This is a genomic window from Burkholderia sp. Ac-20353 (assembly GCF_017104785.1).
Taxonomy (GTDB): Bacteria; Pseudomonadota; Gammaproteobacteria; order Burkholderiales; family Burkholderiaceae; genus Burkholderia.
Genome location: NZ_JAAGPL010000008.1, coordinates 1 through 57,671 on the forward strand (window position 1 = coordinate 1; position 57,671 = coordinate 57,671).

Annotated in this window: 52 protein-coding genes and 1 pseudogene (1 of these 53 running past the window's edge); 11 read left to right on the forward strand and 42 right to left on the reverse strand. The window is 58.6% G+C overall.

Features of this window, described 5'->3' with window-relative positions; translation table 11 throughout:
• Positions 1–381: 381 nt before the first annotated feature.
• The 3 genes from G3N94_RS03715 to G3N94_RS03725 all read right to left on the reverse strand — a co-directional run bounded on the left by G3N94_RS03715 (position 382) and on the right by G3N94_RS03725 (position 1,808).
• Positions 382–591: a hypothetical protein gene (locus tag G3N94_RS03715; protein WP_205790749.1), complete on the reverse strand. Its 210-nt coding sequence runs from the start codon at positions 589–591 to the stop codon at positions 382–384.
• A gap of 80 nt (positions 592–671) precedes the next feature.
• Positions 672–947: an XRE family transcriptional regulator gene (locus G3N94_RS03720; protein WP_205790864.1), complete on the reverse strand. Its 276-nt coding sequence runs from the start codon at positions 945–947 to the stop codon at positions 672–674.
• 447 nt (positions 948–1,394) lie between these two features.
• Positions 1,395–1,808 carry an antirestriction protein gene (locus tag G3N94_RS03725; RefSeq protein WP_205790750.1) on the reverse strand — a complete coding sequence of 138 codons (414 nt, stop codon included), beginning with the start codon at positions 1,806–1,808 and terminating at the stop codon, positions 1,395–1,397.
• A gap of 28 nt (positions 1,809–1,836) precedes the next feature.
• Between G3N94_RS03725 and G3N94_RS03730 the strand changes: the two genes are divergently transcribed.
• Positions 1,837–3,969, forward strand: a complete 2,133-nt coding sequence (locus tag G3N94_RS03730) for a ParB/RepB/Spo0J family partition protein (protein ID WP_241021559.1) — start codon at positions 1,837–1,839, stop codon at positions 3,967–3,969.
• A 193-nt stretch (positions 3,970–4,162) separates the two neighbouring features.
• Positions 4,163–5,008: a DUF932 domain-containing protein gene (locus tag G3N94_RS03735; protein ID WP_205790751.1), complete on the forward strand. Its 846-nt coding sequence runs from the start codon at positions 4,163–4,165 to the stop codon at positions 5,006–5,008.
• Positions 5,009–5,045: 37 nt separating this feature from the next.
• Here the strand turns inward: G3N94_RS03735 and G3N94_RS03740 are convergent, their stop codons facing one another.
• A complete protein-coding gene (locus G3N94_RS03740) occupies positions 5,046–5,606 on the reverse strand; it encodes a hypothetical protein (RefSeq protein WP_205790752.1) in 561 nt (186 codons plus the stop codon).
• Positions 5,607–6,371: 765 nt separating this feature from the next.
• On the opposite strand from G3N94_RS03740, the gene G3N94_RS03745 reads away from it, so the two are divergent.
• Both G3N94_RS03745 and G3N94_RS03750 read left to right on the forward strand, forming a co-directional pair.
• Positions 6,372–6,650 carry an HU family DNA-binding protein gene (locus G3N94_RS03745; protein ID WP_205790753.1) on the forward strand — a complete coding sequence of 93 codons (279 nt, stop codon included), beginning with the start codon at positions 6,372–6,374 and terminating at the stop codon, positions 6,648–6,650.
• A gap of 204 nt (positions 6,651–6,854) precedes the next feature.
• Entirely contained in the window at positions 6,855–8,873 is a 2,019-nt protein-coding gene (locus G3N94_RS03750; RefSeq protein ID WP_205790754.1) for an ATP-binding protein, read from the forward strand.
• A 1,320-nt stretch (positions 8,874–10,193) separates the two neighbouring features.
• Here the strand turns inward: G3N94_RS03750 and G3N94_RS03755 are convergent.
• Complete coding sequence (locus G3N94_RS03755; protein ID WP_205790755.1) at positions 10,194–11,090, reverse strand: LysR substrate-binding domain-containing protein; 897 nt, start codon at positions 11,088–11,090, stop codon at positions 10,194–10,196.
• 99 nt (positions 11,091–11,189) lie between these two features.
• On the opposite strand from G3N94_RS03755, the gene G3N94_RS03760 reads away from it, so the two are divergent.
• Positions 11,190–12,101: a DMT family transporter gene (locus tag G3N94_RS03760; RefSeq protein ID WP_205790756.1), complete on the forward strand. Its 912-nt coding sequence runs from the start codon at positions 11,190–11,192 to the stop codon at positions 12,099–12,101.
• Between the two features lie 165 nt (positions 12,102–12,266).
• Here G3N94_RS03760 and G3N94_RS03765 read toward each other — a convergent pair whose 3' ends face one another.
• From G3N94_RS03765 to G3N94_RS03860, 20 genes are all read right to left on the reverse strand, one after another.
• Entirely contained in the window at positions 12,267–12,410 is a 144-nt protein-coding gene (locus G3N94_RS03765) for a hypothetical protein (RefSeq protein ID WP_205790757.1), read from the reverse strand.
• Between the two features lie 44 nt (positions 12,411–12,454).
• The gene (locus tag G3N94_RS03770) at positions 12,455–12,886 is read right to left on the reverse strand and encodes a transposase (RefSeq protein WP_205790758.1); all 432 of its coding nucleotides are present in this window, start codon (positions 12,884–12,886) and stop codon (positions 12,455–12,457) included.
• Positions 12,887–13,211: 325 nt separating this feature from the next.
• The gene (locus tag G3N94_RS03775) at positions 13,212–13,448 is read right to left on the reverse strand and encodes a hypothetical protein (RefSeq protein WP_205790759.1); all 237 of its coding nucleotides are present in this window, start codon (positions 13,446–13,448) and stop codon (positions 13,212–13,214) included.
• Between the two features lie 423 nt (positions 13,449–13,871).
• The gene (locus G3N94_RS03780) at positions 13,872–15,278 is read right to left on the reverse strand and encodes an amino acid permease (protein WP_205790760.1); all 1,407 of its coding nucleotides are present in this window, start codon (positions 15,276–15,278) and stop codon (positions 13,872–13,874) included.
• 293 nt (positions 15,279–15,571) lie between these two features.
• Positions 15,572–16,513, reverse strand: a complete 942-nt coding sequence (locus tag G3N94_RS03785) for a pseudouridine-5'-phosphate glycosidase (protein ID WP_205790761.1) — start codon at positions 16,511–16,513, stop codon at positions 15,572–15,574.
• Between the two features lie 129 nt (positions 16,514–16,642).
• Positions 16,643–17,698, reverse strand: coding sequence for a 4-hydroxy-2-oxovalerate aldolase (dmpG, locus tag G3N94_RS03790; RefSeq protein WP_205790762.1), 1,056 nt, complete (start codon positions 17,696–17,698; stop codon positions 16,643–16,645).
• Between the two features lie 13 nt (positions 17,699–17,711).
• Entirely contained in the window at positions 17,712–18,629 is a 918-nt protein-coding gene (locus tag G3N94_RS03795) for an acetaldehyde dehydrogenase (acetylating) (RefSeq protein ID WP_205790763.1), read from the reverse strand.
• Between the two features lie 15 nt (positions 18,630–18,644).
• Entirely contained in the window at positions 18,645–19,427 is a 783-nt protein-coding gene (gene dmpE / locus G3N94_RS03800; RefSeq protein ID WP_205790764.1) for a 2-oxopent-4-enoate hydratase, read from the reverse strand.
• Positions 19,424–20,410 (reverse strand): pyridoxal-phosphate dependent enzyme, encoded by a 987-nt coding sequence (locus G3N94_RS03805; RefSeq protein ID WP_205790765.1) that lies wholly within the window; start codon positions 20,408–20,410, stop codon positions 19,424–19,426. The genes dmpE and G3N94_RS03805 overlap by 4 nt, the downstream gene beginning before the upstream one ends.
• A 351-nt stretch (positions 20,411–20,761) precedes the next feature.
• The gene (locus G3N94_RS03810) at positions 20,762–21,229 is read right to left on the reverse strand and encodes a RidA family protein (RefSeq protein ID WP_205790766.1); all 468 of its coding nucleotides are present in this window, start codon (positions 21,227–21,229) and stop codon (positions 20,762–20,764) included.
• A 64-nt stretch (positions 21,230–21,293) separates the two neighbouring features.
• Entirely contained in the window at positions 21,294–21,926 is a 633-nt protein-coding gene (locus G3N94_RS03815; RefSeq protein ID WP_205790767.1) for an alanyl-tRNA editing protein, read from the reverse strand.
• A 360-nt stretch (positions 21,927–22,286) separates the two neighbouring features.
• Positions 22,287–23,099: an AraC family transcriptional regulator gene (locus G3N94_RS03820; protein WP_205790768.1), complete on the reverse strand. Its 813-nt coding sequence runs from the start codon at positions 23,097–23,099 to the stop codon at positions 22,287–22,289.
• 290 nt (positions 23,100–23,389) lie between these two features.
• Positions 23,390–24,349 carry a DMT family transporter gene (locus G3N94_RS03825; RefSeq protein WP_205790769.1) on the reverse strand — a complete coding sequence of 320 codons (960 nt, stop codon included), beginning with the start codon at positions 24,347–24,349 and terminating at the stop codon, positions 23,390–23,392.
• Between the two features lie 21 nt (positions 24,350–24,370).
• A complete protein-coding gene (locus G3N94_RS03830; RefSeq protein ID WP_205790770.1) occupies positions 24,371–25,585 on the reverse strand; it encodes a pyridoxal phosphate-dependent aminotransferase in 1,215 nt (404 codons plus the stop codon).
• Positions 25,586–25,683: 98 nt separating this feature from the next.
• A complete protein-coding gene (locus G3N94_RS03835) occupies positions 25,684–26,571 on the reverse strand; it encodes a PhzF family phenazine biosynthesis protein (RefSeq protein WP_205790771.1) in 888 nt (295 codons plus the stop codon).
• A gap of 59 nt (positions 26,572–26,630) precedes the next feature.
• Positions 26,631–27,614: an NADPH:quinone reductase gene (locus G3N94_RS03840; protein WP_205790772.1), complete on the reverse strand. Its 984-nt coding sequence runs from the start codon at positions 27,612–27,614 to the stop codon at positions 26,631–26,633.
• 406 nt (positions 27,615–28,020) lie between these two features.
• Positions 28,021–28,380: a DUF779 domain-containing protein gene (locus G3N94_RS03845; protein ID WP_205790773.1), complete on the reverse strand. Its 360-nt coding sequence runs from the start codon at positions 28,378–28,380 to the stop codon at positions 28,021–28,023.
• Between the two features lie 106 nt (positions 28,381–28,486).
• Positions 28,487–30,007 carry an aldehyde dehydrogenase gene (gene adh, locus G3N94_RS03850; RefSeq protein WP_205790774.1) on the reverse strand — a complete coding sequence of 507 codons (1,521 nt, stop codon included), beginning with the start codon at positions 30,005–30,007 and terminating at the stop codon, positions 28,487–28,489.
• Between the two features lie 681 nt (positions 30,008–30,688).
• A complete protein-coding gene (locus G3N94_RS03855) occupies positions 30,689–31,717 on the reverse strand; it encodes a threonine aldolase family protein (protein ID WP_205790775.1) in 1,029 nt (342 codons plus the stop codon).
• Positions 31,718–32,067: 350 nt separating this feature from the next.
• On the reverse strand, positions 32,068–32,520 hold the full coding sequence (locus G3N94_RS03860) for a tautomerase family protein (protein WP_205790776.1): 453 nt from the start codon (positions 32,518–32,520) through the stop codon (positions 32,068–32,070).
• Between the two features lie 260 nt (positions 32,521–32,780).
• Here G3N94_RS03860 and G3N94_RS03865 point away from each other — a divergent pair, with 260 nt between their 5' ends.
• Positions 32,781–33,647, forward strand: coding sequence for a LysR family transcriptional regulator (locus G3N94_RS03865; protein WP_205790777.1), 867 nt, complete (start codon positions 32,781–32,783; stop codon positions 33,645–33,647).
• A gap of 392 nt (positions 33,648–34,039) precedes the next feature.
• Here the strand turns inward: G3N94_RS03865 and G3N94_RS03870 are convergent, their stop codons facing one another.
• The 8 genes and pseudogenes from G3N94_RS03870 to G3N94_RS03905 all read right to left on the reverse strand — a co-directional run bounded on the left by G3N94_RS03870 (position 34,040) and on the right by G3N94_RS03905 (position 40,472).
• Positions 34,040–34,672 carry an isochorismatase family cysteine hydrolase gene (locus tag G3N94_RS03870; protein ID WP_205790778.1) on the reverse strand — a complete coding sequence of 211 codons (633 nt, stop codon included), beginning with the start codon at positions 34,670–34,672 and terminating at the stop codon, positions 34,040–34,042.
• Between the two features lie 100 nt (positions 34,673–34,772).
• Entirely contained in the window at positions 34,773–35,681 is a 909-nt protein-coding gene (locus G3N94_RS03875) for a dihydrodipicolinate synthase family protein (protein WP_205790779.1), read from the reverse strand.
• A 223-nt stretch (positions 35,682–35,904) separates the two neighbouring features.
• Positions 35,905–37,074, reverse strand: a complete 1,170-nt coding sequence (locus tag G3N94_RS03880) for a pyridoxal phosphate-dependent aminotransferase (protein WP_205790780.1) — start codon at positions 37,072–37,074, stop codon at positions 35,905–35,907.
• 497 nt (positions 37,075–37,571) lie between these two features.
• Positions 37,572–38,042, reverse strand: a complete 471-nt coding sequence (locus tag G3N94_RS03885) for a RidA family protein (RefSeq protein ID WP_205790781.1) — start codon at positions 38,040–38,042, stop codon at positions 37,572–37,574.
• 290 nt (positions 38,043–38,332) lie between these two features.
• Positions 38,333–38,446 (reverse strand): annotated as a pseudogene (locus G3N94_RS03890) (porin); the annotation flags it as partial.
• 305 nt (positions 38,447–38,751) lie between these two features.
• Positions 38,752–39,159: a hypothetical protein gene (locus G3N94_RS03895; protein WP_205790782.1), complete on the reverse strand. Its 408-nt coding sequence runs from the start codon at positions 39,157–39,159 to the stop codon at positions 38,752–38,754.
• A 121-nt stretch (positions 39,160–39,280) separates the two neighbouring features.
• A complete protein-coding gene (locus tag G3N94_RS42170) occupies positions 39,281–39,598 on the reverse strand; it encodes a recombinase family protein (RefSeq protein WP_241021561.1) in 318 nt (105 codons plus the stop codon).
• Positions 39,599–40,043: 445 nt separating this feature from the next.
• Positions 40,044–40,472, reverse strand: coding sequence for a hypothetical protein (locus G3N94_RS03905; RefSeq protein ID WP_205790784.1), 429 nt, complete (start codon positions 40,470–40,472; stop codon positions 40,044–40,046).
• Between the two features lie 85 nt (positions 40,473–40,557).
• Between G3N94_RS03905 and G3N94_RS03910 the strand changes: the two genes are divergently transcribed.
• Genes G3N94_RS03910 through G3N94_RS03920 form a run of 3 tightly spaced genes read left to right on the forward strand, consistent with a single transcriptional unit; the run spans position 40,558 to position 41,267 of the window.
• Positions 40,558–40,731, forward strand: coding sequence for a hypothetical protein (locus G3N94_RS03910; protein ID WP_205790785.1), 174 nt, complete (start codon positions 40,558–40,560; stop codon positions 40,729–40,731).
• 10 nt (positions 40,732–40,741) lie between these two features.
• A complete protein-coding gene (locus G3N94_RS03915; protein WP_205790786.1) occupies positions 40,742–41,044 on the forward strand; it encodes a hypothetical protein in 303 nt (100 codons plus the stop codon).
• Between the two features lie 43 nt (positions 41,045–41,087).
• Positions 41,088–41,267 (forward strand): hypothetical protein, encoded by a 180-nt coding sequence (locus G3N94_RS03920; RefSeq protein ID WP_205790787.1) that lies wholly within the window; start codon positions 41,088–41,090, stop codon positions 41,265–41,267.
• A 45-nt stretch (positions 41,268–41,312) separates the two neighbouring features.
• On the opposite strand, the gene G3N94_RS03925 is transcribed toward G3N94_RS03920, so the two are convergent.
• On the reverse strand, positions 41,313–41,663 hold the full coding sequence (locus G3N94_RS03925; RefSeq protein ID WP_205790788.1) for a hypothetical protein: 351 nt from the start codon (positions 41,661–41,663) through the stop codon (positions 41,313–41,315).
• A gap of 215 nt (positions 41,664–41,878) precedes the next feature.
• On the opposite strand from G3N94_RS03925, the gene G3N94_RS42175 reads away from it, so the two are divergent.
• On the forward strand, positions 41,879–42,745 hold the full coding sequence (locus G3N94_RS42175) for a hypothetical protein (RefSeq protein WP_241021562.1): 867 nt from the start codon (positions 41,879–41,881) through the stop codon (positions 42,743–42,745).
• A gap of 7 nt (positions 42,746–42,752) precedes the next feature.
• On the forward strand, positions 42,753–43,502 hold the full coding sequence (locus G3N94_RS03935; protein WP_205790789.1) for a zeta toxin family protein: 750 nt from the start codon (positions 42,753–42,755) through the stop codon (positions 43,500–43,502).
• A 185-nt stretch (positions 43,503–43,687) separates the two neighbouring features.
• Here G3N94_RS03935 and G3N94_RS03940 read toward each other — a convergent pair whose 3' ends face one another.
• From G3N94_RS03940 to G3N94_RS03975, 8 genes are all read right to left on the reverse strand, one after another.
• A complete protein-coding gene (locus G3N94_RS03940) occupies positions 43,688–46,315 on the reverse strand; it encodes a hypothetical protein (RefSeq protein ID WP_346778641.1) in 2,628 nt (875 codons plus the stop codon).
• A 10-nt stretch (positions 46,316–46,325) separates the two neighbouring features.
• The gene (locus tag G3N94_RS03945) at positions 46,326–47,357 is read right to left on the reverse strand and encodes a hypothetical protein (RefSeq protein ID WP_205790791.1); all 1,032 of its coding nucleotides are present in this window, start codon (positions 47,355–47,357) and stop codon (positions 46,326–46,328) included.
• A complete protein-coding gene (locus G3N94_RS03950) occupies positions 47,354–48,313 on the reverse strand; it encodes a hypothetical protein (RefSeq protein WP_205790792.1) in 960 nt (319 codons plus the stop codon). Before G3N94_RS03950 ends, G3N94_RS03945 begins: the two co-directional genes overlap by 4 nt.
• Before the next feature lie 92 nt (positions 48,314–48,405).
• Positions 48,406–49,431, reverse strand: a complete 1,026-nt coding sequence (locus tag G3N94_RS03955; RefSeq protein WP_205790793.1) for a GTPase-associated system all-helical protein GASH — start codon at positions 49,429–49,431, stop codon at positions 48,406–48,408.
• The gene (locus G3N94_RS03960; protein WP_205790794.1) at positions 49,428–50,807 is read right to left on the reverse strand and encodes a metallophosphoesterase; all 1,380 of its coding nucleotides are present in this window, start codon (positions 50,805–50,807) and stop codon (positions 49,428–49,430) included. The genes G3N94_RS03955 and G3N94_RS03960 overlap by 4 nt, the downstream gene beginning before the upstream one ends.
• Before the next feature lie 1,891 nt (positions 50,808–52,698).
• Positions 52,699–55,050: an EAL domain-containing protein gene (locus tag G3N94_RS03965; RefSeq protein ID WP_205790795.1), complete on the reverse strand. Its 2,352-nt coding sequence runs from the start codon at positions 55,048–55,050 to the stop codon at positions 52,699–52,701.
• Between the two features lie 531 nt (positions 55,051–55,581).
• Positions 55,582–56,667: a hypothetical protein gene (locus G3N94_RS03970; RefSeq protein ID WP_205790796.1), complete on the reverse strand. Its 1,086-nt coding sequence runs from the start codon at positions 56,665–56,667 to the stop codon at positions 55,582–55,584.
• A gap of 515 nt (positions 56,668–57,182) precedes the next feature.
• Positions 57,183–57,671, reverse strand: partial view of a Na/Pi cotransporter family protein gene (locus G3N94_RS03975; RefSeq protein WP_205790797.1) — the end only. Its footprint extends 1,173 nt past the window's final position; 489 of the gene's 1,662 nt are visible here — the last part of the coding sequence; its start codon lies beyond the right edge, outside the window; its stop codon occupies positions 57,183–57,185.

Consider the following 57,671-nt stretch of genomic DNA (forward strand, 5'->3'; position numbering starts at 1 on the left):
GAACGCGGGCCGCCGCGCGCGCGACACGTTGGCCTGCACGCCGTTGCAGCGGTGCCCGGCGAGCTGGGCGACGCACGCGTCGGGCGCGGTCCTGACGCGAGGTTCGTCACTGACGCGATCGTCCATGCGGCACTCCGGATGACGTCCCGACGATACTCTTGATAACCGCGTGTTATCAAGAGCACCGTCTAAAGAATACGGCGGGTCACATGGCTCGCCGCCAGGGTCCAAACGGTCGCCGCAGTGCGGGACAGCTACCCCACACCCAGCTCCGGCCGCGACCAGCCGCGTGACAGAGAGCAGCGCCCACGCCGAATAATTAGCCGTCGAGAAGGGCGCGTTTCAGCGCGTCGAGTGACGACGCCTTGAGCAGAAGGGTGGTCATACGGCCATCACGATGCCCAGCAACAGCGCGATGAGAAAGCAGACATAGACGTTTCGGGGCGCGCTGATGTGTGACGCGATGAATCTCCTAGTCGCTTCCTCTGCGCTGTTTTCGACTTCTGCCGGACTGCGTGGTTGGCCGATTCGGCTGCAGTCCTTCGTCGTCGCCTGCCCGGTTCGAGCCCTGAAGCTCAGGGCCAGCCACATCCAGTATCAAACACCTTGAACGCGGCGTTCATATAGGTACACATTGGCCGCTCCCAATTTCGAGACGTGACCGCCGAATCTTATTGGGTATCGCTGTCAATCCGCCAGATTTGTCCAATCCCCGCAGCATCACACAGCAGTGCCCAGGCCGAATACGGAATCCGGGCGTCGCCCGCGACCCACCGCCGAATCTGCCGGCCGTCGCCATCGGAGAGGCCTAGAAAGCGAGCTGCCTCCCGACCGCTCATGCCCGTGCGCCGCACAACTTCCTGAATCTCTGCGCCGGTCGGCGAAGCCCAGTGAACCGCCGGCTGCAGGCATTCCGGCCGGATTTCAAGGTGGACTGTGGTGCTCATCATTTTCCCAGTTATCGAGCCCCCACGGCTTACGCCGCGGGGGAAACACGTCAGATCCGCGATCACTTCGCGATCGCGGATCTGACTTGACGACCCCGGTTCGGTCCGCACAGGCCGAGCCGCTTACCGGGGTATTGCATTCCAGCCCCCACGGCTTGCGCCGTGGGGGAAACACGCTCGGTCCGCGATCACTTCGCGATCGCGGACCGAGCTTGACGACCCCGTGACGGTCCACCCAGGCCTCACCGAATCGCCCCTGCGCTCCGCTCCGGGCCGGGCCTCTCCCCACGCTTCGCGCGGGTCCCCGTGGCCCTCGATTCGGGCGCGACGGCGCGCGCGAACCCACCGCGTTCCGTTGCCCCCGAGCTTGCACGAAGGGGGCGTCGATGGCGCGCGCGACCGCGTGCTGCGGACGCCCGGTCGCGAGACCGAGCGCCCTATTATCGGTCAGTCAATCGCCCGGAAAATCTCCCGACGTTCCGGGTGCGTCGCCGCGAACTCGCGGAGCAAATGGTAACGCTCGATGTGGCTATCGTCTCCGAAGGTCTCGGCCATGTGGCACAGCGCGAACAGCGTAACGACGATCCCGAACGCCTCGACGCCCATCGTGCCTTCGTAGCTGTTCAGGTGCCAGCGCACTGACACCGGCGCGGCGATCTCCGGAGCGAGATAGAAACCGCCGTTGGACAGACGGAAAAACTGCCAGTGACCGCCGTTGTACGTCGAGCAGAGCCGACGCGCCCACTCGAACACATAGTCCTCGCCGTGCAGATAGCGCGCGCCGAAGTAGTGCGGCAGGAAGTGCAGGCGCTGTTCCTCGACGACCAATTCCGAACGGATTTCGACAGCATTTTGTTCCACGGTTTTTCTCCGGTTAGGGACCGCGGCGATGGGCTGCGGCCATATGTATATATTAGGTCTAAAAGACCGTGAAATCAAGATATTTTGTTTTTTGCTTGTTTATATACGGACGTTTAGTCCTATAATGGTTTCGTGGCCGCGACATGGTGTTGCGGTCCCTAACCGGAGAAAACCCGTGACTGAAACCGCAACGAATGTGATCTCCACTGGCGAGGCCTTCGCGCCGATTCAATACGTCCCGCTAGGCACGCTGCGCGTGTCGCCGCGCAACGCCCGCAAGAAGCCGCCGACGCGAATTCGTGAACTGGCCGAGGAAATCGCGATCACCGGCCTGTTGCAAAACCTCGTCGCTCACTTCATCGACGGTGAGCCGGGCCAGCATGGCGTCTGCGCGGGCCAACGCCGCTTGGCTGCGCTCGACTTGCTCAAGAGCGAAGGCCGCGCGAAGGACAGCGACCTGATTCCGGTTCGCATTGTTTCGGATGGCGAAGCATTGGCAACGTCCCTGATCGAGAATGCCGAGCGCGAAGGCATGCACATCGCCGACCAATGCGAGGCGTTCAGCCAACTGGCTGCGGAGGGCCGCTCCATCGAGGAGATCGCCGGACGTTTCAGTGTCGCGGAACGCGACGTGCGACGCGCGCTGAAGCTCGCGAGCGTCGCCCCCAAGCTGATCGACGTGTTCCGCGACGACGGCATGACCTACGAGCAGGTGTGCGCGCTCGCGTTGAGCGACGACCACGAGCAGCAGGAGCGCATCTGGTTCGGGGCACAGCAGGCATGGCAAAGGAGCGCCCGGCAAATTCGTGAGGTCATCACGCAGGAGGAAACGAGCGCGAGCGATAACCCGCTCGTCGCGTTCATCGGGCTGGACGCTTACGAGGCCGCAGGCGGATACGTGCGTCGCGACTTGTTTAGCGATGCGAAGAACAACGGTTATGTCAACGACCTCGAATTGCTCAATCGACTGGCGGTCGAAAAGCTCAGTGTGATCGCGGTCGACATCGGCGCGGAGGGATGGTCATGGGTCGAAACCAATGCACAGCGCGATTCACTGCAACTGTCGAAGTATGGCCGTTTGCGTCCCGAGCATCGGGAATTCACGCGCAAGGAAAAGACCGAGTTCCGCAAGCTCGAAAAGGCACGGGACGACGCACGAGCAGCCCTGAACGCATACTACGACGCGGACGGCGAGGAGGAAGACGACGCGAAGCGCGAAGCGCTGGAGCAAGCCGCGCAGGACGCCGATGCGGCCGTTGAAGCTTACGCAGAGCGGCGCGAAGCATGGACGGACGAACAGAAGGCACGCGCGGGCGCGTATGTCTGGATCGACCATGCAGGCGGGCTACAGATCGAGCGAGGTCTCGTCAAGCCACAGGAGAAAGCGGCAGTGAAAGAGGCGGGCGTGGCCGGGGCTGACCGAATCGTTCCCGAGAAGGTCAAGCCGTTGCACGGCGAAACGTTGTGCGAACGACTGACCGCACATCGCACGGCTGCTGTGCAAGCCGAACTGATGAAGCAGCCGACCGTCGCGCTGGCCTATCTGATGTTCGCGATGGTGCCGCGCGTGTTTTCGGAGCAGTTCGAAGCGCGGGCGGCTGACGCGCTCGATGCGCAGTTCACACCGACCCATGAACGCCTGTTGCGCGTGGCCGATGATATGGCTGACAGTCCGGCATGGCAGTTCATCGACGTCGAGCGCCAGAAGTGGCGCGCCATGCTGCCGATTAAGGTTCGCGACCTGCTGCCGTGGCTGCTGGCGTGCTCCGAGGACGTGCTCGCTAATCTGTTTGCCTTCTGTGTCGCCGCGACCGTCAACGGGCTGAGTCGCTGGGACAAGGGGCACAACGTCAACACGCTGGCTGACACGCTCAGACTCGACATGACGGCGTACTGGAAGCCGACCCGCGCGAGCTACCTGAACCACGTTCCGAAGCAGCGCATCATCGACGTTGTCACGCAGGCTATATCAGCCGAGGCGGCCGGGCCGCTTGAGGGAATGAAGAAGGGCGAAGCGGCGGCCGCCGCCGAGCTGCGGCTCGCGGATAGCGGCTGGTTGCCGGAAGTGCTGACGAACCGGCAGACAAACCCGCCCTGGGGGGACGACGAGACGGACGCCGACGATTCCGAAGCGGAGCCCACGCCCGACATTCCGATCTGATGTGTTGATCGACTGAGCAATGCAGACGCCCCCGCATGGGGCGTCTTATCCAGCACAACCTTGCGCGCCGGTCGTCCAATGGACCACGGGCGGCTAGGTTATTGAAAAATGCCTCTTGATATAACGGGCTTTTAGTCCTAATATATCCATATGGCCGCAGCATATCGCAGCGGTCCCAATCCGGAGAAAAACCGTGACGCAAATTACCCGCCTCGCTCGCACCTTCGCTCCCAACGCCCCGGCGCTTCGCGCGGACACGCCGCTGTCGAATGAACAGATCGCACGCGTCGCGCCGTCGATCCTCGCGACCGAGGCGCACGAAAGCCGGTCGGAGCGTTACACGTACATCCCGACAATCAAAGTGCTCGACGGTCTGCGAAAAGAAGGCTTCGAACCGTTCTTTGTGTGCCAGACGCGCGTGCGCGACGAGAGCAAGCGCGAGCACACGAAGCACATGATCCGCTTGCGCCACACGAACCAGATCAACGGCGCGGAAGCCGACGAAATCATCCTGCTCAACAGCCACGATGGCACCAGCAGCTATCAGATGATCGCCGGCATGTTCCGGTTCGTCTGCAAGAACGGCATGGTTTGCGGCGACACGCTGTCGGATATCCGCGTGCCGCACAAGGGCAACATCGTGGACAACGTGATCCAGGGCGCGTTCGACGTGCTCGACGGCTTCGACCTGATCCGCGAGCAAAAGGAGGGTATGCAGGCCGTCACGCTGAAGCCTGAAGAACAGGCGCTGCTCGCTGAAACCGCGCTATCGCTGAAGTACGAGCCGAACGCGGACGTGCCCGCGCCGATCACGCCGGATCAACTGTTGCGCGCACGACGCACCGAGGACCGTAACGACGACCTCTGGACGACGTTCAACCGGATTCAGGAAAACATGATCCGGGGCGGGCTGCGTGGCCAGTCGGCATCGGGGCGGACGATCCGAACCCGCGAAGTGGCGGGAATCGACCAAAACGTGAAGCTCAACCGGGCGCTATGGGTATTGGGTGAGGGGATGCGCCAGCTCAAGCAGAGCTAAGCTCCGGCACCCCGGCAAGCAGTCACGGCAGCCCCGCCTATGCGGGGCCGTCTTTTTTGGGCGGCACCGGATCGAATGGGTTGGGCCAGTACTGTTTGACTTTCGCATCCGCGCGCGCGCTCCGCTGTTCAGGTGTCAGCAGGCGTTTTTGTTCGCGCGTGAGTTGAGCGGTGAGCCAGTCGTCGGGAAGCTTCGCGCCGACTGGCGCGATCGGGCGGCGCTCGTGCACAACGGGAGGTGTGGTCGCCGCGTCCGGGGCGGGTTGGGCTGCGTCGTCGGGCGCTGGTGAGCGGGCCGCTGCCGGGTTCGGCGCGTCCACCGCTTGGTTGACTGCCGGACCGGTTTCCGGACGTGACGCGCGCGAGCCGCGGGTCACGATGCCGCGTTCGCGCCGGATACGTTTAAGCGCGGCGGCAAAGGTTTGGTAGGTGAAATCCAGTCCCTGCTTGGCGAGGGTGTCGATGATGGACTCGTACCGGACGCCGGCCTGAATGGCGTTTTCGACGTGCTCGAAGATGTCGCGAAGTTGAGCGGTCTTTGACCGATTGGGGCCGGCCGCGAGCGCGGCGAGTTGTCCGGCAATAAGGTCGGCATCCATATGGGCCACTCCGAAGCGATTCAACGACCGCAGATTAGCACGGCATAGCTAAAAAGCTCCCCTATTTTGGCCTAACGCTGGCCTGCCATTGGCCTATCTATCGCCTAACTTGACCAAAGGTAACTCAATTAATGGCCCATGAGTGACCTAACGTCACCTATTACTGGCCTATCTTTGAAAGTGCGCGCCAGCGCCGAGGCACGACAGATACGTAAACGGAAATGCTGACGCCTTCCCGTTTCTCTATCCCGTGCTCCAAGGGGATGCCCCTTGGAGAACCCGGCCGGCTCCGCCGGCGGCGCATCACCGCGCCATGCGTGGTGATGCCTGCGCGCAACGCGCGCACCGCTTCGCTCGTGGCGAATGGATACGGAAGCGGCGGTACGTTGGAATGATGTCGACGCCGCGTCAGGGCGTGAGGAATGCACAGTAGACGTCGTGAAGCGGAACTGCGCGAGCAATGCCGATAAGCTGACGCAGTCTCGCGTCTCGAGGCTACGACCCGAGTGAATTCGAGCAGCAGCAAAAGGTCACCAACCGCGCCGATCCGGCTATGTCCCGAAATGAAGGGGAACATAGACACGGCTATGGCCCCCTTCATTTCGAGACATTTTATTAGTTATCAAGTTACTTAATAATGTGCATCGGGGAAATGGTGGAGGGGACGCGTCACACGGCAGTTCGCCGGGTCTGCTGCGCCGATTGCGAGGACCCACGCCGATCGGGTAGGGTGGCGACATCTTCAACGTCCTGACAGGAGCAAACATGAACAAACAGGAACTCGTTGACGCCGTCGCCGCGCAGACCGGCGCGAGCAAGGCGGCCGCCGCTGAAACGCTCGAGGCGCTGATCGGCGCCATCACCACGGCCGTCACGCAGGGCGACACCGTGCAGCTGATCGGCTTCGGGTCGTTTTCAACAGGCCAACGCGCCGCGCGGACCGGCCGTAACCCGGCAACGGGAGCCGAGATCCAGATCGCTGCGGCGAAGACGGTCAAGTTCACGGCGGGCAAAGCATTCAAGGATGCGGTGAACGGCGCCTGAAGTTTGGCAGAGGGTCAACCGGGTTCCCAGACCTCCATGCACCGGGCAGCGATCTAGCTCAATCAAAGCGTCGGCACGAGCAATATCCAGGAGCACGTCACTGCCCCGCGATAGGGTTAAAGGTTTGTCCCGCATCGATTGTAAAATGATGCGACAACGGAAAAGTGATGGTCAGCAACGACCACAGTACGGGAGAGCGGGGCGATGGAAGCGAAACAGTATCCGGTCGAGGTCCAACCGGACTTCTTGAAACAGATCACGCGTGCAAAGCCCGTCCCGGCGCTCTCCGAACTGCTCTGGAACGCGTTCGACGCCGACGCCAAGACTGTCCTGATTGAGTTCGAGTACAACGTCCTCGGCTCGCTGAACACCATCACGGTGCGGGACGATGGCGAGGGTATTCCCCGCGCCAATGCAGAAGCCTGCTTCACATCGCTCGGCGGATCCTGGAAGAAGTTCACGACGCACACCACGAGCGGCAGGTTGCTTCATGGTCAGGAAGGTCGCGGACGGTTCAAGGCGTTCTCGCTCGGCAACGTCGCCGAATGGTTGGTCTGTTACGAGCGAGACGGCAAACGCTGGTCCTACACCATCCGCATGACGGCCATCGACATTGGACACGTCAACATCAGCGACGAGGAAGAGGCAAGCGACAATTCGCCCACTGGCGTGAGCCTGGTCATCAGCGACCCGATCAAAGATTTCCGGACCTTCACGACGGAGGACGGACGTCAGGAGTTGACCGAGATGTTCGCGCTGTACCTATCCGACTACGAAGGGGCGAAGATCGTGCTTGACGGCGCGGCCATCGACCCTGGCACCGCGATCGCGGGGCGCAAGTCGTTCAGCCTGGCCGACGTGGTAATCAATAACAAGGAATATTGGGTGCGGTTGCACGTCGTCGAATGGAAGGCGGCAGGCGAACGTGCGCTCTACTTATGCAATGAGAAGCGATTCCCGCTCTTGCAAGTGGAACGGCGTTTTCACATCCTCGGGCGGTTCCAGTTCTCAGGGTACCTCTACTCACCGTACCTTGATCAGGCGCAAAAGGATGGTACCGTCGATCTCGCCGAAATGCAGCCGGCGATCATCGCGGCAATCAGCGAAGCCCAGCAGACGATCAAGGACCACTTCCGCACCCGAGCGGCTGAGGAAGCTCGGTCGGTCGTTGAAGAATGGAAGGAGCAGAACGTCTATCCGTTCCCTGGTGAACCGGAAACTGCCGTCGAGAAGGTTGAGCGCCAGGTGTTCGACATCGTAGCAACCAACGTCGCACGGCACCTGCCAGACTTCTCAACCACGCAGCCAAAGAACCGTAAGTTTCAACTGCGGATGCTTCGGCAGGCGATCGAGCGCAGTCCGGAAGACTTGCAGGTCATCATGGAAGAGGTCCTGCTGCTGCCAAAAAAGCAGCGGGAAGAACTGGCGCAACTGCTGCGCGAAACCTCCCTGTCGTCGATCATCAGCGCCGCCAAGGTTGTGGCGGACCGCTTGAAATTTCTCGATGGTCTCGAAGCGGTGCTGTTTGACCCAGAGCCCAAGAAGCGTTTCAAAGAGCGCACACAGTTGCATAAGATCATTGCGCAGAACACCTGGCTCTTCGGCGAGGAGTTCAGTCTGTCGGTGAACGATCAGTCGCTGACGGCGGCTCTGGTCGAGCACAAGAAGCTACTGCGCACCGAGGTCGTGATCGACGAGCCGGTGAAGCATATTTATCAGAAGCAGGGCATTTTGGACCTGATGCTGTCGAAGGCGACCAAGCGACACCGCGCCAATCAGTTGACGCACCTGGTTGTGGAACTGAAAGCACCCAAGGTCAAGATTGGTCCTGACGAGGTGACCCAGATCCAAGGCTACGCGTTCTCCGTGATGGAGGACGCGCGCTTCTCAAAGGTCGGCGTTACGTGGAACTTCTGGGTTATCAGCGATGAACTCACGCCTTACGTCGAAAAGTTGGTGGGTGAGTCGGGCATCTTGCACAAAAACCCAGACACCAATCTCACGATCTACGCGAAGACCTGGGCACAGATCCTGGATGAGAACCGTGCGCGCATGAAGTTCTTCCAGGACAGCCTGCAAGTGGAGGTGGACAAACCCGCCGCCCTGAAATACTTGCAGGAGCAATACGCCGCCTACCTGGAAGGCATTTTCGAAGTGGACGATTCGGAAGATGCAGAGGCCGATGCAGATCCCGAAGCCGACGCGGAAGACGCCGCGGCCTGATCACGCTTAGTATGGGCCACCAGAAGTTCGGTTTGGTGGCCTTCATTGAGAGCTTCGAAGCGCGGCCTCAGCCCCTGACAAGCTGTGCGCTTCCTATAATTCTGCGGGTATAGGCAACGGTCCCGCGTTACGCCAGCCGTCTTTGGCACGGGACGTCGCGAATCCGAAACAAGGACATACGTGAAGAAGTCGATCCGCCGCGGTGCGTGGCCATGACGCCGCGTCGATGCCCGACGCAGGCCGTTGGGGTAGCGGCAGAGATCGGCCAATTGCCGCCGATTGCCATCGTTCTCACGCGTTGCTTGGAGGGCTGATCTGCGCAATGTGCGCGCGACGTAACATCTAGACTGTAGCGCAGCTGACAGCTAGCCATCTACGATTGATCGCCTAAGATGTTTTCATGAACAAACTATAGCGTCGGCACGCCGTGTGGTCACGTATAGGATTCCTTAATACATGGATATCTAAGGAGCATGCCATGGCTAGTGATGGTGGAGCGGATGGTGGTGTAGACGTAACCAGCGGCGCTTGTGCGCCTGCCAAGGGAGGGGGGGAACCGAAACCGAAGCCGAAACCGAAACCGAAAGCGAAAGAATTGCCAGAAGCGGTTCATAAAGATCTTTCTCAGCAGCACGCCGGAGCTGTCGAAGATCGGCCTGAGGACTGTACGAGTGAAAGGGTCCTAACGATCAGGCCGGGCACTTGTACTTGGTTCCTAGTGCAAGTTCGTGCGAAACGTTTTACTCCAGAGGATCGAACGACGGTCGAGAATCAGCTCAAGCGGATCGTCGAAGACTATTGCCAATCGGTTCCGACGCATACCGAGGAAGAATAGCTCCAGCTTTTGTGCCACAGGCAAGCCCCGCAGCGGACCACGGATTGAAGGGGAGGCCGGGGCGCGGCGATAGCGGCGCCCGAGCCGCCCTTGGGCGCATGGACGTTCCCAACCTTGGCCTTACGGCCCGACCTCAGGCCGACTCGAGCCTGCGACCGATCCGCTGCGAGCCTGCTCGTATCAGGCAGCGTCTTGGGTATCCTTGGCAGCTTCGAGAATCAACGGGTTCAGGATGGCCGGGTCGAGGACGAGTTCAACCAGTTCCCTCGCTGCTTGAACATCCGGAATCTCCGTATTACCTGCGTGCGACAAGTTTGAACGTACGCGGTACAGGTCGCCAGCGCGTGTCACCCACGACTTGATGTCGACGCTATCGAACTCCCCGGTTTTCGCGGCATCAGAACCCTATGCTAGCAGGGTTGCTGAACATATTAGCGCGCCTGTGAACGCTGCTAGCGCTTATTGTGAACGCCTACAACAGAACGCTATGACCGGCACGCTGCTGCGATGCTGTCGGTGAACCAGGCCTTGAGCGATTGAACGGCTTGTTTGGTTTCGGCAGTGGCGGGATGGACGAGGTAGTAGCCGGCGCCCAAGGGAAGCGCATTATCGAACGGCTCGATCAGTTCACCACGAGCAAGTTCCGCCTCTACGAGGAGAGGGCTCGTCAGCACGACGCCTTGCGCACGCACTGCGGCGTCGATCGCCATCAATGACTGGTCAAACTGAATACCCGTAATGGCTTCGATCTCCGAGCCCTCGAGACTGCTAAATCGAGCCAGCCATGCGGCCCAGTGCGGGTGTAACGTGTTATGAAGCAGTGTTGCTGTGCGCAGATCGTCGGGGCGCTTTAATCGGTGATGTTTCGCGTACGTGGGGTTGCAATACGCGCGGGCCTCGTCATGGCACAGCAGTTGAACGGATAGTCGCGCATCCGTCCCGTCAAAATGTCTGACCGCGAGATCGACACCGTCCAGTTCGAAGTCGACCATTGTTGTCGTCGTGCTCAGGCTCAATGCAATCCCCGAGTTCGCCTGCAGAAAATCGGCCATGCGCGGGGCGAACCACTTCGCGGCGAAACTCGGCGGCATTGACAACCGCACGCCGTTACCGCGACGCTCGCGAATGCGGTGGCTCGCGTGAATAAGCTCTGCCAGGGCGGGCTGAATCTGTGCGAAGTAGGCGCGACCGTCCTCTGTGGGCGTTACCCGCCGTATCTGTCGCGCGAACAGGGCGACGCCGAGCCATTCCTCAAGCTTCTGGATCTGCTGGCCGACTGCACCAGGTGTGACGTTCAGTTCTTGGGATGCAAGAGTAAAACTGCCGAGCCGCATTGCGGCTTCGAACGCAGTAAGTGCCTTCAGTGGAGGGATAGGTCGCATAGCTCAGTTTTTCTATTCCATAGCCAACATTAAATCATTTGTAGGCCATGACCGTACCGAACACAATCAGGACTTCATCCGCTCTCCCGGTGCGCTGTCATGAACCCCGCTTATTTCGCATTCGCCGCCCTCGGACTGATCTGGGGCACCAATTTCCTGTTCATGAAGTGGGCGAGCGCCGATCTGGCTGCCAGCCAGATCGTGTTTCTGCGCGTGCTTTTCGGCTTTATCCCTCTACTGGCGGTCGCGCTTTTCAGTAAGGCGCTCAAATGGCGCCATCTCCGGCACGCCCACCATTTCGTGGTGATGTCCCTGCTAGCGACGGTGATCTACTACTACGCGTTCGCGAAGGGAGCCGGCCTGCTGTTCTCCAGCATTGCCGGGATGTTGAGCGGCGCCATTCCGCTCTTTTCCTTCCTGTGTGCATGGGCACTGCTGCGCGAGGAGCGCCCGAACGTGCGCATGATCACGGGCATCGTCTGTGGATTCGTCGGCGTACTGTTGATCGCGCGCCCGTGGCACGCGACCGGCGTCAATCTGCGCGGCGTTGGCTATATGGTGGCCGGTTCGCTGAGCGTGGGCTGCTCGTTCGTGTACGCGCGTCGCTTTCTTTCCGACCTGGATCTCTCGCCGCTTGCGCTCTCAACATGGCAGATTGGCTTCGCACTGATCCTGATCAGCTGCGTCACGGACTTCCATGGCATGACGCGTGTGACAGGCGACGCACGGGCTCTGATTGGCCTCGTGTTTGGACTGGGTCTGACGGGCACAGGGGTCGCTTACATCCTGTATTACTTCATCGTCGGGCGGCTCGGAGCAGTTGCCGCTTCCAGCGTGACCTACATTCCGCCGGTCGTCGCGCTCATTATGGGATCGATGATTGCGCATGAACCGATCGGCGCAGTTGAAACGCTGGCGATGGTCGCAATCCTCGGTGGTGTGTTTCTCCTGCAAAGCGGCAGGCAACCGCACGCACCCACGGTGCACAAGGAGGTGAAGGAGATCGGCTAAGACCGTCGTGCCTTCGGAACGCCTTCATTGCATATTTCGCGGTCCGCACCTCGGCATCTCAACGGAGGTCCGCTGGTGACCGGTTAGCCTGAAGTTGCCGGAGCCTCGACACAAAGTACTCTTTTGAATCAATTGGTTACGGTTGATCCGCTGTTGGGCTTCTGCCTACGCGGCAATGGTCTTCAGCAGTTCAAGGGCCCGCAGCTGTTTGGCGCGGCGTGCCGTATCAAGGGTGAAGGAGGCTTCGTGCGCAGGCGTTCCGGGGTGACGGCAGGTATTGCGCACGATGGTGCTGAGGTGTTGCAGCACGAGCCGAGGCCGTGCACGCAGGTGCCATCGTCCAGTGTCCTGTTTCAGGCCTTGCGCCGGGCGCTGGTTGAGCGACTGGCAGGTGCGACCGGATCGCGTTGCGCTTTGGCCGCCTGCTCTTCGTCGGCGAGCAGCAGCGGGCGCCAGGCCTGCATCATGTGCCACTTGACGTAGTAGGCGAGCATGCACAACAGCAGGCGGGCACGCGCCCGATCGGACAGGCGGTGATAGATCGGCCGCACCTCGAGGCCGGCGGTCTTCATTGAACGGAAGCCCTGCTCGACCTGACTGAGTTTCTTGTAGTTGCGCACGACGTCGTCGCTGCTCATGCGTTTGTGAGGAACGGCGGTGCTGATCAAGTAGATGCCGTCGAGGGCGGACTCCTGGGTGACGCGTACATCGTTGATCACGTACTCGAAGGACGCGTCACCGATTTCTAGATAAAAGGGTTTGCTGACCTTGTAGCGGGTTAGCATCTTGCTCACGCACAGGCCGAAGCGGTCCTGGCCTTTCAGACGCCCGGCCGCAGCACCTTGGCGAATCTGTTCGAGCAGTGCAACGGTGGTTCCCAGCAGCGACTGGCGCGTGTGGGCGCGCTTCCTCGCGAGCTCGGGGTGCGGCAGACAACCAGGCGCTCGCCGGGATAGTCGGCGTGGGTGAATTCGAACAGGTTGCGCTCATCAAAGAGCCCCAGCTGCAGGGCCCCCTCGCTGGCTAGCACGCGCAGGCTGCCGGACTACAGTGCGGTAATCCGCTGCAGCCCGGTTTCGGCCCTGAGTGCATCGATATGGGTCTGGGCGATCATGCCAGATCGCCAACCGGGACCATTTCGTCGATGCCGAAGCGCTCACGCGGCTGCTTGAGCTGCGGCATGAATGTCTGCGCATCGGCCGTCTTGCCCTCAAACACCGAGATGGCGACCGGCACGCCACGCGCATCGGTAAGCAGATCATAGTTGACCTGCAGCTTGCCGCGCTTGCCGTCACGGTTGTAGCCTAGGGCGGCCAGCTCGCAGGTGCTGCACGGACCGAATTTCATGCTCGTTACATCGACAATCGTGTCACGACGAACTGGGGTGTCGACGCGTCTTGGACGTGCCGCCGTAGGACGCGATAAAAACTTCACAGCAAAAACCTCGGCGGAGCGGTGTTTCGCGCCACCGAAGTGACAGTTTTGCTTCCGCTCCGAGCGCCATAAAAAGTCACTTCACCTCAGTCCGCATCAAATTTGACACGACGCATCGACGCAGAGATTCGCCGGAGGTTTCGAGGCTTGATCTGCACGGAAGTAGTTTCGTCGCAGAACGCAGCTATATCGCTAAACGTCGTTAGTGATATAGCTGCTCGATGCGGGCCGGTTGCGGCGAGCGCCACTTATGAACAAGGCATTAAACTCCTCGACTTTAACCGCTGATCGAAGGGCTGAAATGGCTACCCGCGATTGACGAATCAGAGAATGAGTTTACAGCGCCTGAGTCCCCTGACTATCCGCTGTCAGCTCACCGTCGACAGATTTCGCATGGATGCCGAAGAAATAATACACCGCGACGAGAAGAGCGATCCAAACCGGTCCGATGACGAGTGCAACGCGAGTGCCCGACGATTGAGCCATGATGACCATAACGAATGCGAGGAACGCAAGCGCCACGTACGACATCAAGGGAAACAAAGGAAGTCGGATTGGCAGGCGATGTAATTCAACGGCGGTAATGCGCTTGCGAAAGCGCAAGTGTGCCAAGAGAATCACACCCCATGTCCACACTCCCGCGAAGGTGGCCACGGCTGTAAGCCATACAAAGACCTGGGCAGGCGCAAGGTAATTCAATACTACCCCGACCAACAGCAACAGCACCGAAAAGAGCACGCCATAGATTGGCACGCCGCCACTGCTGACGCGTGCAAACTGACGCGGTGCCTGTCTCTGCAATGCGAGGTTGTAGAGCATGCGACCGGTACTGAAGATGCCGCTATTACACGAAGACAGTGCCGCGGTCAGAACGACAAAATTGATCAACCCAGCTGCAGCGGGAATGCCGAGGCGCTCGAAGGTCAGGACGAATGGGCTGCCTTGAGTGCCAATCTGATTCCAAGGGTAGATCGACATTACGACAAACAGTGCACCGACATAGAAGATTACGACACGCCAGAAGACAGAATTGACAGCTCGGGAAAGCGAGCGTTCAGGATTGCGCGCTTCTCCGGCCGTGAGGCCAAGCATCTCCACTCCCTGGTAGGCAAAGATTACCATCGGCAGCGCGGCGAGCAGACCAGCCACACCATTCGGCATGAAACCGCCGTGCGACCAAAGGTTCGAGATTCCGGTGTGAACCCCGCCATTTCCGAGACCCATCGTGATCATCAGTCCGCCACCGATGATCATGAGCACAATCGTCACGATCTTGACTAACGCGAACCAGAATTCGAACTCTCCGTACAGTTTGACGGCCACAAAATTGGCGGTGCCCATGATGACGAGCGCGCAGAACGCCCATATCCAGTTTGGCACGTCTTGGAACCAAACGTGCATGTACACACCGACCGCTGTAATTTCTGCCATGCAGACGACTATCCACATGAACCAGTACGTCCAACCCGTGAGATAGCCCGGTAATGGCCCAAGATAGTCCTGCGCATATCGGCTGAAAGCGCCCGCGACAGGGTTGTGGACTGCCATCTCGCCAAGCGCGCGCATTATGATAAAGACGGCGGCGCCGCCCAAAGCGTATAAGAGAAGAATTGCGGGGCCGGCCGTTTGAATCGCTGTCGCCGAGCCGAGAAACAGTCCGACACCGATCGTGGCACCGAGTGCCATGAAGTTGATGTGTCTTTCTTCGAGACCACGATGCAGTTTTTCACCTTGTGTCTTCACAGGTGTCTCCTTTCATTAAATTTTTGTTACTGAATGCCTTGGACGGACGAGTTTGAGTTTAGAACTCGTTAATAGATAAATCTGTCGGATTGCGTCTTTCCTAGGAGGAAATGGAAGGAATCCAGAACTCAATCGAATCTGTATCTCGGATGGACAGGTGTCGGGCGAATCGCTGGCCTGGCGACGTGGACCTCCTTACCCACGACACCAGACAGCGAGTGCGCGCTATCCCCGCCGGCCGAGCGATAATTACAATTTGACGCAGATCGCCGTGCGCTCAGGGCGTGTGTCGCTCATCTTTGATGTGGCACCGACGAAAGCGATGCATAAGCGACTGCGATCGCGGCAGCTAACCTCGCGTTGTTGAGACCGATCTCGACACTGCATCCCGCGCTTGCCCCGTCGGTAATTGCATTCACACGAGAAATAAGGAAGGGCGTCACGCCCTTGCCGGTTATACCTTCCAAATCCGCTTCCGCCAGTGCCTGCTCAATCGCGAGATCGATGTCATCACGTGGCAGCGCGAATCGCTCGGGAATCGGATTGGCAATCACAAGGCCATTGTTCAGAGCCAGCGCCCAGTTCGCTTGCATGACATGAGCTATCCGGCGAGGATCGTCGAGGCGCACATCGACACCAAACTCACTATCTCGAGTAAAGAATCCGGGAAGACTGTCGGTGCAGTAGCCGATTACCGGCACGCCGTGCGTCTCCAGATATTCCAGGGTCAGCTGGACGTCGAGGATCGACTTGATGCCAGCGCAGACCAACGCCACCGGCGTGCGGGCGAGTTCCTGCAGGTCAGCGGATATATCGAAGCTCTCCTGAGCGCCCCGATGCACGCCGCCGAGACCGCCAGCGGCAAACACACGAATCTTCGCAAGGTCCGCGATTATCATCGTCGCCGAGATTGTCGTCGCACCATCGCCGCCACACGCGACAAGAATTGGAATATCGCGTCGACTGACCTTGGCAACATTGCGGCCGCCGCGGGCAAGGCGCTCAATCTCGCCACGCGTCAGACCGACCTTTATACGGCCGTCCAGAATCGCGCAGGTAGCGGGTGTGGCGCCGTGGGCGCGGACCTCCGCTTCCAACCCAAGCGCTGTTTCAGCGTTTCCTGGCCATGAGGAACCATGCGAGATGATCGACGATTCCAGTGCCACAACCGGCCGCCCCGCGCCCAATGCCGCGGCGACTTCCGGGTGGATGTCAAAAAATCCACTCAAACTCATCGAATTTCTCCCTCCAAGGCCAACATAGCGACGCACTTCCACCGGCCGTACGCCTCTCAAATACCGTGTCCACCTGTTGAGCGACCCATCCGCTCAATGGAGCAGCTCGGGTCGCCCATTAGGCGAATGTCACGCAGCACGCGAGGTCGTCACGATTGGCGTCAGATTGCGCGCCTTGGCCAAGGTAAGCGCGGTGTCTTCAATCATGTCCTCCTGGCCGCCTACCATGCCACGGCGTCCCAGTTCGACGAGGATCTCGCGCGCCGGAACGCCATATCGCTTCTCCGCGCGCTTTGCAAAAAGGAGAAAGGAACCATACACGCCTGCATACCCGAGCGTAAGCGCGTCGCGATCAACACGGATGGGGAAATCCATGATGGGTACAACAAGATCTTCTGCGACGTCCTGGATCTTCCAGAGGTCGACGCCGGTCTCGATACCCATGCGCTCGCAAACTGCCACGAGCACTTCCATCGGCGTATTGCCGGCACCCGCGCCCAGGCCAGCAGCGGCGGCGTCGACGCGGTTTGCGCCAGCCTCGACTGCGGCGATCGAGTTCGCCACGCCCATCGCAAGATTGTGGTGTCCGTGAAAGCCGAGTTCAGTCTCGGGCTTTAGCGCAGCCCGCACGGCTGAAAGTCGGGCCTTAACGTCTTCGGGCAGCATGTATCCAGCAGAGTCCGTGACATAGACGCAGTTCGCGCCATAGCTTTCCATAAGCTTGGCCTGCTTGACGAGACCCTCAGCCGTGCTCATGTGAGCCATCATCAGGAAGCCCACGGCATCCATTTCGAGCTTGCGCGCGAGCGTGAGGTGCTGTTCTGACACGTCTGCTTCGGTGCAGTGTGTTGCCACGCGGATCGTTTCGACGCCAACCTCGTGCGCCATCTTCAGATGGTCCACCGTGCCAATACCCGGAATCAGCAGCGCCGAGACGCGGGCCTGCTTCATCAGCGGGATGACCGCGCCGAGGTATTCCTCGTCCGTATGCGCCGGAAAGCCGTAGTTCACAGAGCTGCCGCCCAGACCATCACCGTGCGTGACTTCGATCAGCGGTACACCTGCTTCATCCAGGCCCTGTGCAATCACCTTCATCTGGTCCAACGTCATCTGGTGGCGCTTCGGATGCATTCCATCACGCAGTGTCATGTCATGCACAATGATCTTTTTGCCTTTTACGTTCATGTCTGGTGCCTCCTTAGTGCGCGACGGCTTCGAGCTTGAGCGCGCCGTTCAGAATCTCTTCGGCGAACATTTCGGCGGTGCGTGCCGCGGCCGCCGTCATGATGTCCAGGTTGCCCGCATACTTCGGCAGGTAGTCGCCCAAGCCTTCGACCTCCAGGTAAATCGAGACCCGATCCCCGTCGAACACCGGGCCGTTGACGAGCCGGTAGCCGGGCACGTACTTGCGGACCTGTTCGATCATTTCGTGTACAGACTGCTCGATCGCGGCCGCGTCCGGCGTGCCGTCCACCAGGCAGTGAACGGTGTCGCGCATGATGAGCGGTGGATCAGCAGGATTGATGACGATAATTGCCTTACCGTCCTTAGCGCCGCCTACCTTTGCGACCGCTTTTGCTGTCGTGCGTGTGAATTCGTCGATGTTCTTGCGTGTCCCGGGGCCGGCCGAACGGCTGGATACCATGGCAACAATCTCGGCATAACGGACCGGTTGTACGCGTGAAACGGCATGCACCATCGGGATCGTCGCCTGACCGCCGCACGTGACCATGTTGACATTCATCACGCTTTTGCCAAGGTGTTGCTTCAGGTTCACCGGCGGTACGCAGTACGGGCCGATGGCTGCGGGCGTGAGGTCAATCATCATCACGCCGAGTTCATTGAGCTTGCGTGAGTTCTCCGCATGCACATAAGCACTAGTCGCATCGAATGCAATCTGGACGCCATCGGCTTGCACATGAGGCAGCAGGCCGTCCACGCCTTCGGACGTCGTCTTTAGCCCCATCTCCCGGGCCCTCTTAAGACCGTCGGAGTCGGGGTCGATACCCACCATCCACACCGGCTCCAGCACCTCGCTGCGTTGCAACTTTGCCAGCAAATCGGTGCCTATGTTCCCCGGGCCAATCAACGCACACTTCACCTTGTTCGTTGCCATGTCTCCTCCTTCAGATTAAGCGAATCGGACCGAGCAGCTTCCGATTCCGTCGATAGAAACATTGAGGCTGTCGCCGGCTGCCACCGGAACCATCGCCGCCAATGAGCCAGACAGCACCACTTCGCCGGCCTTCAATGATTCGTTCAGGTTGCCAAGCGTGTTGGCGAGCCACGCGACCGCTTCGAGCGGGTTTCCAAGCGCAGCAGCACCGGTTCCGGTGGTCACCACCTCGCCGTTCTTTTCCAGTTTCATCGCACAGCCGACGAGGTCGACCTCACGCGGATCGACGATCTGGTTGCCAAGCACGAAAGCGCCGCACGATGCGTTGTCGGCCACCGTGTCTTCGATGCGGATTTTCCAGTCCCGGATGCGCGAATCGACGATTTCAAAGCACGCCATAACACCCTCGGTTGCAGCGAGGACATCCTCGGCCGTAACGCCAGGGCCTTGAAGGTCATGCTTGAGCAAAAAGGCAATTTCCCCCTCTGCCTTAGGCTGAATCAGCGAGGTAATCGGGATCGCTTCGCCTTCCTCGTAAATCATCGCGTCGGTGAGCATGCCGAAATCTGGCTGATAGACGCCCAGCATGTCCATCACTACCTGCGATGTCACACCGATCTTTTTGCCGATGATCTGTTCGCCGGCCTCGACCCGCCGGGCGTTGAGGCGTTGCTGGATGCGGTATGCGTCCTCAATGGTCAGATCAGTGTGGCGGCTTGTTAGCGGTTCGAGCACGCGGCGGTCTGTTAAGGCGGCGTACAGCTCGTCGCCAAGCGAACTTATAAGAAGGTCGTTCATGGTTGCTGACTCGTGGGCGAGTTCACTTCATCGGAATGACTGGCGGCGACCTGCCCACCCTCCAGCCGGTAAAAATCAGACCACTCCAGCAATTGCTGGCTTGTTGTACCTACACCACCACAGGCGATGACGACGATGCGCTGCGCGTCCGGGAAATACTCGGGGACCCGGGCGAGTGCCGCCACCGATGCCCCGCAGGCCGGTTCGGTCAGAAGGCGATGCTCTTCAAGTAGAGTCACACTGCCTTGAATCGCTTCAGCGTCAGTCACCAGGCAGTTTCGAATCTGATGCTCTTTGGCGAGCGCCACTATGCGTGCGGTCACCTTATTGGCACCAAGCGACGTAGCTATGGATTGGATCTTCGGGAGCGCGACCGGCTCACCAGCCTTGAGCGCCTGATCGTATGAATCTGCGCCCTCGGTCTCTACTGTGAGTACCGGAATATCACTCCAACCGACCCTCCGCAGTCCTTCAATGACCCCTGCGAGCAGGCCGCCACCGCCGACCGAGCAAACGAGCAGATCAGGACGTTCGGTTTGCCGGGCGATCTCCTCGACCATCGTCGCGTGACCTTCCCACAGCAGGGGGTCGTCGAACGCAGGGAGGTACGCATCGCCATCCCCCAGCATCGAGAGTGCATAGGCATTCGATTCACCAAAATTCGCGCCGTGAACCACGACCTCTGCTTCCTCGCCGCGAATGATGGACTTTGCGCGCTCCGATGTCGTCTGGGGTACGACGACCGTCACCGGAATTCCAAGCTCCCGGCCCGCGTAGGCCACTGCGCACCCAGCGTTGCCTCCGGACGCGGTGATGAAGCGCCGCGCACCCCGGCGCTTGTGTTCTTCACAGGCGAAGCCAACGCCGCGCAGCTTGAATGAGCCACTCGGCTGCAGGCCCTCGAGCTTCAGGAGGATTGTTCTGCCCGTCTTAAGCGAGAGCGCCCGGGACTTGATTAGCGGTGTTTCGATATGCAGTGTCATAGGAGGACTTCATCTGTGAAAGGCGTTGGCATTTGATACGAATACTTCGACGACGGTGCCGGCTCCAACGCCCTGGCGTCACCAATGCGTCTACGCGAGTCGCCATTCAGCTACGCAAGATTGGCTTTCTCAGTAGGGGAGGTCCAATCGCAAGCCACGAGCGGGTAGCCCGAGGCCTGCATTTAGAACGTTCGCCTTATGAGCGAATACTCTCTGAGTTTCAGTGAACCCAGCTTCGCGGGCATGGCCGTTGTTGGATGTGGGTCTCGAAAGACCTGAGCCATGATGACTCTTCCGTCGGCTTTAGCCGCGTTTGGTAGCCGCCGTTGCACAAATGCTGAAGCGTTGTCGTTAGCCAAGCTGGATAACAGCGGAAACCTCAACCGGGCAACGGAACGGCAGGCTCGATACGCCTACTGCGGCGCGGCTGTGCCTTCCCTTTTCGCCCAGGACTTCAACGAGGACCTCCGAGGCGCCGTTGATGACTTCCGGGTGTTCCGTAAATTCCGTGGCAGCGTGCACATAGCCCGTCACAGAGCAGACGCGGAGCACGCGCAGATCGCCCGTAAGTTGCGAGCGAAGCTGCGACAGAATCGCCATGCCGCTCATCCGTGCGGCTTCCTTTGCCTCCTCAATACTCACTTCTTTGCCGACCTGGCCGAGTGCAAACGGCTTGCCATCCTTGAAGGCGACCTGTCCAGAAATGTGCAAAAAGCCACCTGCCAGAACGGTAGGGACGTAATTGGCGATCGCTGCCTTCGGCGGTTGCAGTTCAATACCGAGTTCTGCGAGACGGGCATCCAGTTCAGCGAGGTTCATAAGATCTCCTTAAGGGTGAAATAGGTGCCGACGCATGACGCCCACGGCACGTGTGAACAAAAGTTCAGGTTTCGAGGTCATACTGGATCGAGAGCTGTCCTTTCTTCTCTTTCAGCTTCAGGATCCTGATTTTGCCAACCTGTCCAGCGGACTTGACGTGAGTGCCACCACAGCTATGCATCGGCAGGTCACCGAAGCACACAGACCTCATACCATCCTTTTCGGCTAGATGGCGCGGTACGTCATCTGCGATGAGCTGGTTGACTGTCTGCTCCACGCCCTCGGCGGTCAGAGGCTGTGGGTTGTCGCGTGGCTCGAAAACCACTCGCCCCTCACCAGGCCAGTGGTGACCTTTGCTCGCGTACCAACCCATACGCTCCACGACACCGGAAATCAGATGGCCGGCCGAGTGGAGTCGTGCATGAAGCAACCGGATTTCGGGCGACACTTCAATCACCGCATCGCCAACGGCAACTTCCTGTTCAGCGATGTGAACAACGTTGTCGCCCTCCTGGATTACACGTCCGACCCTCACGCCAGCGATACTCCCTTGGTCGGAAAGCTGTCCCCCGCCTTGCGGATGGAACAAGGTCTCGGCCAGCGTCACGCGGAACTTGCCGTCGGCAGCGGGCGAACAATCGAGCACCCGCGTGCGCATCGTCAGTTCGTCACTGTTGTAGTAGGTGCGTTGTGTCATTTCGTATTCCTCAATGCATGTTAATCATCGCGCTCAAGCGTTGCCAAATTCCACTCGACATGAGTCTGCTCTTTCAGGCACAGGGCGGCGCGTCGCGACGATCGGCGGAAAGACGACTCACTTTCCGCATGACTCCACGTTAAAGGACGTACGGCCTGCCCGCTTGTAAAAAATTGAGAGTTTGCATTTGAAGGAAGTCGGCGGCAGGGCGCTCGGCCCGGACGGAATGCCGTGCGGTTACTGGCTGCCTGGGATGGAGCTGCGTGACGCTAGTACCGCACTGAGGAAGCTACGTCTGACTGACGAGGAGGACTGAAGGGCGGGGCGCCTTGACCAGGTGGTCGGCTGCGATCTGGAACGTCAATACTTCGAAGGCGATACGCCAAAGGCTTGCCGGAACGCGCGGCTGAAGTGGCTCTGATCGTAGAAGCCAACTTCCTGAGCCACCTGTGTCAGACAGCGATCGGTGTGACTCAGTAAGGAACAGGCGCGCTCCAGCCTTAGCCGTACGACCCAGGCGTGCGGCGTCATGCCGACCGTTTGTTTGAAAAGCTTGAGGAAATGGAACCGCTCAAGGTTACAAAGGGCCGCGAGCTCTTCCAAAGTGATTTTTTCGGCCAGATGGACATCGCAATACTCCCTGACGCGCTGCCACTGCACCGACGTGAGTGCGCCTTTGAGAAACTGCGGCTTGACCATACGCGATTGGACAAACAGGCGGTCAAGCAACATCAGCCACTCGGACTGCACTTCCATGGGCTCGGCCCCAGCAGGAGCCGTCCGCAGTACATCGTGCAATCGGGACAGATGACTGGCAAGGGACGCATCCTGGAGAACTGCCCCTCCCAAGGCGGGGAAACGATCCCGCCCCGAGATCTCTTCCCCGAGTCCGGTCAGTAACTGAGGGGAGAGTCGGAACGTCTTGAGCGTATAAGACTCGTCGCCGGCGCTAATGCCATCGTGCACCTCACCGGGTGGCATCAATTGGATGCTGCCCGGGGTAAGTAGGAGCGTTTCCCCATGGAAACCTTGCCGCTGAACGCCTTCTGTCACCAGCGCTACATGGTAGTCCAGATGGTAGTGACGTTCGAATCGGAAATCAGAAAAGTGCGCCTCGCTAAGCACGAGACCTGGAATCTCGTTGCTGCGCCTGTACTCGACGCGATCTTTCATCCGTGCCTCCTGCATGGCTTTCCCTCGGCCTTGGAGCAAACTGCCGCTCCGAGGCGCGGCGTGCTCCGCGTCCTCCGAACCGTCCATAATATTGCACCTATTATAGACAGGGTGCCGTTTCGGGGCACGCACTCGCTGCGGGCGAGCGCGATGTTGCGGCGAACGTCTGCCCGGGGCGCTTTCGGTGAAGTGGGCGGCGACAATTATCTTGGCACGCCGGCCAAGATAGTTGTCGCTGACCGGCCGTGCTGCTTGACGCCGTCTAGTGAAGTTCCGTCGAGTCCGGACCTTCACAAAGGGGTAAGAGGTTTGGTAGGCCAAGGTGCGGGACGCTTGATATCAGTCCGATTTCTCGCGGCGCACGCAACACCGGCCACAATCGCCGCCATGCCCAGAACGTGATAGCCGTGAATCGTCTCACGCAGGAACAGAGCGGCAAGCACGACCCCAAAGAGCGGGATCAGATGGATCGAGAGACCGGCTCGAGTTGGACCAACGCGCGCAACGCCGATGTTGTAGAGAAGATAGGCGACGACCGATGGAAAGATGCCAAGATAGGCCAATGCACTGAGCGACCGGATATTCCACGTGGGTGCCGGGCCGGATGCCCGCTCATACAGATACAACGGCACCAATACGATAAGTGCCAGCACGATCTGAGTGCCCATCAGACCAATGCGATCAATGTCCGCGGGAAAGCCGCGTAGCCAGAGCGTGTAGAACGCCCAGGATACCATCGCGCAAAAGATCAGAAGATCTCCGCGGGAAATTGACAGCGACGCCAAGCCTGACCAATCTCCATGCATGACGATGGTGACGACACCGGCAAACGACAACGTGAGACCCAGCACCTGGGCCATATACAGTCGCTGGCGATAGAAGATTGCAGCCAGCAGGACGATCAGAATAGGGATAAATGAGTTCAGTAGCAGTCCGTTCGAAGCCGTGGTCGACTGCAACCCGAGGTAAACAAAAGAATTGAAGGAGACTACGCCAGCCAGCGACACACCCAGCACGCGCCAGCGATATTTCCAGTACTTGGACAGGTCGCGTCGCATTGCCTGAAAGGCAAAGGGAAGCATGAAGACAAGCGCAATTATCCAACGCCAGAGCGACAACGCCATAGGCGGAACGTCATTGTGCATCGCCCGGCCAACAATAAAGTTGCCGGCCCAGAACAATGGTGGCGGCAAAAGCAACAGCAGGCTGCCGACAGGCAGCGAGCCCGTGGTTTTGGCAGATAGTCTCATTCCCGAATCATGCATTGGCAGTCAAGCATTCTCTTCCGCCAAGGTCGTCGACGCTCGCGCAGTTGTCAGCTTGGACATGAAATGAGCGAGGCGGGCCAGTCCCTCGTTCAGCTCGTCGATCGAGGTGGCGTAGGAAAGACGCACGTAGGTGTCTGCGCCGATAGCTCCAAAGTCCTTGCCCGGCGTCAGCGCGACATGCGCCTCGTCCAGGACGCGCTCGCAGAACTCCCAAGCGCCAAGTCCCGTAGAGCTCACATCGATGTAGACGAAGAACGCACCATCTGGCGCGACCGGGACTGATAGGCCAATCTCGTGCAGCCGCTCGAGCACAAGTGCTCGACGCCGGCCGAGTTCCGTCCGGCGTTCTTCGCAAATGGCGATGGTCCCGGCGTCGAAACAAGCCAGTGCCGCATGTTGCGCTGGCGTGGACGGGCAAATGTAATAGTTCTGCGCCAAACGTTCGAGCACAGGAACCATATCGATCGGAACAACACACCACCCGAGACGCCACCCGGTCATCCCGAAGTATTTCGAGAAACTGTTGATGACAATCGCGCCCGGGTCAGAGGCGAGTGCTGTTTGTGGAGGCCTGCCGGCCGCATCGTCGTCGCTGAGATTCAGGTATATTTCGTCAACGATACGCCAGGCGCCGCGCTCACGTGCAAAGTCGCAGATCGCGCTGAGTTCGCTCGATGCGATCGACGTGCCTGTCGGATTTGACGGCGTCGCCACAATCAACCCGCGCGTGCGGTTCGTCCAGTGCGTTTCGACGGCGGCTGCGCTGAGTTGGAAGCGCGTATCGGCGTCCGTTGGAACAAGGGTGACCTCAGCGCCAAAGCTGGCAAGGAAGTGACGGTTGCAGGGATAGGAGGGGTCACCAACAATCACCTGGTCGCCCGGTTCGACGAGCGCTGCAGCCAACAGCAACAAAGCAGCGGACGCGCCGGCCGTCACGACGACGCGCTCAGGATCGATGTTCAGGCCATGCGCGGTTTCGTAGAAACCCGATATAGCTTTTCGGAGAGCTCGCAAGCCAAGGGCGGCGGTGTACGGGAGCTTTCCCCCACGCACCACGTCGACCATCGCTGAAATGACGGCGGGCGGGGCTCCGAAATCAGGCTCACCGACGCTCAGCTTGACGACGTGGTGCCCTTTAGCCTCGAGCGCCGCTGCACGTTTGGCAAACTCCATAACGAAGAACGGAGCAACCTGTTCCACCCGTTTTGCAAATCTCATGAGTTCATTTCCGTCGTTATATCTTTTCCGCGCCGCCGGGGCCCCAAGTAGGCGCCAGGTGTGTCGATGGCCGTGGGCAGTCCGCCCGTCAGGGCAGTTCAGATGTGAAGCTGGCCGCTCGCCGCTGTTGCTGCTGCTCCGCCAATGCGAATAGAAAGCGCGTTACCGTTGCGCTGCCATGAGGCGTGGACCTCACCGTCGCGGCCGATTTCGATACCCTGCTCGGCGACATAGCTGCCAGCCTCCTCGCCAGGGTGCTTGTAGCGAGCGAGCCATGCGGCGACTGACCCGTTACCCGAACCGCAAACTGGATCTTCGGCAACGCCTTCCCCAGGCGCGAAGGTGCGCACGCGTAGGCGAACAGGGCCGCCGTCCGAGCGCTCGACGAAGACAGTAACGCCGGCCGCGCCAAGCGCCTTGCATTCGCGCGCAATCATTCCATGGTCGGGGGCAAGTCTCGAAATCGCTTCGAGACGCGATAGCTCCACGATCAACCAGGGCACGCCGGTTGAAACAACATCGACCGGGCCGGCCGCCACGTCCTCTACCGCACAGCCCAGCATCCTGGCTGCGGTCTCGCGCGACAGGCCGGCATCCCGATACTCGGGCGCACCCTGCGTCATACGCAACACACGGCGCGAGCCCGAGGAAATCACTTCGACGGGTACGATGCCAATACCGCATTCCTGGCGGAGCAAAGTAGCGTCGGCTTTGTCCGGACAACGAGCAAGCACGGCGTGGGCCGCAGCGATGGTTGGGTGCCCGGCGAATGGCAGCTCGCTCATCGGTGTGAAGATCCGGGCGCGGTAGTCTGCGTCAGGCCTGGTCGACTTGACGAGGAAGACGGTCTCGGACAGATTCATCTCGCGCGCAATCTTCTGCATCGTTGCGGTTGGAATGTCGTCGGCGTCAAAGACCACGGCGGCAGGATTGCCGAAAAGTGGCTGGTCGGTAAAAGCGTCAATCTGAACGAAGTCGTGTGACATGGTTCTGGGGTTCGGGGGATTATGAGAAAAGTGCCCAGCACCCTGTGGGTCGTCAGGGTTTAGCGGCACGTGTCGATGATGATTTTGGCGTTCGCACCTGACTCGACGCGTTCGTGAGCCTTCGCGATTTCCGACAGAGGGAAAGTTTCGACCTGGGGATGTTGCAGTGCCCCTCGTTCCAGCAGCGGGGTTAGCACGTCAATCGCAGCCTTCCTCACCGGGATAGGCAGGTTGTATACGATAAAGAATCGCAAATTCGCGAAGCCAACGATCATCGCCCTGAAGGGGATCTCGATCAGTCCAGCCCCCGAACCGTAGATGATCACATCGCCGCCGAACTTCAGCAGCTCGCCATATTTGCGGGAATTTGCGGCCGCGTCGACTTCAATGATGGCGTCCACGCCGTTGCCGGCCGTAATTTCGCGCACCGATGCAATGACGTCCTGCTCGTTGCGGTTGACGACCCACTCGGCACCAAGCCGGGAAGCGAGCTGGCACTTCTCCTTACTGCCCGCCACACCAATGACCCTTGCACCCGAGAGCGCAGCCAACTGAGTCGCGTAGCCGCCGACCGCCCCGGTGGCACCGTAGACGAGCACCGTCTTGCCGAGAAGTTCTCCGCAAGCGTGCACCGCATACCACGCCGTCAGCAGCGGAATGCCAAGTGAGGCGCCCGTCTCGGTCGAAACGCTGCCAGGAAGAGGTGCAACCTGGTTCTCGGGTAAGGCGATCAGTTCCGCTGCCGTCCCGAACGGTCGCTGCCATTGGCCGTTGATTGTCCAGACTCGCTGCCCGATCCACTGTTTTGAAACGCCCGCCCCAACTGCCTCGACGACACCGGCGCCGTCGCTGTGAGGAATTACACGTGGAAACTTCATCGTAGGGCTTGTAACACCCGATCGCGATTTGACGTCTGAAGGATTCACGCCGGAGTGCGCGATGCGAATGAGGACTTCGCCAGTTTTAGGGGTCGGATCGGGCGTCTCGCCAACAATGAGAACGTCCCGAGCCGGGCCCTTTGAGGAATAGTAGGCGGCCTTCATATCGATCAACCTCCAAGCGGGTTCAGCGAAGAGCGCTCGCAAACCGGCGTGTCCCTGCCGTGCTTCTCAGCGCAAAGTTACCTGTACTGTGATCCTTTAAACCTGAACGCGCTTGTAAAAAATTGATGATAGAAAGTGCTACCGCTGGTAGCGCCCCTGGATCGTAGGACGTCCGCCGGGAACAGCTAATTCCTCACGGCATCTTTCGGATGCGACCTTCTCTCGAAACGGATTGCCTTCACGTTCATTGGCCGAATAGCGCTGAGCGGCCAGGTTTCGCTGCGGACGATCTGAAATCTGTAACCAGGCGAGGTCTTCGCGCGATATCCGCGTCTCGTTGGTCTGGCGCTACGCCGCTCAATGTGCGGGCGGTCGATTAAATTAGCGAAGATCGTAGGCGTTGTTTTCATCGCACTCCCAACAGCGCCGCCTCTTCATCGGTGAATACTCTCGATCTCGAGTGAAAAGCCTTGCCGTCAGCGCCCTCCAACGAGAAGGTGCCTCCGGTTCCCTCAATCACGTCGATGATGAGTTGCGTGTGCTTCCAATACTCGTACTGGTGTTTTCCAATGTAAAAGGGCACCCCGCCTACGTCGCCCAGATACACGTCACCTGTGCCGATCGTCAGTTCGCCAGGTAGGTATGCGTTGACTGCGCTGTTGTCACAGCAGCCGCCCGATTGATGGAAGAAGAATGCGCCATGCTTTTTCGTTAACTCTTCGATCAGCGCGAGCGCTGCTGGTGTTGCCAGAACCTTCTCGACCATGAAAACCTCCTGACTGCGGCGTCTACAGGGCGAGCCCTGTAGACGCGGATCAATTGCCCTGCTGCCACGACAGCAGGGCACAATCAAGCGATGAAGTTGAGACTGATCAGAAGAATCCCAGCTTGTTCTCGCTGTAGCTGACCAGCAGGTTCTTGGTCTGCTGGTAGTGATCAAGCATCATCTTGTGGTTTTCACGGCCGATGCCCGATTCCTTGTAGCCGCCGAACGCGGCATGTGCCGGATAGGCGTGGTAGCAGTTGGTCCACACCCGACCAGCCTTGATACCGCGCCCCATACGGTAAGCAACATTGCCGTTGCGACTCCAGACGCCAGCGCCCAGACCGTAAAGCGTGTCGTTGGCGATTGCCAGGGCCTCTGCCTCATCCTTGAACGTCGTCACGGCCAGCACCGGACCAAAGATTTCTTCCTGGAAGATGCGCATCTTGTTGTGGCCTTTGAAGAGCGTCGGCTGCACGTAGTAGCCACCGGCAAGGTCGCCGGTCTGTTGTGACTGTGCGCCTCCAGCCAGCAACTCGGCACCTTCCTGCTTGCCCAGGTCGAGGTAGGAAAGGATCTTCGTCAGCTGTTCCTTGCTGGCTTGTGCACCAATCATTGTGTCCGTGTCCAGCGGGTTGCCTTGCTTGATGGCAGCCACACGCTCGAGCGCACGCCCCATGAACTTGTCATAAATCGACTCGTGGATCAGCGCGCGCGACGGGCAGGTGCAGACTTCGCCCTGGTTGAATGCGAAAAGGACCAAGCCTTCGATAGCTTTGTCGAAAAAAGCATCGTCCTTGTCTGCGACATCAGCAAAGAAGATGTTCGGCGACTTACCACCCAACTCCAGCGTTGCCGGGATGAGGTTGTTGGCAGCGGCCTGGGCGATAACGCGGCCCGTGCTTGTGCTTCCCGTGAATGCAATCTTGGCAATACGGCGGCTGGTTGCCAGCGGCATACCGGCTTCGCGGCCGAAGCCGTTGACGATATTGACTACGCCCGGAGGCAGCAAATTGGCGATCAGGTCGATAAGCACGAGAATGCTGATGGGAGTGGATTCGGCCGGCTTCAACACGATACAGTTGCCGGCGCCAAGCGCAGGCGCGATTTTCCATGCTGCCATCAGCAGCGGGAAGTTCCAGGGGATGATCTGGCCGACGACGCCCAGCGGCTCATGCAGGTGATAGGCGACCGTGTTTTCGTCGATTTCGCTTACACCGCCCTCCTGGGCGCGTACGGCGCCAGCGAAGTAGCGGAAGTGATCAATTGCCAGCGGAATGTCGGCATTCAGCGTTTCTCGAATCGGCTTGCCGTTGTCCACGGTCTCAGCGTAGGCCAGCAACTCGAGGTTGGCCTCAAGTCGATCAGCAATCTTGAGCAGCAGATTGGAACGATCGATGGCGGACGTCTTGCCCCACTTGTCGGCCGCAGCGTGTGCGGCGTCCAGCGCGAGTTCGATGTCTTCTGCGCCTGAGCGGGCAGCGTGCGTGTAGACGGTACCCGAGATCGGGGTGATGACATCAAAGTATTCACCTTTGACCGGAGGAACCCATTCACCACCAATGAAATTGTCGTAACGGGATTTGTAGGCAATCTTGGCGCCTGCGGCACCGGGAGCAGCATAAATCATGAATAGTCTCGCTTACTGTTGAGGGAACTGCATCGCATTTCCCGGAACTTCCCCACCAATCGAAGAGGGCGGGTCCATTGGCCAAACAAAAGAAATCTACGTCAGTTCAAGTTGGGACAGAATTGTTACAAATAGGAATGCGAAAAATAACCTTATGGGCGCCGTAGAACTGCATAGCTACCATTGAATTCGTTACATTTTCGAGTCGCCTTCCTGATTTGACGACCCCGCGCCTTATTCAAAACACGACGCGACCGCCGCGAGTGGGAACCGGTTGAGTGGCATCCTCAGGCGGCGTTCGTTATCGACTTCGAAATGCCACAACACCGATGTACACCGCAGATTTGAATAAGTGAAACAAACAAGTGTAATTTATTTGATCACGATCGCTGATGCTCAGCGCGTTCTGCCTCATACTCATTGAGGCGGTGTTCTCGCACTAAAGTCCGCGTTGATAAGGTCTTCGGTCGGCATTCGAAAAATTGCTTTCCTGTTTTCCATGAGACGCGCAGCCCCATCTAGCAGACACGCGTGGAACGTAGAGACCCCCGCCACGCGGGCGGTTGTTGAGCGTTGCAACGGGCTGTCTCACCCCCGCGCTCACCAAGGTGAACAGAGACCAAATATTCGCCGTTGCGTCGCATCAGGATGTAAGAATTAACCGACTCGAATAGCTTCTGATTACACGCTCACGACTCTCTTTATTACCTCCACTGCAATGTCTATCGCAGAACGGCTAATCTCCCAATGGGTCGTCAGCCTCAGACGCCCGTCATAGGGCTGAAGGGATTTGATGCCGGCGGCCGCCAGCGCATCCGTCAGCTCGCCGCCGTCGATTCCGGTTGGCAATTTGAGCCATACCATGTTGATGTGGACATCCTCCAAGTCAATTTCAATGCCGGGAATAGCCGCCAGTTGTTCGGCCATGTAGCGAGCGTTGGCATGATCCTCACCAAGACGTTGAGTCATTTCAGTGAGTGCGATGATGCCGGGCGCAGCGAGGACGCCGGCCTGACGCCAGCCTCCGCCCAGTAATTTTCGGTTGAATCGTGCACGCCCGATGAAATCTGCGGAGCCCGCCAGAATCGAGCCCACCGGCGCTGCTAAGCCCTTCGATAGACAGAACATCACCGTGTCGGCATGACAGGTGATTTCCTGCACGTCACAGCCCAGATAGGTAGCCGCGTTGAATACTCGCGCGCCGTCCAGATGGACGGGTATCCCGTGATGCCTCGCCACATCGGCCGTGCGGCGCATAATGTCCAGTGGAATCACCCGGCCATTGCTATGTGCGTTTTCGAGGCAGATGAGACCGGTCCTGGGAATGTGAATATCATTGCCGACGCGGATGCGTGCCTCGATTTCAGCTGGGTCGATTACACCTTTATCGTTGGCGATGGTACGCAGTTGCACACCGGAAATGACCGCGGCAGCCCCGTTTTCGTGCCAGACAAGATGAGAGTCATCTCCTAGAATTACCTCATTCCCACGCTGGCAGAGTGTGAAGATAGCCAGCTGGTTGCCAAAATTTCCGGTCGGCACGAACAGCGCCGCCTCCTTACCAAGGAGTCGCGCAGCCAACGCTTCCAGTTCAGCGACGGTTGGATCGTCGCCATACACATCATCACCAACCGCGGCCGTTACCATCGCTTGGCGCATCGCGGGCGTCGGACGGGTAACGGTATCGCTGCGCATATCAAACCACTGCATGCTGCACTCCTTGAAACACAAAACAGGCGACCACGACGGCCGCGGTGCAATGGAAAAGCCTGGTCATGCCCCTTGAATTTTTGTCGGCGGACTGCCTGTCGCCGTCAATGCGCTGAACGATTCGTTTCATCTGGGCGTTCTCAATGTCGCTGTCAGTGCCAGGTTCCTTTCGCCGGGCAACGTTTCAGATGACTTATGACCTTTCCTTGCGGACGGGCAATCGCATAGGTAGCACAACTATGGTTCGGCACGGTGGATCGAAAAAAGCGGTCATCAACGAACCCAGAAGGGTGTTTCTCAGTCAGGTGCACAGCACTCATCGCGTTCAAGTGTGCGGAATCCCGTCGCCATCATTCGTCAGGAGAACAGATCGCTTCCAGACGTTTGCGTACATGTAGCGGCATCGCTTCCCACCATGTATCTTCCTCGCCGGGAAGAGGAAGGATCTGGCCATATTCGACTATTTGCCGCGCCGGAACGTCTACAAGATATACCTGTACGCAATCAGACTCCAGTTCGGCAGCGTCAGCAACCGCCTGCATCATGCCCAGCAACAGTTTTTCCTTCGTGGCATTGTCGCGCCCAGCTCGAATCTGACCGTGCAGGAATACATGTTCCGTCCCTTGCAGAGGGCGGCCACCGACGAAATAGTCGCCCCGAGGCACATCGTTAAATATTACCTGGGCGAAATAAGCTGGCGCTCCCGTCACATCGCAATGCACACGGGTGATATCCGCGGCCATGTTTTCTTTTTGTTGTGCCGTGAGTCGGCCATGGGGTGCTGTTACGACGTAGGTTGGCATACAGATTCTCCGGTTGGAAAACAGGCGCCAGATCAGACAAAGGAGTGGCAAAAGACACCGCGAGGTCAACGGTCGCCTAAAGTGGTGCCCCGCATCAGCCAAGGGGGCCGAACCTGCCGTGTCGAAGGGGTCTAAGAAACATTGCCTGCCTCAGTGCCAGTGCGCCGGGTTAAACGAATTTCCTGTGGAAGAACTATACGAAACGGACTATCATAAGTAAAAGTGTTTGTTCTTATGCTGCGCATCAATAAAAGTGATTTATGGAGCTATATCAGATACGGCAGTTTGTCGCAGTTGTCGACACCGGAAGCTTCACACGGGGTGCCGCGCGGGTCGCGGTGTCGCAACCCGCGTTATCAGCGACGATCGCGAAGCTGGAAGAGGAACTCGGGGCCGCCTTGCTCGACAGAAAGCGCAGAGCGGTGACACCGACCCCCGCTGGCAAGCGCTTGTACCAGGTGGGGTCCACGCTCCTTCAGACGTGCAATACCCTGAAGGCCGACATTCGCGCAATTAGTGCGCCGCGGGTGCTGCGTGTGGGAATCGTGCGTACGCTGCCGACGGCAAAACTGGCCAGCTTGCTCAAGGCGTTCAATCAGGCGCATCCTGAAATCATCGTCGAACTCACGGATGCGCCTGCGTTGGAGCTTGCCAGTCACGTACAGCAAAAAAAGCTCGACGTGTGCCTGACGATTTTTCGAGACGGTGACGAGATGGAGCACAGTTTGGCGTTGTTTGACGAGGCATATGTCGCAATCGTCTGTAAGTCGCACCGCTTTGCTGGACTCTCTACGATCATGCTCGACGATCTGCAAAACGAACCGTTCATCGTGCGCACGAGTTGTGAGGCCTTTGAAATCACCACCAGGACCTTGCGCGTTCATAACGTCAAAACGCGGGTGGTGTATCGAACGGATCAGGATGACCGGGTGCTGGGGCTCGTCTCGTCGGGTGTCGGCATCGCCTTGATGCCGGCGAACTTCTGTAACGATGATGTCGTTGCCGTGCCGATATCCGATTTCCCGAATCGGCGGACTATCGGCGTGCGATGGAGTGGTGACTCGTCATTCCCGGCAGTCGATTCATTCGTTTCCTTTGTGAAAAGTCACCCCTGGACGGCAGGGTGAGGGCCGGTCACATCGCGGGTTGCGACGAAGGCCGATACCGAACCAGTGGCGAGCGGCAAACACTCTGCTGTCGCGTCGGGCGACGGGTGGATCTGCGGCTCAATCTGCAGCTTCCACCATAGTGCCATTCACCACGAATGCGTGTCGGTAGCTACGCATCGGCTGAATCCATCAGGCGCGCCAGCGTAACGCGGTGCGGCGCAGGATATCGATCGCCTGCGTGGCGGCGACCGTGTGATGCTCCGTTCATTGGCAGGAAGGGCAAAGAACGCGGTGAGGTCGTCGCGCTGCCGAAGGAGGGCGCAGCCGACCGGTTGCAGGCGGGCTGGATCGTTGCGCCTCGTATCTGTATGCGCGAAGGCGTGCTTCGCGTGTACGGATTGACGCCCTGATCATGCTTCGGCGGGTGTATTTTTGATCGCGTCTACCAGTTCCGCAGTGGTCAGGATTTCGTGCGCATAAGTGGGGCCGTCAATATCCAGCGCTGCGTGCAGGGCTTCACGTGAACGAGCAGACGTCGCATCGCGAACAAGGGTTACATGGTAGCCGAGTTCCATCCCGATTCGCGCCGTCGCTTCGAGGCAAGTGTTCGCAAGCAGGCCAATCAAGATGATCTTTTCCTTGCAGTTTCTCTTGAGTAACTGATCAAGGTCGGTATTCGGAAACCCGCTTGACGCCCAGTGTTCCGTGGCGACGATATCAACGGGCTGGACTTGAAAATCGTCATGGAAAGTCCCTCCCCATGTACCTTTCGCGAATGTCTGGCGCTGCGCGGCTCCCAATTGATAAGGCGATGGATATTTCCAGTCAACATAATCGCCCGGCTGCCAGCGATGGTGTGGAACATGAAAAATCGTAATGCCCGCTTCGCGCGCCGTTCGGACGATCGTCCGAAGGTTGTCGTGCATATTGTTCTCTTTGGCGATGTCCTTGATCCAGGGAAACAACTTTCCACCTTCACTCAGAAAATCGTTATACAGATCCACGCAAAGCAAAGCAGTATTTGTGGTTTCGTATGTAGGCATCGCATTCTCCGCAATTGGTTGAAGGGCCCAAGTGGATTCCTGTTGTCGTAGATGACACGCCGTGCCCGGTCGAGACGGGGACGGCGTGGTGGTGTACGTTTTAGGAAAGCAATCGGCCGAGCGAGGCACCCGCACCAGATGCCTCAACGAGTTCTTTCAGGTGTTCCTGGCTCACGGTATGCAGCGGGAGTCGCACGGGGCCGCAGTCGACGGATGCTTGCACGCTGATAGCCTTAATGACGTTCACCAGCCCTTGCGGGAATGCCAAACCGATCAGAGCCTTCGCGTCGTCTTGAAGTGAAGCGGCACGTGCCTTGTCTCCGTTCTGGTACGCATCGAACAGCCTCCGGAAGTGCTTGCCCGCGAAGTTGTAGGACATCCCCACAGCGCCGCGCACGCCTTGATCCATGGCGTCGATCAACAAGTCGTCACGGCCGAAGTAGACATTTCTCGTCGGCAGACACTGCATGGTCGCATTTGCGAGATCGGCCATGTTGTCGTCGGTAAACTTGATCCCGGCGAAGTTGGGGATCGCATCCACGAGAAGCGGCACGAGTTCGCTGGCAGGTGTGGTGATCCCCGTTGCGATCGGGATGTGATAGTAGTAGAAAGGCAAGTCGGGTGCAGACGCAGCCACCTTCGCGAGACATGCGACCAGATCTGCCGTATTCACCGGCTTCAGGAAGAACGGCGGGACGGACGCGATTCCTGCCGCGCCGACCGATTGCGCGTGCGCAGCCAAGTCTCGCGCATCTTCAATGCAAGTATGCCCGACGTGGACCAGCACTTTAAGCCGCTTGCCCGCCACTGCGATCCATTCCGCCAGGACTTTCTTGCGTTCAGCCGTGGTCAGGGATGTGCCTTCCCCCATCGTGCCGCAGACGAATACGCCGTCCACGTCGTCGTTGATCAATCGCTCCGCTTGTAAGCGAATGGCGCCGAGGTTTAGCGCGCCTTCGTTATCAAATGGAGTAAAAACGGCAGCAATCAATTCCAACGCGTGTGTCACGTATAGCTCCTTATGGATGGTATGGATGAAAGACAGGATTCGATATCGAGTTTCCCGGCAAGAAATCCCGTCCGTGAGAGGTAGATGGCGCAACGGGCACTTCGATTGCGTCAGTCTGTGAGGGGACGACGGCAATGCTTGCTGTCATCGTAGGGCGGTCGCCTCCACGCGATGTGCTGCTGGGCGTTGGCATTAGGATTCGGTATCTTTGCGCGGCTCAGGTCTACGATAACGGCCGGTTGATCTCGAGCCATGATTTGAGCCGACGCACACCCTCTTCCAGGCGGCCAACGTCCTTCGACGCAAAACACCAGCGGAGCCATCCTGCTGCTTCCGGTGCAAACGCTTCACCTGGCGCCAGGCCCAGTCCTACTTCGACAACCAGGCGCTTGGCGACTTCGACGGCATCGTCGAAGCCGTCGAGCTTGAAGAAGGCATACATGCCACCCCGTGCGGGCGCCACCTGTACGCCGTCCAGCGCGGCAAGGAGCGCTACCAGTGTGTCGCGGCAAATCTTGAAGTGGGCCACGATGCGAGGCGTGATCTCTTCGCGATGCGCCAGGGCCGCGATGGCGGCCCGCTGGGTGAACACGCTTGCGCAAGACGTGTTGAACTCTATGAGTTTGCCCATCGCGTCGGTAAGGGACTCAGGCATGACGAGCCAGCCAAGACGCCATCCGGTCATGAGAAAGCTCTTGGAGAAACTGTGTGCCACGATCAGGCGGTCGTCCGGCGCGGCGATATCAAGAAAGCTCGGCGCACACCTGTTGGTGGTCTCCTCATAGTAGAGCCGCTCGTACACCTCGTCGGCCAGCAGCCAGGTCGAGGTTTTGCGGCAATGATCCAGGATGCGCTGCTGCTCGTCGCGGGTGAGTGCCCAGCCAGTCGGATTGTTCGGCGCATTGATCATCAATAATCGCGTTCTGTCCGTCACGGCGGCGAGTAGCGCTTCCATGTCCAGTGTCCAAGCACCGTCGATCGGCTCGAGTGGCACGCAACGGACCACGGCGCCCATGATTGTCGGCTGCGCCACGAGGTTGGGCCAGACTGGTGTGATCACGACTACCTCATCTCCAGCGTCCACCAGTGCCTGGACAGCCAACATCAACCCGTTGACACCAGCGGATGTCACTGCGATGCGGTTCACGTCTACGGTCTGGTGCAGTTCGCTCGTGTACTGAGCAAGAGCTTTACGCAGTTCTGGCAGGCCGATGTTTTGCGCGTAGAAAGTCTCGCCACGCGCAAGCGATTCGACGGCCGCGCGTCGAATCACATCCGGGGTTACTTCATCACTTTCGCCAAACCAGAACGCGAGCACATCGTCACGCCCTATGCCGGCGTTCGCGATTTCCCGAATCTTCGAGCCCTGGAGATTTGCAATCACGTCCCGCATTCCGTCTTCCTCAACTAGATAGGGTCATCGATCGTCCGACATTGTTTCGCCGGACGCGGCGATATATTTGTGTGCCGCTGTGGACCTCGGGGATGGAATATTTGTTGGATAACTGCCGTTCTGCATCCGGGAGATCCGCCGGCTATTGGGTCGCCTGCGATGGCGAACGCTGCACTCCATCGAGCATATGCTGTCGTGGACACACGGCGACATCGACATCAGTACCGAGCCCGGCAGTGTGATTATCGACGCCGCTGCGGTGTGCTCCCAACGCACATACCGCTGTAGTACTAAGCGCTTTCGCGCTCCCCCCGAGCGTTATTGCTGTTTCGAGTTTTCGCCTCGTGAACTCTTGACGCCCTGCAAGAGCCCCTCGAACTCAGCTCAGTTGCTGCAATCGCAATGGCGGGTGCTCTCCCCAAAAAAACAAGCCGTTAAAATTTACCTGTAAGGCTTCGATCGCTCCGTTTCTAAGAGCCAACGCGTACTCTCCGTCGCTATTGACCAAGCCGAATAATAGCGGAAACTTCCACTGGACAACGGAAGCGTAGACTTGATACGCCAACTGCAGTGCGACTGTGCCGGCCCTTCTCGCCCAGGACCTGAACAAGAATGTCCGAGGCGCCGTTGACGACTTCTGGATGGTCCACAAATTCGGTGTCAGCGTGCACGTATCCTGTCAATGAGCAGACGCGAATCAAGCTCAGGTTGTTGGTCAACTGCGACCGAAGTTGCGACAGCAGCTCCATTCCGCAAAGTCGTGCGGCTTCTCTCGCCTCCTCCTTACTGACGTCCTTGCCGACTTGGCCCACAGCAAAAGGAATTCCGCGTTTGAAGGCTACTTGTCCAGAAATGTACAAGAACCCACCCGCTAATAAGGTTGGCACATAGTTAGCGGCCGCGGCCTTCGGTGATGGCAGTTCAATGCCCAGCTCAGCGAGGCGGTTATCGAGTTCAAAAAGATTCATGCGGACTCCTTGATAGTGATGCAGGTGTCGACGCATCCAAGCGAATGCCGAGGGTAGGCCCAATCGCGGGAAGATGTCTCACCGCCGGTTAACCCGAAGTTAAAGGAAGCGAGCTTGGCTCGCTTGTAAAAAATTGAGTAATTCGCAGCGTCAGACTCAACGGTCCCCTGGCGGCCAGGACCTGAATCACAGCGTCCGTAGCCGGGCGGCAATGACACCATGCGACTCGAACGTTGCTCACGATCTACATATACGGTTATCGGACCCGTTTCCACCGCCGCTGTCGCCGGATCAACCCCAAGTCCCGCACCGGACGCCTTTTGTGCAATCGCGACAGCGTAAAGCGCAGTGCGCTTCGACAACGCGTAGTTCGCGCTCGGATTCAGCTGATGAAAGCGCGTCGAGTTCTCGCCACTCACGCGCACGTTGTTGAAGATGTAGGCTGACCCAAGCGTCCATTCCGACGTCACCGCATACACGAAGTACTTTAACGGTAGATCCGCCGCTCCTCTTAATGCGGCAGTTGCGACACGATGCTCGTCATGCATTGTGCTACGCGGAAGAGCGCGCACAATTTTACATAATAGAATCTGACGCTTTTTATATGTTTAGTAGCTAAATAGATGGAAAGACCAGTCACGGAGTGACTGATTTGATTGATTATTTATTTGGGGGCGGGGCGTTAACAATCCTCGCAACTTAAGGATGTCTACATAACGGTTTTGGCGGCAAAAGGTTTGTGCGGCTTGGGTTGCGGAGGTCGAGGACGAATTCGTTCGGGGATGAATCGGATGATGTTGGCGGCAAGATGACGAAGCAGGCGGGCAAGCTCATCGATGGTAGGCACGGTGGCCTCACGCAGCCAGCGCGGCAGACACTGGCGAACGTGAGCGAACGCACATGTGCGGTTGATCTTCCACTGCGTGCCGTTCGGCGTGTGGATGATGGAGGGCGAATCCGCATCGATCTGCCCGTCGCGCTCGGCGAGCGCGGTCAGGCTCAGCAGTGCGGCGAGATTGTCGCTGAGGATCTTGGCGCTCAGGTCCTGCACATGGGCGAACCAGGAGAGTCCGGAAACGGCCTCCAGATGCAAACGGTGCTTCACGCGCTTGAACAAGGGTACGTCATTCTGCCCGTCAACATCTCTCGCATGACATCGTAGTGCGCTACCGCTTCCACCCCCTTGTGGGTGAGCGTCTCGCGGTGGTCCGGCTGCATTACGTCAACGATGAGCCCTGCTACGTCATCCGGCGCTCTAATGGCACGACGGTGTCCGTCCCCGCGTGGATGACCGAGCTTGCGGCCGCCACCTCCACGCGCTCCCATCCCAATTGCCGAGCGCGCTCAACCAGCGCATATTGCCGACGCTGGCTCTCGAGGTTGTTCTGCACCTGGTCCTGCGTCGATTGGCGAACATACACACAGGCTAGCCGCGACAGATAGCCCAAGCCCACCAGGAGAACTCGATGCCGCTCCGCCCAATGGTTCAGATAGCGCTGTTCGAAGACGCCGCCGCAGTCCCCTTGCCGACACTTCCGCAGGACGTTCAGCTCCAACTGCAGCAGCAGATGGAGCAGTGGATGCGAGCCACGGCGATCGACATGCTGGCTGATCTACCGCAACTTTTCGCTGCGTTCACCGACGACCGTGCCTTGGGAAGCGCTCAAGCTTGCAATTCGGCTCGGGCGTCAACTCAGACAAGAAGTTCCGGGAAATGGTCAGGAAGGCGCTGTTGCAGGTGCTCGAAGTCTACCCAGCGGCGAACGTCACACCGAAGCCGCGCCGGCCTATATCTCGAGCCTTCGAAAACCAGCGTCCCACGCCTGGTCAAGAACTTCTGAGTTCGGCACCAACGTATGCGTGGTGGATATCGCGAAAGCAACTAACGGTCATTCGACCAAGATACATCTAATGCACGTCAAAACCGTCTTCAGAAATCGGGCGGTTATCCACAGAAACGGTGCATAACCTTGTGGATTGCCGGTGACTTGTCATTGCTGATCACTGGACTTGGCGATCATAGGTGCCAATGAACGTGCCGTCGCAAACCCATACGTCTCCGGCGATGTGGCGTCTCTCGCTCTTTGAGTCGAAGAGAATCTCGGCAGGATGCTCTTTGCGTGCTTTGTCGGTCACCCGCAGATTGAAGGCGTCGTCATTCTCGACTTCTTCGAGCCTGAAGGTGTAGCACTTGTTTATAAACCCCATTTCGGGCGAGTAGTTCGTGATGCAATAGGTCACGTCGGGGCTCTTTTCGTAGACGTTGAAGTTCGCCCGCCCTTGATACTGGATGTTTGAATATGTGCCACAGAGCGGGCACTGAAGATGCACCCAGCACGACTTGATCGCGCCGAAGATTATGGCAAAACCAATGAAACCTAAGATCGAGCGCCAAAGAATCATCGTCGGACCCCGTACGGTTTTGAGCATTCTACTCGCCGGGGCATGATAGGGGTCACGGATAAATCGGTGCCGTAGTGCTAGAGTGGAACGCTCAAACCACCGGGGAGCCACCATGCAGCAGCAGAGACCCACCCAGCCCGTCAACGCGAATCGGCACCTGAAGCAGATGCTGGTCGGGGCGGCCATCCTTTCGGTCGGCGCGATCTTCAGTGCATGGGTATCGTCTGGCGGGCACCGTCTCTGGATCGTCGATCGCCATCGCGCGAATCACCCCTACGGCGAGTGAGGTAAAAACGATGCGTCCCGAGCAGATGATGCCGTCCGAAAAGCAGGCACTCGAGAACCTTCTACGAATCGCGTCCAGCGACACGGGCCAGAGCCGGCGCGTCGCTGACTTCTTGTTGGCATGGTGGAATGCCGGCCAATGCGGCGGATTCGACATTACTACGGCCTGGGGCCTGGACGACGACATCGTGGAAGACGTCGTGACTGTCTTCCGGCTTGCAACGCGCGCAAACAGCTACCCGGACACGCTGGGCTACGGCCCGCAGTTCGAAGCGGTCGTCCGCGAGTGGAGGCCGGAGCTTGTGCAGGGTTAAGGAGCAGTGAACGGCTGGAACAACCTAACCGAAGGAGTGAAAAATGGCGCACTACGTCGAGTTCAAGGATGTCTACGGGAACATCGTCTTCGTCAATCCGGAGCGTGTAACGCACGTTCAGCAATACGACGAGGAACAGACCAATGTTCATTTCGCCAATGAACATATGGTGACGCTGAGCGGGCCCGCCGACGAAATTGCACGCAAGCTCACCGGGATGTAAAACGTGGCCGGGTAAGCCGGCCACGATCCTGGCTGACGGTGACGATTACTGATTTTGTATGGTGGAAACACCATTGTCTGGTCGCATCACGGGGTTTCCCGCATGCACTACACACTTGAATGTGATCGAGGCCCCGCCAGCGCTTTGCCCGGCAATGACGGGCCGCACATTCTGCGTAACCATCTCGAACTGCTTGCCCATGCCAGCGCAGAACTTGTTTCCGTCCATCATCAACGTCCCCGCAACAGACCCTGGGTCGCCGAAGATACCTGCTGAGTTGATCTTGGATGAGAAATAGGTGTCAGAACCGATTGGTGTTGGCGGGGTGCTGCCGCATGCGGAAAGAACCAGCACGCAAGATAAACCACACCCCAGCCTCAGCATCTTGTTTTTCATACGACCCCGTTGTAAGTATTCTTGGTGCGAAAATTCTACAGCGGGGTTTGTGACCGAGGAACTTGATTTTCCGTGCGACCCCAATTTCTGCGATAAAGATAGTTATGTCAAATATAAAGGCGCCACAGGCTACCCTAGCCAGCTTACGCTTTCGAGGCACTTAGAGCCGGGTCATCAGACCGGATATCGATCCGATTTGTGGTGGGAAAATCTGCTTGGCGGGTAAAATACTCAAACAGGAATGCGATGCGTGGAGGTCGATTGTGCCTGGAATTAAGCGAGTAACGACGGTGACGCGCAAGTCGGCAAAAGCGACTGCTGGCAAAGTTGCACCGGAAGGCATGGCGACGAAACGTGCTAGCAAGAGCGCGGAAGTTGTCATGGCTGCGAAACGTGCCAGCAAGGGTGCGGATGTTGTTGTACCAGCGAAACCTGCTAGCAAAGCCGCAGAAGTTGTCGTGGCCGCGAAACGTGCCAGCAAGCATGCGGAAGTTGTCGTACCAGCGAAACGTGCTGGCAAAGCCGCAGAAGTTGTCGTGGCCGCGAAACGTGCCAGCAAGCATGCGGAAGTTGTCGTACCAGCGAAACGTGCTAGCAAAGCCGCAGAAGTTGTCGTGGCTGCGAAACGTGCCAGCAAGCATGCGGAAGTTGTCGTACCGGCGAAACGTGCTAGCAAGGCCGCAGAAGTTGTCGTGGCTGCGAAACGTGCTAGCAAGGCCGCGAAAGCCGTCGTGGCTGCGAAGCACTCTAGCAAGGGCGCAGGCAGCGGCGCCCTGCTGGTCAGAGGCGCGGGAAAAGGCGTGCTGTCCGTCGTAGAAGTAAAGTTTGGGCACGTCTCTGTTTCGGTGCAGAAACCGACCGAGGCCAATATTAAGCGCGCGGTCACAGCCAGTAAAAAAGTGGCGAAAGGTCTCGGTGAACGGCTAGTTAAACCAGGGGTGACTTTGCGTCATCCACCTGGAGTGCCTGTGTTCACGGCCGATCCGCTCGACCCACAAAGAGTTGTCCGCCGTCTGCACGGGAAGGTGGAGCGGGGCCACTTCGTCAAGGGGCAGTTCAAACCAGAGAAATCCCCGGCCTAGTCTACGTATGGCACGAAAAACACCAATACAAAAATCAGTAAATGACGTCGTTAAGCTGGCGGTCGCCTCGGGCAAACCGCTCGCCATTGTCTTGGCAGGGCACAACGGTTCTGGCAAGTCGACCATGTGGTATGAGCATGTTGTGGATGACATCCGGATTCCGCTAATTAATGCTGATCGAATGATGTTGTCGATTCTTCCAGAAAAGGACAGAAAGGGGCTACTGCGCCCATGGGCACAGGCCTTGCGGGACACTGACACAATGTGGATGCAGGTCGCGCAAAAGGGGGTTGAGAGCTTTGTCGCACAGGCAATGGCCAATCAGGTTCCATTTGCAACGGAGACGGTCTTTTCGCATTGGAGAGCCTTGCCTGGTGGGGGACATGAGAGCAAGATTGATTTGATCCGCAACCTACAGGCCGCGGGCTATTTCGTCGTGCTCCTCTTTGTGGGATTGAGCAGTGCAGCGCTTTCCTTAGGACGCGTGGCCACTCGGGTGGCCGCCGGTGGGCACGATGTAGGCGAGCAAAAAATCCTCGCGCGGTTCCCACGCACGCAAAAGGCCATCGGTGCCGCGTTGACCGTAGCGGACGCAGCTGTGCTCGTCGACAACAGCCGCGATTTAGCGCGCGCGTTCACCCCGTGTTACGTTCGAACTCAGAGCGGCGTGTTATTTGATATCCGCTCGGAAGGCAAGGCTCCTCAGGAAATCACAGCGTGGCTAGATGTTGTGGCGCCTCAGGTAAAAACTGCCTAGTTCGTTTGAGCGATGATGTGTTTGCCCGTAGTGGTCTCCGTAATTTCGTGTGTGAGGCGGGTTGAGACCCAGCTCCGATGTTGAATTGCTCCCGGTAAAGTAACGTGTGATAGCCGTGCGTTGAATCAATACCCAAAGTACGCCGACGGCTTCGAGCATACGCGCCGAGACAAACCACCATTCATCTATTCACTAGTCGATTTACGAATCTCTGAAAGTGCCAACTGTATCGTTTCGCGCCACGGCGATTGGATTTTTCCTATGTCGCGCTCAATCGCTGATATGGCCGAGCGTCCATGGGGAGAGCGAGCGACGACTCTGAGGATGCGGGGCGCATCGCCGGCCCGCACAGCAGCCAAAGCTATGTCAGTAGCAAGCCATTCCGAGCCTGAAAACCCTGTGGCTAGTTCTCGACGAGCAGTCTTGCAACGGTCCCAATCAACAAAAGGAAACATGAGGAGCGAAAAGAAATCTGGGGTGCGCTCCTGTTGCAGTCCGTAATATACGGCGGGAAAGGCAGCGGCGATTAGTGCCGATGCCGGTTGGCAGCGTTCGCGCATGGCAAATGGCAAGAGCGCCGCAGACGCCCATGCAAAGGCAGGACGATTTCCTTCACTCGCATCCCATATCAAATGACCTGCAGCGTTCGCTCCCTCGTAGGACAAGTCGAGATGGTGCCTTTCAATGATTCCTTCGGCGATCGCTTCCGGGACATCGACAAACTGAGCCCTGATAGCGGGCGGTGCACTGTCAAAGAGGATAAGGTTCTGACTGGCGATGCTGGAAGGCACACCGACGAATAAGCCGATTTGGATGGCCTTTGTTGCATCTAGACTTTTCCCCGCCGTTTCGAGCAGATGTTGCACAGCGGTTACGCGAAACGCTCCGGTCTCTCGGCCGAGCACAGTGTATAAGCTGTGCGCGGCCAGTTCTGCCGCATGCAGTTCCTCGAGGTGGGGAAGAATTTGTAGCAAAAAGGCTAAGCCTTCTTCTGTTTCCAACGGTACATTCCCGGCGATCTTGGCCAAAGATGTCTCGCTGACATCATCGAAATCACCCACTACCGCTCGGACTCGCGACAGCAGCCCGGAAGCCGAGAACAGGCGTGTCAAGGTGTGGCTAGGCGCAATATCGATTAGCGTCAACAGAAGCGAACGACGGCGTGTACGATCGAGAAATGGTTGGCCGACCAGCCATCTAACGTCCTCCTCCGTCGGCTCAACGAGATTTGTCAGCATCGCGTCGCTTGCTGGGGATCGCCGAAGCGAAGCAACGAAATCGCGCACAAGAGGCACAGCGCCAGCGTGTTTTGCCTCATCTGCGAGGACAGCATTGAGACTCTGCGATCGCAGCCCGGTGGCGTCATCCAGCCGTTTGATCTGAGCAATAATATCTGCCCCGCTCATACCAGACACGAGGATTCGGAACGCTTCCGTATGTCGCTCCCCGGTCATATGGCGCAGGAAGCGCCGCTGTGCGCTTTCCAGCATCTTCGGGCCTGTGCCCTCGAGACCCGCCGCCACCTGCCTATCGAGGTCAACATCCTCGCTTAGGATTTCTTCCGCAAGAGGCGGGCTGGCAAGCATAAGTTCCAACAGTTCGGTCGGCTTGAGTTCGGCAAGCATTCGAGCAACATCGCACGTCTCGGCTCCAGCTAGCCCATCTCCAAGCGCGCCCAAAAGTAGCTTTTGACCGCTTTTGGCAAGGATAGTTGGAACTACCCCGACAGCGTCTTTGGGGCGCTGGCGCGCGAGAGATATTGCTGATGACCTTATCGATTTGGCGACGGACAATCGAAGCTTTGAGTTTCCAACCTTGCTGGCCAGAGCCTGCAAAAAGCCCCATGCATCTCGCGGAGGCATTGTGGCTACGGCCGTGGCAGCAGCCGACGCAAGAGCAGGCCCCAAGCTGCCCACAAGGTAGGTGTTCTTGGCCGCTCTCGTATTGGCAATGTCGAGCAGCCCTAGCGCGGCGAGTGGTTCAGAAGCCACTTTCCGAAATAGCTCGTCCCAAAGAAGGGAAACTCGCAACGTGTCCTCACGTCCCTGCTCATCCCCAGCCATCTCTCCTAGGACGTCGAGCCCACGAAGTGACGGATTTTGCGAAAGGAAAACCCGATCAACGATAGATGTCGACCATCGATGTCGGGCTGCAGAGGTGCGTCGCCCATCGACGCGACGCCCCTTCCAGTCAGAGAAACGTGACCTCGCCTCAACTGGAGCAAATACAAGATCGAAACTTTTCCTTGCTATCGAGCGAGGTGAATTGCAGAAAGTTGAGAGCGTAAAATTACGGCGATATGACGGCCAGATGGCCGTGAGCAATCGAAGGGCGATGACCTCAGGCACTTCCGCCCCGAAGACTGCCACAGGCATCCGCTCTTCGAGAAACAGCGCCTCCAGCAGCTCGGTGCCAATTCCTTCGACCCGCGGAAGTCGCTTGACCGGTTCCTGAAGCTCAAAAATCGGTTCGGTCGGACCGGCCGGCCCCGCTGCTGAAACTGCTTGGGCAAGCGTAACGGGTTCATTCAGGGTCATCCAGACCTGCATTGGTATCAGCAGGGACCTCGTTCGCACACAACCTGCCCGGGGTGCGCTGAGATCCTGCCACGTCCGAGCGAACACGTAGTGAGAACCGCTCGGTAGCGGATAGCAGGTCAGATAAGGCGAAAAGCGTTCATTAGGTCCCAAAGGACCCGCGACGTCAGATAGTCTGTCCAACAGGTTCTGGTCTTGCGCAGGCAGGCGCACGGACGTGGACAGGAGTTCATGTCCATGCCGGTATCCATGTAGTTGCTGTTCGATGACGATCACGAACGGTGCCTCAATCCCCAAGTGCCCAAGCGAGAGGTAGCGTCACGTCCGGATCCTCAACCATGACACCACTCCTCATCACAGCGGTATAACCAACCTCCGACAGGTCCCGCCCCTTCAACGACTGCCGAAATTCGAGCGTGCCTTTCAGGTTGCCGCCGACAATTGACATCCCGAAAAGTTCGATATCCAAACGGCCCGGCGTCTGAACTCGACCCGCAAAAAGCGGGAATTCCTTCTTGAGATATTGCATCGGCCCAGCCGCTTTCGCAGCAGCGTCAAGCATATCCCACGCCGTCACGACGACCGCCACCCTCGGCCGCGAACTATCAGGCCGATCTGACAGCAACAGCTCCAGATACCGCAGCAACTCGCAAAACCCGATCTGCGCCGGCAGCTCGGGGGCTTCCGGTGGCACGTGGGGTGCTGGCTCGCCCTTCTCTATTAATGCTGCGTCTGCGACTGGCTCAGCGGCTATCGCAACTGTCGGCGCGGCAGCGACCGCGGGGCCGGCAATCGGCCCAGTCGCAGGGTCTTCAATCTCATCATCGTCCTCGTCGTAGTCTTCACCAAGCCCATCGTCCATCGCAGCCGCATGCATTTGGAGGATGTCGCGCGCAGTGACCCAATCCATCGGCTGTGCATTGAGCTTAGTGTGAGCTCGGAGAAAGAGAATTGCCGCGGATGATCCTCGGAAATCGTCAATCCATTCTTGGGGCAGCTCGTAGGTTTCCACTGCCCGCTTCCATAACTCGCCAGTGATATCTGGAACGGAAATGTTCTTCAGTGGACCCGTGCCGCCATTCCCGCGCACCTCGATCACGAAGTCACGACGCCCGTCTTCTATGTTCCGATCCGACCTAGGCGCAAACTTCAGTGCCATCAGATGGCGCACCGCATCGTCGACATACTGGATATTCGTGGGCAGATGCTCGGCGCGCAGTGCGCCTTTCCTTGCCCTGAAGGCAAGCCAGAGCCGGGCGATATAGTTCGTCTTGCCAGACCCTGGGCCGCCAACCAGCATTACCGATCCAGAATTCATTGCTGTCCCCTGAACGCCAATAGCGCGCGGTCATCCTGGTCAGCTTTAGTCACTGGCCAGAACACGTGAGTCCGTTTGGGTGGGCAGATGGACCGTTCCACCAGTTTGGCGACTCCGTCGCCCGGCCGCACAGCGTCGTTCCACGAGAAAGATGCAATCGGCGCCATCTCGATTTCGAAATCCAATCTGTTTGCAGTTTTTGAAAGTTCGGCAAATTCGATCGCCGGGAATGCGTCCGCATCCCGCCATGTCGGAACGAGCAGTATGCGCGGTCTGTGTTCTCCGAGTAGGCCCGCTAGCCGCTCGAGGAGAATACTAGCCCGGTACCGCGCGTATGCGACGCGCTCGACGTTGGCGAACTCGCGGCCGTCAACCATGAACCAAATTGCGCTTGACGACTTCAAGAATGCCAGGCGCCCAAAGTTGCTGAGATCGATGAGTTCTTTTGACCATTCTCCGGGTAAATCGGGCAAAAGGAGGTCGAAGAGCCTGCCATCGCTGTCGCGCCTTAACCGCAGGTGCAGGAACCCTGCCTCCCGATCATCGGTGAGCGTCGTATGTGCCGTAATCTGCTCGGGCGGGTTGCCCTTCACCCACAGCCGGCTCCCCCGCGCGATCTCTTCGAACGCTCTTAGCGTAGCGCTATCGGCGAAGCTGAACCCGTCAAACTCGCCTTTCGCGAGCAACAGGTAAGCGCTGACAAGGCACGCTGTCTTTCCGGCACCGGGCAGACCAACGATACCAATCATGCACGTCTGCCTCGCCTCCATCATAGCGTTCGCCTTGTTGAGGTCGAGCGTCCTGCTGGGTGGTAGCGTAGGAAGTTCGATCGGCGCCTCTAGAACCGCCCCTCCTACCTCGAGAGGCTGCGCGACATCCGACGACGATTCGTCGCCATCGGGATCCGACTGGTCACGCTCATCGTCGTCGCTCGTAAGCTCGCCTTCCGCCAACAACGGACGGTGCGTACATTCGTCCGGAGGATTCCCGCGGACGCACGCCTTCGTCAGATTGAAGGTGCAGGTCGCGTCTTTGCAAGGCCCCCGCATCATGTTGTGCCACCCAGTTTATCCTCGAGGTGAATGATGGCGGCCTCCAGTAAGGCGCGAGCGCCCCAACCCCGAGCATCGAGTGATACTGACGACTCTCGCAGCTTCGCGTCGGCCGGCAGCGCGCTGATCAATGGAAAGACCGCCGGATGCGCCATCGCCCACGTACCAGCGAAGCCGTCTGCCAACTGTGCCTTGTCTTCAGCGAGCTTTCCGACGAGACTCTCCAAGGTGAGCGATTCGGACTCACCTATTTGACGAAGAACAACGTGGCGATGCCCATCGCTTGGCAAACGGCGAAGCTTCGATGCCCCTTCGATTCCGACAGCTATCGCTCGACTGAAGGGAGCCTTCTCAACAAGCGGGCAGTCGAACAGACCGCTATGGTCGCCAAGCGCCCACCATAGGAAGTCGATTTCTTCGCGATCAAGATCAGCGTTTTCCTTGAGCGCTTTGATGACCGGCTCCGTCGCTCGCTTGTACGCAGTTTGCGCTCTTGATCCGACAGGTTCTTCGGGGATAGTGAGTTTTCCGACGTCGGGTACTTGCTGCCTGGCTCTTGCCTGCTTGGCAACAGTCCGAACTCGGTCCCGGCACGCATCCAGAAGATCCATGCGCAACCCTTCGACATGGGCATTGTCGAAGGGAGGCTGCAATGCCAAGCCCGACCATAACGCCGCTGCCAATACATCCGGAGTTGACCATCCGCGCGCCTTCAAGGGCACAGCGCGAGCCAGATCCAACGCCGCGACAGCTGCACAGACCGCTCCCTGCAGTTCGTTGCCGGACATCTGGAATGCCGGGCTTTCGTCACTGATCGCCTTCTCAACGACCACTGAAAAATCCGGGGGAAGCGGGATCCCCGCCAAAGCGTCAACCAGCGCTGCTGCAATAGCTATCGCCTTGCGCGAGTCGAGCGCGCAGAATTCTGCGCACAACTTCGCAACAGACCGGTTGCGTGCCGCCACGTCTGCATCAGTCGGTTCCGCCCAAAACATCCGGGCATATTTGGCCATTATGCTCATTGTGTGTCTCCGCGCCTTTTTGCGTCAGCCGTATCGAGTCGTTCCACGATTGCCTGAGCCTTCCCTTTCTTGATTAACATCCTGAACAAACGACGCTCCATCGAATGATCAAGCCGCCCACAAAACTCCGGCAGTATCGCCCCAAGTTCCAAGAGCGCCTTCAATCTTTCGCCTTCAGTCAGTTCTTGGAAGAATCTAAGTTGGAGAAGTCGCTGGTCCACCGTTGGAGGCGGCTGAACATCGGGCGCTGACTCTGCCGGATCGGTCGCGCTGACCATCACGTCAGCCGGTGATCCGATTGCGGATGCAACGACAATCGGTTCAACCTCCAGCGCTGAGTCGGAAACTGACTGATCCGAAGGTTGTGTGACGTTCGGTCGTGGAGCGCGACGGAAGTTCGGAGAAGCAAGGACCTGCCGCTCGTCTCTTCCGTCCATAAACGCATCGTCGCGCCTGAAACGCGTCAAGTTGTCATCCCACGTCCGCGGATTAATCGTCACTGCGAGCGCGTCAGCCCCCTCATCCCATTCGAAAACGAGAATGTTGTACTTGTACGTGTAGTTCTCGACCACCTTTTCCGGATTCGTCGCGCCAGCAGCCAGCATCAGCAAATCGCGCCCAGCCTCGACGGCATCGACGTGTAGCTTCGGAAAGTGCTCGTGACCGGAAATCAGGACGCGCGCACGATTGCGAAGATAATTGCGGGCCTTCCCGGAGTCCCGGAACCAGTTGAGCGGGTGGTGAACCAGGACGATGATCTCCACCCCGTCCTCCTCCGGCAGGACTTGTTGCCGCTTGCCAAGGATCAACTTCCCCTCATCGTCCTTGCGAGAACAGATGAGAGCCGAATTCAGACGCACAAATTTAATACTTCGGCCCTTCGCCAGCTCGACGCGACCCCCACTGGACATCTGTCCATTGAGATCAAGCTCGCACTCGTAGTCCAACGCAAAGTTGCGGTAAGCCTCGAACCGTCCATAGAGAAAATCGCACCCCTCCGCGCTATCTAGAAGTCGGTCAAGAAAAGCATCTCCATTTTCACGAATCTGTGCCAAGACGCACTCAATCGGGACAGAGATTTTATCCCTGTCGATATCATGATTCCCCGGTACCATCTGGACGTTGACCCGCTCGCAACCAATAGCGTCAGTCAGTTCGCCCAGCCAGTGGGCAGCAATTACGTATTCGCCTTCCTTTCCCGAATACGCGATATCGCCGGTTACGATCACGCCCGAGGCCTTGACCCCGAGCTTCGCCACTTCCGCGCGTGCATCCTCAACCAGACACCGCTTAGCGTCGTTGTTTACTGCGAAATCGCCACCGTTCTTTTCCTGGCCAAAGTGGATGTCGGAAAGGTGAACAAAAATTGCTTTCAATCTGCCCCCAGCGCCCCGATTATCTCCTCGCGAGATCATAGCAAAAGGAGTGAAGGAGTTGGGGGGAGCAGGCCCGGGTTTCCTCCAAACATATCGCGCCCGCGTTGTGTCGGCGGCCACTAGTCCGCCCTCGTCGCGCCGCTATGGAGCCGAAGGGATCTGCCAAGCGAGGTTTCTGCAATGCCACAATAAGCGCTGCCGTGTGAAACATTAGTAGTCTGCGTCTCGTGGCAACTGGAAAATATCCTGCTAAACATCCAGCATCAGCCGGAAAATATCAGAAAAATCGAGCGCATCTCGATCAAAATACTCCCGAACAACCAATGCATATTTAGAGCTGTCCTTGAAGCTCAACCCGACGCGAAGGGCGAATGGTGCTGCGGCACAGATCTATGCGGAGCCGTATGATGTGGAGGTGCCAGGACAGGCAACGCCGGCCCGCTTCGCGCATCTCCGATGCGAGCGCAAGATTGGTTAATGAAGACGTTGCGGCAGAGACTCATCGCATCGAATTGCCCGTTATCTCCAGGTCGGACGCCACCTTCATAGTTGGCCGCCACCTCTGCTGACGAGGCCAACGACGAAGCATCCGTTGAAAGGCTCAATGTTGTACAGAAAACATTCATTGAGACTGGCCCAGAAACCGTCCCAGCGCAACTTGGGGTATTCGTTCGAATCGTGCGAACTCTGGCGGTGACCGCTCGCAGAGGCGCTTACTGCAAGCCTTTGCGGCCTCACGGCCTTGACGAAATTTGCTGATTTACAAGTCGTTGAATCACAAGATATTTTGTGTCAAAACCGCCAGAAAATGCACGAAAGGTACAACCGCACACGCGGCTGCCCCGCTGTGCGCGATCGAAATCTGTGGATAAGTTGCTCCAAGGTAGCAGTCTGTGGGAGATTGCGCCGCGCTCGACCGGCACGATGGCCGCGCGTCGATCGCGTGCGCGCGCGCCGATGCATGGTCAGCAGTTGGCGACGGGCAACCGCGATGATGTTCGCTGAGAGAGATGGGGCATGGCCCGCTATTCGAGTTCGCTGCAGGCGACGTCGTAGCAGCGCTCGCGGTCCCAGTCGGGATGATGGGCCTTCAGGATGCCGACACGGAGGGCGATTGCTTCAGTGCGATCGGTGGCCACCGTCGACACGCGCACGGGTCGACGGCGCTGTAGGCGCTGTGCGATCCCGGGGTCCCCTTGATTTTGATGCAGTTTGCCGGGGTAGACCGATCTAGCTGCGACAAGGGTTAGCGCTCCGCCCCCCAAACAATAATCAATCAAATCAACCACTTCCTGACTGGTCTTCCCGTCGTTCCGACGTGCCAATTTGACGTTGGCGAGGCCAGATCTGAAGATCTGCGGACGCAGAGAGAGCGTTCTCTGCTCCCTTCTGGCTGTAATCGTCCACGGATACGGTCGCGATGGGCTTCAGAGGGTGGACGCCCAGTATCCGATTGGTTTCGCATCGAAACCGTAGAGATCCAGTACACGGTCGGCGGAGGGACGGGCGTCGACCAAACTGATCATCTTCAGTTGGGATGATGCCGCGCGGCCGGTTGGACAGTTCTAAAGAGTATCCCACGCCACCGCCCGGCTTACCTTGCTCTTGCAGCGGCGCGCGGACATGTTCGCGCTGCGCGTTTCAATTTCGAAACGAAGCCAAGGCGTGAAAAAAGCGGCGTGCGCGGTCGGCTTGACAGTGAAGCGCTGCTCGCTCGCCGGACACTCTCAGTCTGGCGCACGCACCGGCCCGAAAGGCGCGTCTCGCCCACGCGAAAGCCGAATGCCTGGTACGCCTTGCTGGTGGCCCACTTGGCGGTCGACCAGTTCCACACGGTCGCACTCATGAGCGGCACGAACTTGACAAGCGCCGGGTTGTTTTCCGTTGCCCTTCAAGCACTTCCAATGAACCGCTCGAATGCGTCTGCGGTGACGGGACGCCCCGTTAGATAGCCTTGAACGAGGTCGCAACCGCTGTCAGCGAGAAATGCTTTTTGCGCCTCCGTTTCGACGCCTTCGGCGACCACGCGCAAGTTCAGCGATTTGCCGAGCTTGATAATGGCGTCGACCAGCAACAGACCCTGGGCGTCTTTTCCGAGGTTACGAATGAAGGTCCGATCGATTTTCAATTTGTCGACGGGGAAATGATCGACATAGTCGAGGTTCGAATAACCCACGCCGAAGTCGTCGAGCGCGACGCGCACGCCTAACGTTTTGAGCGCACTCAGCGAGGACACGGCGTTCTCGAGGTTCTGCATCATCATCGTCTCCGTGATCTCGAGTTCGAAGCGCCGCGCGGGTATGCCATGGCGATCAAGGGCCTCGGCGATCATCGCCTGAAAGCCTTCTTCGCAGAGCACGCGAGCCGAAACGTTGACGGACAAAACGAACTCCTGCGATAGACAGTCGCTGCGGATCCACTCAGCGAGCTGCCGGCACGCCCGGTCGATCACCCACGCATCGATACGCGCGATAAGCGACGATTCCTCCGCTAGCGCAATGAAATCCCCGGGCGAAATCAAGCCCCACTTCGGATGACGCCAGCGTATCAACGCTTCGGCGCCCGTCACGCGCCCATCGCAGAGCGCCACCTGCGGCTGGTAAAAAAGCTCGAACTCATCCGTGGCGCGGGCCTGTTTCATCTCGTGACGCAGCTGCACCTTATCGCGGCGGTCGCTTGTCGATTCTTCGTCGTATGCGCGAACGACTCCGCCACCTGCAGATTTCGCCTGCGCCAAAGCGATTGTTGCTTTGCGCAGAAGCTCATCCGGCTCATCGGCTTCGCTTGCGCGATAGGCCATTCCGATGCTTGCGTGGACTTCGAGCCGCATACTCCCGGTCGCGAAAGGCGCCGCAATCTCCTGTTGCAGCCTGCGCAGAGATGCCTGCATGCCTGCGACGCGTTCGTCTTCGAAGACAACGAGAAACTCGTCTCCGCTCATACGCGCAATGAACCCGTTCCCGTCAAATTGCGCCTGCAAGCGTCGCCCAAGCTGCGCAAGCAGCTCGTCTGCCTCCGTGTAACCCGCGATCTCATTGATCTCTGCGAATCGATCGAGATTGCACAGCGCGACAGCGAGTGACACGCCGCGCTGCAGTGCCTTTGCAGCCGCGTGGTTAAGGTAGCGTAGCCCGGAAAGGCGATCCGGTAAGCCCGTCAGACCGTCATACCCGAGGGGCATCGAATCGGGCTCACCGTCAGCGCCGTCGGTTTGCCGATTGCGGTGCGCGCCCGCAGCATCCTGTAAGAACAGAATGACTTCGTCATCGTACGGGCAGATTGAAACGTTTACATGCCGATTGAGTCGCGGGCAGTACGCGTCGACGGATTTCGGCGCTTGTGTGCTCATTGACTCGAGGCTCGCTTGATAGATCTGCGTCGACTCGGAGCCCGGGATCGCCTCCCAAAAATTCTTCCCGGACAACTCGCCACTTCGCACGCCAAGAAACTGTTCCGCAGCTGCACTGACGGAGGTCACACGCCACTGCCTGTCGAGGACGAGAACGGAGTCGCCCATCCTGTCAAGGAGGCGCTGCGTGCGGCGCGCCGAGGCGTCCAGTGCCTGCTTGTTTGCGAGTCGTTCTTCGGACAGCCGCTCCACGAGTGCGCGCGTGCGTGCCTGCTCTTCGCGACGGATGCGCCAACGCTCGCAGAATGCATAGGTCAACTGGCGAACCTCGGTGACGTCGAACGGCTTGCGCAAGATGACGAATCGATCTGGATGCACCAAGCGCTCGAGCATCTGATCCCACGAATCATCCGCATAGGCCGTACAAAAGACGACATGCATTTCCGGGTCTATGCTCCACAGTGCCTCGGCAGTCTCGACACCGTCACAGCTCGGAGGCGTGCGCACATCGACAAAGGCCATCGCATAGGGGCGTCCCGCATCCCGGGCTTCGAGCATGCGCTCGACGGCAACGCGGCGGTCGCCCACTCGGTCGACCGCGAAACGGCGTGGCCGGACGCGTGTCGGCGGCTTCACCTCGCCGAACAGGCTGGTCTCAGGCGACGCGAGCCGCTCCAGGCGTTTGTGTTCAACGGGATTCAGGATCTTCTGATAGACGTCCAGCATTTCGTGGCTGTCGTCAACGACAAGGATACGGGCACTGTCGGCATCCCCTGCCGAACCGGTCTGATCGCGACGATCGTCGTCGGAACGGTTCCTCCCATCGTCGCGGACGTCATCCGGGAAAGTGGGTGCGAAGGCGCGACAACTAGCGTCTGGATGCGGTTCATGCATACGTGAGTCGACGATCGTGATTGGCTTTTTGCGGGCGAAGCAAGGGACAAGCTCGTTTCAAACGCAACGCCAGCGAGTATATGGAAATTCGGCAAATGTTTCCTTATCTAACAAAGCCGGCTTCGCGCCATATGAGCGGTCTGACGGCGTGCTTCGCGCCTCGAGACACCATGAGTCCAGCGGTTTTGGGCGCTGAAAACGTATACATTAATTATTACGCGATGCGCAGCAAACCCAAGCCGCCTCGTTATAAGTCGTCCCCGCGAGCATTCTGACGGGTAACAAATTACATGAGGCAACGACGCGGCCAAGATAATTGTCGCCGTCTAGACGCTCGCTCGGTAACAAAAAAACTGAGTCAATGCGCTCGATTACGCCGATCATGAAATGGCTCGAATGTGCCGATCCGTGACACCGGTGGAGATGATTGTCGCGCCCCACCTTTGCCCAACCCGAACGACAACGTGCGGCTGGCATGCATTGACCGATGGACGTCAGCGTGCTGCCGTTGTCAGCGGAACTGGAGCCAGTTCATTCCACCACGAGTTGTGCCGCGACCCCTGCATGGTCTGACGGCCACAAGCCGCTCGCGGTCTTGCTCGCCTGACTCGTCCCGAACAATGCGATCCTCTGCACATTGACGTTACCCAGAGTCAGTATCAAGTCCGATCTCTCGTATAGCTGGGATACGGCGTTATTCACGAGTTGCGTCTGGCAGCACGTGAATCCGGGAAGGAGCGGATAAGTCACCGACCAGGCATCCTGATAGCCGGCGGCAATGAAATCCGTGTAGGTGCTGTCCTGCGGCAGCGGAGCGGCTTGCGCATTGGAATCCATCGCCAGGATCACCTGCTTCTGTGTATTGGCCGGACCGGCACGCAATTCGCCGCCTTGAAGCTCACGAATATGCGGGTCCACCGATTCCAGATGGGTGCCAATGAAGCGGAACACCCTGTTGTTGAACTTGGCATCCACGGAAACCCAGGCCCTTGGCAACGGTATGGTGCCGATCGGCGTCGCGAAGGAAGTATGGGCCACGAACGGCGCCGACTGCGGATTGGACCATTGGAAACGCGACGGTTCCAGATCGGTTCGGGCGAGAATCGCGATCTGATTGGCGACCTGCACGCACAGGAACGTGGAAGGCAATATCAGTCCCGGTGTCGGCGGAAACGCATACTGCGTTGCCTGCGCAGCGACGAGATAGTGACCTCCCTGAGCGGTCAGCGCATTGAGCAGTTCCTGCACCATATCGAATTCCACCGTGGTCGGCCCGCACGTCAAGGTGGACGTATTGATCGGGCCGGAAGACCACTGGTCCAGCTCCTGCAAGCTGACCAGCGCCGGGCCGGCCGCGATGATCTGCTTCGCCAGCGCCTGCATGCGCTCGGCGGGATTGGTCGCGCGCACCTGGGTGATCGTCTGTCCCACGGCGACGAGAAATTGCTGGGTTCCCGATGCCCGCGCCAATTCCAGGTAATCGGTACCTTCGTCCGCGTTGTAGGTCATCACCCGCAGATCGCCGCCCCCAAGCGAGAGCGATTGTGCATATACGGCTACGGGGAAGCAGGCAATGAGCAGAAGCAGACCGGCGAGCCAACGGCGTAACGGTTTCATCGCAATCGTCCTTTTTTCATCACACGTTCTTGATTTTTTCCTAGTGTTCGGCACTTGAACCCGGCACGGTAAGGCTCGGCCAGGCAGGCTCGCGATTCGATTATCGAGTCGGTACGGAGCAACATTCGTGCTGACGTCGACACGACAAGGGATTACCGGTCAGTGATCGCCGTGGGGAGGCGATTTCCAGTCGAATTTGTTGCACGGCTGAAACGGTGCCATCCGACGGCAAACGGACTTTATGGCGGGCCGCCGAACGTGAACTCAAACAAGTCCGCTTGGCGGAAACTGTCATCGAGCCGGACCGGACGGGAATGTGTTGGACGCGTCGACAACCGTCCGTCACGTTGGGCATGCGGACGCTCCCGTCGCAGCGCGTCGGCCAGCGTCGGGCGATCTGCCTCAATGACTTTGGTCACTTTCACGAAGGATCGCTGCACGATTGCCCAGGGTTAGGCACCGCACATGCTCGTCATGCTTTCGGCCTCGAGGCACCGATGAGCGGCAAGCCGGGACTACATCTCATCCGTGGCAATCCGGCTGGGCAACAAGGATCCGGTACGCTCAAGAATTGGGTAGGCGGCCGCGGCCACGATATGCGAATTGATGAGCGTCATGTCTCGGAGCAGATCGAGATGCAGCGCGCTCGTCTGCGCGCTATCGAGGCTACCGGAGCGCAGTCGGTCAAAGTGTGCCGCTGTCGCTGTCGATTCCGCCTCCCGGAACGTCACCTTCTCGTCAGCCAGCATGCGTGCCATACGTGTGTCCTCGGTCATGAACAGCGACGCTGCCGTGCGCAGATTGGCCGTCAGGCGGTCCAGCATGGCCAGTAGTTCGGCTTCCCCTTCCTTCGAGAACGCAAGCCCGCGCTTCAGGCGCTTTGTGGCGTGCGGGAGCAGATTCAGATCCACCACATCGCCAGCTTGCTCGAGGTTGATGGCGAAAGTCAGGATCTCGTGCAAACGCCGATGATCGTTTTCAGCGAGTTGCTCGGTGTCAAGCGA

What these genes read in the sequence shown, in the direction of transcription:
- G3N94_RS03715 (WP_205790749.1), bottom strand. Translation starts at nt 591, where the DNA reads ATGTGGCTGGCCCTGAGCTTCAGGGCTCGAACCGGGCAGGCGACGACG.
- G3N94_RS03720 (WP_205790864.1), bottom strand. Translation starts at nt 947, where the DNA reads ATGAGCACCACAGTCCACCTTGAAATCCGGCCGGAATGCCTGCAGCCG.
- G3N94_RS03730 (WP_241021559.1), top strand. Translation starts at nt 1,837, where the DNA reads ATGGGCTGCGGCCATATGTATATATTAGGTCTAAAAGACCGTGAAATC.
- G3N94_RS03740 (WP_205790752.1), bottom strand. Translation starts at nt 5,606, where the DNA reads ATGGATGCCGACCTTATTGCCGGACAACTCGCCGCGCTCGCGGCCGGC.
- G3N94_RS03745 (WP_205790753.1), top strand. Translation starts at nt 6,372, where the DNA reads ATGAACAAACAGGAACTCGTTGACGCCGTCGCCGCGCAGACCGGCGCG.
- G3N94_RS03750 (WP_205790754.1), top strand. Translation starts at nt 6,855, where the DNA reads ATGGAAGCGAAACAGTATCCGGTCGAGGTCCAACCGGACTTCTTGAAA.
- G3N94_RS03755 (WP_205790755.1), bottom strand. Translation starts at nt 11,090, where the DNA reads ATGCGACCTATCCCTCCACTGAAGGCACTTACTGCGTTCGAAGCCGCA.
- G3N94_RS03760 (WP_205790756.1), top strand. Translation starts at nt 11,190, where the DNA reads ATGAACCCCGCTTATTTCGCATTCGCCGCCCTCGGACTGATCTGGGGC.
- G3N94_RS03770 (WP_205790758.1), bottom strand. Translation starts at nt 12,886, where the DNA reads ATGCTAACCCGCTACAAGGTCAGCAAACCCTTTTATCTAGAAATCGGT.
- G3N94_RS03775 (WP_205790759.1), bottom strand. Translation starts at nt 13,448, where the DNA reads ATGAAATTCGGTCCGTGCAGCACCTGCGAGCTGGCCGCCCTAGGCTAC.
- G3N94_RS03785 (WP_205790761.1), bottom strand. Translation starts at nt 16,513, where the DNA reads ATGAGTTTGAGTGGATTTTTTGACATCCACCCGGAAGTCGCCGCGGCA.
- dmpG (WP_205790762.1), bottom strand. Translation starts at nt 17,698, where the DNA reads ATGAACGTAAAAGGCAAAAAGATCATTGTGCATGACATGACACTGCGT.
- G3N94_RS03795 (WP_205790763.1), bottom strand. Translation starts at nt 18,629, where the DNA reads ATGGCAACGAACAAGGTGAAGTGTGCGTTGATTGGCCCGGGGAACATA.
- dmpE (WP_205790764.1), bottom strand. Translation starts at nt 19,427, where the DNA reads ATGAACGACCTTCTTATAAGTTCGCTTGGCGACGAGCTGTACGCCGCC.
- G3N94_RS03805 (WP_205790765.1), bottom strand. Translation starts at nt 20,410, where the DNA reads ATGACACTGCATATCGAAACACCGCTAATCAAGTCCCGGGCGCTCTCG.
- G3N94_RS03810 (WP_205790766.1), bottom strand. Translation starts at nt 21,229, where the DNA reads ATGAACCTCGCTGAACTGGATGCCCGTCTCGCAGAACTCGGTATTGAA.
- G3N94_RS03815 (WP_205790767.1), bottom strand. Translation starts at nt 21,926, where the DNA reads ATGACACAACGCACCTACTACAACAGTGACGAACTGACGATGCGCACG.
- G3N94_RS03820 (WP_205790768.1), bottom strand. Translation starts at nt 23,099, where the DNA reads ATGAAAGATCGCGTCGAGTACAGGCGCAGCAACGAGATTCCAGGTCTC.
- G3N94_RS03825 (WP_205790769.1), bottom strand. Translation starts at nt 24,349, where the DNA reads ATGAGACTATCTGCCAAAACCACGGGCTCGCTGCCTGTCGGCAGCCTG.
- G3N94_RS03830 (WP_205790770.1), bottom strand. Translation starts at nt 25,585, where the DNA reads ATGAGATTTGCAAAACGGGTGGAACAGGTTGCTCCGTTCTTCGTTATG.
- G3N94_RS03835 (WP_205790771.1), bottom strand. Translation starts at nt 26,571, where the DNA reads ATGTCACACGACTTCGTTCAGATTGACGCTTTTACCGACCAGCCACTT.
- G3N94_RS03840 (WP_205790772.1), bottom strand. Translation starts at nt 27,614, where the DNA reads ATGAAGGCCGCCTACTATTCCTCAAAGGGCCCGGCTCGGGACGTTCTC.
- G3N94_RS03845 (WP_205790773.1), bottom strand. Translation starts at nt 28,380, where the DNA reads ATGGTCGAGAAGGTTCTGGCAACACCAGCAGCGCTCGCGCTGATCGAA.
- adh (WP_205790774.1), bottom strand. Translation starts at nt 30,007, where the DNA reads ATGATTTATGCTGCTCCCGGTGCCGCAGGCGCCAAGATTGCCTACAAA.
- G3N94_RS03855 (WP_205790775.1), bottom strand. Translation starts at nt 31,717, where the DNA reads ATGCAGTGGTTTGATATGCGCAGCGATACCGTTACCCGTCCGACGCCC.
- G3N94_RS03860 (WP_205790776.1), bottom strand. Translation starts at nt 32,520, where the DNA reads ATGCCAACCTACGTCGTAACAGCACCCCATGGCCGACTCACGGCACAA.
- G3N94_RS03865 (WP_205790777.1), top strand. Translation starts at nt 32,781, where the DNA reads ATGGAGCTATATCAGATACGGCAGTTTGTCGCAGTTGTCGACACCGGA.
- G3N94_RS03870 (WP_205790778.1), bottom strand. Translation starts at nt 34,672, where the DNA reads ATGCCTACATACGAAACCACAAATACTGCTTTGCTTTGCGTGGATCTG.
- G3N94_RS03880 (WP_205790780.1), bottom strand. Translation starts at nt 37,074, where the DNA reads ATGCGGGACGTGATTGCAAATCTCCAGGGCTCGAAGATTCGGGAAATC.
- G3N94_RS03885 (WP_205790781.1), bottom strand. Translation starts at nt 38,042, where the DNA reads ATGAATCTTTTTGAACTCGATAACCGCCTCGCTGAGCTGGGCATTGAA.
- G3N94_RS03905 (WP_205790784.1), bottom strand. Translation starts at nt 40,472, where the DNA reads ATGCTCAAAACCGTACGGGGTCCGACGATGATTCTTTGGCGCTCGATC.
- G3N94_RS03910 (WP_205790785.1), top strand. Translation starts at nt 40,558, where the DNA reads ATGCAGCAGCAGAGACCCACCCAGCCCGTCAACGCGAATCGGCACCTG.
- G3N94_RS03915 (WP_205790786.1), top strand. Translation starts at nt 40,742, where the DNA reads ATGCGTCCCGAGCAGATGATGCCGTCCGAAAAGCAGGCACTCGAGAAC.
- G3N94_RS03920 (WP_205790787.1), top strand. Translation starts at nt 41,088, where the DNA reads ATGGCGCACTACGTCGAGTTCAAGGATGTCTACGGGAACATCGTCTTC.
- G3N94_RS03925 (WP_205790788.1), bottom strand. Translation starts at nt 41,663, where the DNA reads ATGAAAAACAAGATGCTGAGGCTGGGGTGTGGTTTATCTTGCGTGCTG.
- G3N94_RS03935 (WP_205790789.1), top strand. Translation starts at nt 42,753, where the DNA reads ATGGCACGAAAAACACCAATACAAAAATCAGTAAATGACGTCGTTAAG.
- G3N94_RS03945 (WP_205790791.1), bottom strand. Translation starts at nt 47,357, where the DNA reads ATGAATTCTGGATCGGTAATGCTGGTTGGCGGCCCAGGGTCTGGCAAG.
- G3N94_RS03955 (WP_205790793.1), bottom strand. Translation starts at nt 49,431, where the DNA reads ATGAGCATAATGGCCAAATATGCCCGGATGTTTTGGGCGGAACCGACT.
- G3N94_RS03965 (WP_205790795.1), bottom strand. Translation starts at nt 55,050, where the DNA reads ATGCATGAACCGCATCCAGACGCTAGTTGTCGCGCCTTCGCACCCACT.
- G3N94_RS03970 (WP_205790796.1), bottom strand. Translation starts at nt 56,667, where the DNA reads ATGAAACCGTTACGCCGTTGGCTCGCCGGTCTGCTTCTGCTCATTGCC.